This is a genomic window from Streptomyces sp. NPDC107498, assembly GCF_055582805.1.
The window spans coordinates 1-56,224 of the sequence record NZ_JBVJPE010000017.1; the positions used below are offsets into that span (position 1 = coordinate 1).

At 71.9% G+C, this 56,224-nt stretch carries 52 protein-coding genes, 5 tRNA genes and 1 pseudogene (1 of these 58 cut by a window edge); 41 read left to right on the forward strand and 17 right to left on the reverse strand.

Going from position 1 to position 56,224, the window contains the following annotated elements; all coding sequences use genetic code 11:
* The 4 genes from ACZ66Z_RS26340 to ACZ66Z_RS26355 all read right to left on the reverse strand — a co-directional run.
* Window positions 1-283, reverse strand: a 283-nt coding sequence (locus tag ACZ66Z_RS26340) for a GTP-binding protein (RefSeq protein ID WP_469937848.1), incomplete at its 3' end; no start/stop codon positions are given.
* Window positions 264-668 carry a DUF742 domain-containing protein gene (locus ACZ66Z_RS26345; RefSeq protein WP_469937849.1) on the reverse strand — a complete coding sequence of 135 codons (405 nt, stop codon included), beginning with the start codon at window positions 666-668 and terminating at the stop codon, window positions 264-266. The genes ACZ66Z_RS26340 and ACZ66Z_RS26345, both read right to left, overlap by 20 nt.
* 165 nt (window positions 669-833) lie before the next feature.
* Entirely contained in the window at window positions 834-1,247 is a 414-nt protein-coding gene (locus tag ACZ66Z_RS26350) for a roadblock/LC7 domain-containing protein (RefSeq protein ID WP_015036421.1), read from the reverse strand.
* A gap of 9 nt (window positions 1,248-1,256) precedes the next feature.
* The gene (locus ACZ66Z_RS26355; protein ID WP_469937850.1) at window positions 1,257-5,072 is read right to left on the reverse strand and encodes a sensor histidine kinase; all 3,816 of its coding nucleotides are present in this window, start codon (window positions 5,070-5,072) and stop codon (window positions 1,257-1,259) included.
* Between the two features lie 568 nt (window positions 5,073-5,640).
* Here ACZ66Z_RS26355 and ACZ66Z_RS26360 point away from each other — a divergent pair.
* The 9 genes from ACZ66Z_RS26360 (at window position 5,641) to ACZ66Z_RS26400 (ending at window position 9,670) form a co-directional block, all read left to right on the forward strand.
* Window positions 5,641-5,844 carry a hypothetical protein gene (locus ACZ66Z_RS26360; RefSeq protein WP_469937851.1) on the forward strand — a complete coding sequence of 68 codons (204 nt, stop codon included), beginning with the start codon at window positions 5,641-5,643 and terminating at the stop codon, window positions 5,842-5,844.
* Between the two features lie 162 nt (window positions 5,845-6,006).
* On the forward strand, window positions 6,007-6,792 hold the full coding sequence (locus ACZ66Z_RS26365; protein WP_469937852.1) for a fumarylacetoacetate hydrolase family protein: 786 nt from the start codon (window positions 6,007-6,009) through the stop codon (window positions 6,790-6,792).
* Window positions 6,785-8,260, forward strand: coding sequence for a glutamate--tRNA ligase (gltX, locus tag ACZ66Z_RS26370; RefSeq protein ID WP_469937853.1), 1,476 nt, complete (start codon window positions 6,785-6,787; stop codon window positions 8,258-8,260). Before ACZ66Z_RS26365 ends, gltX begins: the two co-directional genes overlap by 8 nt.
* Before the next feature lie 65 nt (window positions 8,261-8,325).
* Window positions 8,326-9,048, forward strand: coding sequence for an HAD family hydrolase (locus ACZ66Z_RS26375; RefSeq protein WP_469937854.1), 723 nt, complete (start codon window positions 8,326-8,328; stop codon window positions 9,046-9,048).
* 95 nt (window positions 9,049-9,143) lie between these two features.
* Window positions 9,144-9,215 (forward strand) — tRNA-Gln (locus tag ACZ66Z_RS26380).
* 40 nt (window positions 9,216-9,255) lie between these two features.
* A tRNA-Glu gene (locus tag ACZ66Z_RS26385) sits at window positions 9,256-9,328 on the forward strand.
* A gap of 61 nt (window positions 9,329-9,389) precedes the next feature.
* Window positions 9,390-9,465, forward strand: a tRNA-Glu gene (locus ACZ66Z_RS26390).
* 18 nt (window positions 9,466-9,483) lie between these two features.
* Window positions 9,484-9,555 (forward strand) — tRNA-Gln (locus ACZ66Z_RS26395).
* Between the two features lie 42 nt (window positions 9,556-9,597).
* Window positions 9,598-9,670 (forward strand) — tRNA-Glu (locus ACZ66Z_RS26400).
* 125 nt (window positions 9,671-9,795) lie between these two features.
* On the opposite strand, the gene ndgR is transcribed toward ACZ66Z_RS26400, so the two are convergent.
* The gene (gene ndgR, locus ACZ66Z_RS26405; protein ID WP_005311436.1) at window positions 9,796-10,512 is read right to left on the reverse strand and encodes an IclR family transcriptional regulator NdgR; all 717 of its coding nucleotides are present in this window, start codon (window positions 10,510-10,512) and stop codon (window positions 9,796-9,798) included.
* A gap of 140 nt (window positions 10,513-10,652) precedes the next feature.
* On the opposite strand from ndgR, the gene leuC reads away from it, so the two are divergent.
* The 4 genes from leuC to ACZ66Z_RS26425 all read left to right on the forward strand — a co-directional run bounded on the left by leuC (window position 10,653) and on the right by ACZ66Z_RS26425 (window position 13,857).
* Window positions 10,653-12,077 carry a 3-isopropylmalate dehydratase large subunit gene (gene leuC / locus ACZ66Z_RS26410; protein WP_469937855.1) on the forward strand — a complete coding sequence of 475 codons (1,425 nt, stop codon included), beginning with the start codon at window positions 10,653-10,655 and terminating at the stop codon, window positions 12,075-12,077.
* Between the two features lie 6 nt (window positions 12,078-12,083).
* Window positions 12,084-12,677 carry a 3-isopropylmalate dehydratase small subunit gene (leuD, locus tag ACZ66Z_RS26415; protein WP_469937856.1) on the forward strand — a complete coding sequence of 198 codons (594 nt, stop codon included), beginning with the start codon at window positions 12,084-12,086 and terminating at the stop codon, window positions 12,675-12,677.
* A 104-nt stretch (window positions 12,678-12,781) separates the two neighbouring features.
* Complete coding sequence (locus tag ACZ66Z_RS26420; protein WP_015036430.1) at window positions 12,782-13,009, forward strand: SCO5555 family protein; 228 nt, start codon at window positions 12,782-12,784, stop codon at window positions 13,007-13,009.
* 143 nt (window positions 13,010-13,152) lie between these two features.
* A complete protein-coding gene (locus ACZ66Z_RS26425) occupies window positions 13,153-13,857 on the forward strand; it encodes an HU family DNA-binding protein (protein WP_469937857.1) in 705 nt (234 codons plus the stop codon).
* 59 nt (window positions 13,858-13,916) lie between these two features.
* On the opposite strand, the gene ACZ66Z_RS26430 is transcribed toward ACZ66Z_RS26425, so the two are convergent.
* Both ACZ66Z_RS26430 and cofC read right to left on the reverse strand, forming a co-directional pair.
* On the reverse strand, window positions 13,917-14,126 hold the full coding sequence (locus tag ACZ66Z_RS26430) for a hypothetical protein (protein ID WP_469937858.1): 210 nt from the start codon (window positions 14,124-14,126) through the stop codon (window positions 13,917-13,919).
* 10 nt (window positions 14,127-14,136) lie between these two features.
* Window positions 14,137-14,802 carry a 2-phospho-L-lactate guanylyltransferase gene (gene cofC, locus ACZ66Z_RS26435; protein ID WP_469937859.1) on the reverse strand — a complete coding sequence of 222 codons (666 nt, stop codon included), beginning with the start codon at window positions 14,800-14,802 and terminating at the stop codon, window positions 14,137-14,139.
* 126 nt (window positions 14,803-14,928) lie between these two features.
* Here cofC and ACZ66Z_RS26440 point away from each other — a divergent pair, with 126 nt between their 5' ends.
* The 3 genes from ACZ66Z_RS26440 (at window position 14,929) to ACZ66Z_RS26450 (ending at window position 17,899) form a co-directional block, all read left to right on the forward strand.
* The gene (locus ACZ66Z_RS26440; RefSeq protein WP_469937860.1) at window positions 14,929-15,681 is read left to right on the forward strand and encodes a lysophospholipid acyltransferase family protein; all 753 of its coding nucleotides are present in this window, start codon (window positions 14,929-14,931) and stop codon (window positions 15,679-15,681) included.
* Window positions 15,678-16,679, forward strand: coding sequence for an NAD(P)H-dependent glycerol-3-phosphate dehydrogenase (locus tag ACZ66Z_RS26445; RefSeq protein WP_469937861.1), 1,002 nt, complete (start codon window positions 15,678-15,680; stop codon window positions 16,677-16,679). Before ACZ66Z_RS26440 ends, ACZ66Z_RS26445 begins: the two co-directional genes overlap by 4 nt.
* Before the next feature lie 80 nt (window positions 16,680-16,759).
* The gene (locus tag ACZ66Z_RS26450; protein ID WP_469937862.1) at window positions 16,760-17,899 is read left to right on the forward strand and encodes a D-alanine--D-alanine ligase family protein; all 1,140 of its coding nucleotides are present in this window, start codon (window positions 16,760-16,762) and stop codon (window positions 17,897-17,899) included.
* Between the two features lie 21 nt (window positions 17,900-17,920).
* On the opposite strand, the gene ACZ66Z_RS26455 is transcribed toward ACZ66Z_RS26450, so the two are convergent.
* Complete coding sequence (locus ACZ66Z_RS26455) at window positions 17,921-18,415, reverse strand: DUF3515 domain-containing protein (protein WP_469937978.1); 495 nt, start codon at window positions 18,413-18,415, stop codon at window positions 17,921-17,923.
* A 23-nt stretch (window positions 18,416-18,438) separates the two neighbouring features.
* Window positions 18,439-18,672, reverse strand: a complete 234-nt coding sequence (locus tag ACZ66Z_RS26460; protein WP_017947604.1) for an Lrp/AsnC family transcriptional regulator — start codon at window positions 18,670-18,672, stop codon at window positions 18,439-18,441.
* A gap of 233 nt (window positions 18,673-18,905) precedes the next feature.
* On the opposite strand from ACZ66Z_RS26460, the gene ACZ66Z_RS26465 reads away from it, so the two are divergent.
* Complete coding sequence (locus tag ACZ66Z_RS26465; protein ID WP_469937863.1) at window positions 18,906-19,868, forward strand: thiamine-phosphate kinase; 963 nt, start codon at window positions 18,906-18,908, stop codon at window positions 19,866-19,868.
* Window positions 19,865-20,659: a bifunctional hydroxymethylpyrimidine kinase/phosphomethylpyrimidine kinase gene (thiD, locus tag ACZ66Z_RS26470; protein WP_469937864.1), complete on the forward strand. Its 795-nt coding sequence runs from the start codon at window positions 19,865-19,867 to the stop codon at window positions 20,657-20,659. Before ACZ66Z_RS26465 ends, thiD begins: the two co-directional genes overlap by 4 nt.
* A 103-nt stretch (window positions 20,660-20,762) precedes the next feature.
* Here the strand turns inward: thiD and rpmB are convergent, their stop codons facing one another.
* Window positions 20,763-20,948 (reverse strand): 50S ribosomal protein L28, encoded by a 186-nt coding sequence (gene rpmB, locus ACZ66Z_RS26475; RefSeq protein WP_003957616.1) that lies wholly within the window; start codon window positions 20,946-20,948, stop codon window positions 20,763-20,765.
* A 236-nt stretch (window positions 20,949-21,184) separates the two neighbouring features.
* On the opposite strand from rpmB, the gene ACZ66Z_RS26480 reads away from it, so the two are divergent.
* The 9 genes from ACZ66Z_RS26480 (at window position 21,185) to mutM (ending at window position 30,345) form a co-directional block, all read left to right on the forward strand.
* Window positions 21,185-22,912 carry a DAK2 domain-containing protein gene (locus ACZ66Z_RS26480; protein WP_469937865.1) on the forward strand — a complete coding sequence of 576 codons (1,728 nt, stop codon included), beginning with the start codon at window positions 21,185-21,187 and terminating at the stop codon, window positions 22,910-22,912.
* Window positions 22,913-22,971: 59 nt separating this feature from the next.
* The gene (gene recG, locus ACZ66Z_RS26485; RefSeq protein ID WP_469937866.1) at window positions 22,972-25,164 is read left to right on the forward strand and encodes an ATP-dependent DNA helicase RecG; all 2,193 of its coding nucleotides are present in this window, start codon (window positions 22,972-22,974) and stop codon (window positions 25,162-25,164) included.
* 115 nt (window positions 25,165-25,279) lie between these two features.
* The gene (gene rsmD, locus ACZ66Z_RS26490) at window positions 25,280-25,861 is read left to right on the forward strand and encodes a 16S rRNA (guanine(966)-N(2))-methyltransferase RsmD (RefSeq protein ID WP_469937867.1); all 582 of its coding nucleotides are present in this window, start codon (window positions 25,280-25,282) and stop codon (window positions 25,859-25,861) included.
* Window positions 25,862-25,887: 26 nt separating this feature from the next.
* Window positions 25,888-26,367 carry a pantetheine-phosphate adenylyltransferase gene (gene coaD / locus ACZ66Z_RS26495; RefSeq protein ID WP_469937979.1) on the forward strand — a complete coding sequence of 160 codons (480 nt, stop codon included), beginning with the start codon at window positions 25,888-25,890 and terminating at the stop codon, window positions 26,365-26,367.
* A gap of 110 nt (window positions 26,368-26,477) precedes the next feature.
* Window positions 26,478-27,515, forward strand: coding sequence for an ATP synthase F0 subunit B (locus ACZ66Z_RS26500; RefSeq protein WP_469937868.1), 1,038 nt, complete (start codon window positions 26,478-26,480; stop codon window positions 27,513-27,515).
* Window positions 27,516-27,653: 138 nt separating this feature from the next.
* On the forward strand, window positions 27,654-28,316 hold the full coding sequence (locus ACZ66Z_RS26505) for a YceD family protein (RefSeq protein ID WP_469937980.1): 663 nt from the start codon (window positions 27,654-27,656) through the stop codon (window positions 28,314-28,316).
* Window positions 28,317-28,318: 2 nt separating this feature from the next.
* Window positions 28,319-28,492, forward strand: a complete 174-nt coding sequence (rpmF, locus tag ACZ66Z_RS26510; protein WP_015036448.1) for a 50S ribosomal protein L32 — start codon at window positions 28,319-28,321, stop codon at window positions 28,490-28,492.
* Window positions 28,493-28,511: 19 nt separating this feature from the next.
* On the forward strand, window positions 28,512-29,306 hold the full coding sequence (gene rnc / locus ACZ66Z_RS26515) for a ribonuclease III (RefSeq protein ID WP_469937869.1): 795 nt from the start codon (window positions 28,512-28,514) through the stop codon (window positions 29,304-29,306).
* 178 nt (window positions 29,307-29,484) lie between these two features.
* Window positions 29,485-30,345, forward strand: coding sequence for a bifunctional DNA-formamidopyrimidine glycosylase/DNA-(apurinic or apyrimidinic site) lyase (mutM, locus tag ACZ66Z_RS26520; protein ID WP_469937870.1), 861 nt, complete (start codon window positions 29,485-29,487; stop codon window positions 30,343-30,345).
* A gap of 4 nt (window positions 30,346-30,349) precedes the next feature.
* Here the strand turns inward: mutM and ACZ66Z_RS26525 are convergent, their stop codons facing one another.
* Window positions 30,350-30,736 (reverse strand): winged helix-turn-helix transcriptional regulator, encoded by a 387-nt coding sequence (locus ACZ66Z_RS26525; protein WP_469937871.1) that lies wholly within the window; start codon window positions 30,734-30,736, stop codon window positions 30,350-30,352.
* Between the two features lie 123 nt (window positions 30,737-30,859).
* Here ACZ66Z_RS26525 and ACZ66Z_RS26530 point away from each other — a divergent pair, with 123 nt between their 5' ends.
* The 3 genes from ACZ66Z_RS26530 to ACZ66Z_RS26540 all read left to right on the forward strand — a co-directional run bounded on the left by ACZ66Z_RS26530 (window position 30,860) and on the right by ACZ66Z_RS26540 (window position 34,199).
* Window positions 30,860-31,444, forward strand: a complete 585-nt coding sequence (locus ACZ66Z_RS26530; RefSeq protein WP_469937872.1) for a flavodoxin family protein — start codon at window positions 30,860-30,862, stop codon at window positions 31,442-31,444.
* A gap of 564 nt (window positions 31,445-32,008) precedes the next feature.
* A complete protein-coding gene (locus ACZ66Z_RS26535; RefSeq protein ID WP_469937873.1) occupies window positions 32,009-32,533 on the forward strand; it encodes a hypothetical protein in 525 nt (174 codons plus the stop codon).
* Window positions 32,534-33,653: 1,120 nt separating this feature from the next.
* Window positions 33,654-34,199: a hypothetical protein gene (locus ACZ66Z_RS26540; RefSeq protein ID WP_469937874.1), complete on the forward strand. Its 546-nt coding sequence runs from the start codon at window positions 33,654-33,656 to the stop codon at window positions 34,197-34,199.
* A 211-nt stretch (window positions 34,200-34,410) separates the two neighbouring features.
* On the opposite strand, the gene ACZ66Z_RS26545 is transcribed toward ACZ66Z_RS26540, so the two are convergent.
* Entirely contained in the window at window positions 34,411-34,923 is a 513-nt protein-coding gene (locus ACZ66Z_RS26545) for a GNAT family N-acetyltransferase (RefSeq protein WP_469937875.1), read from the reverse strand.
* Between the two features lie 10 nt (window positions 34,924-34,933).
* A complete protein-coding gene (locus ACZ66Z_RS26550; protein ID WP_469937876.1) occupies window positions 34,934-35,707 on the reverse strand; it encodes a GntR family transcriptional regulator in 774 nt (257 codons plus the stop codon).
* Between the two features lie 334 nt (window positions 35,708-36,041).
* On the opposite strand from ACZ66Z_RS26550, the pseudogene ACZ66Z_RS26555 reads away from it, so the two are divergent.
* Window positions 36,042-36,659: pseudogene (locus tag ACZ66Z_RS26555) on the forward strand (replication initiator); the annotation flags it as partial.
* A 24-nt stretch (window positions 36,660-36,683) separates the two neighbouring features.
* Here the strand turns inward: ACZ66Z_RS26555 and ACZ66Z_RS26560 are convergent.
* Window positions 36,684-37,664, reverse strand: coding sequence for a CAP domain-containing protein (locus ACZ66Z_RS26560; RefSeq protein ID WP_469937981.1), 981 nt, complete (start codon window positions 37,662-37,664; stop codon window positions 36,684-36,686).
* A 214-nt stretch (window positions 37,665-37,878) separates the two neighbouring features.
* Here ACZ66Z_RS26560 and ACZ66Z_RS26565 point away from each other — a divergent pair, with 214 nt between their 5' ends.
* From ACZ66Z_RS26565 to ACZ66Z_RS26580, 4 genes are all read left to right on the forward strand, one after another.
* On the forward strand, window positions 37,879-38,160 hold the full coding sequence (locus ACZ66Z_RS26565; RefSeq protein ID WP_053644541.1) for an acylphosphatase: 282 nt from the start codon (window positions 37,879-37,881) through the stop codon (window positions 38,158-38,160).
* A 389-nt stretch (window positions 38,161-38,549) separates the two neighbouring features.
* A complete protein-coding gene (locus ACZ66Z_RS26570; protein WP_030690660.1) occupies window positions 38,550-38,768 on the forward strand; it encodes a hypothetical protein in 219 nt (72 codons plus the stop codon).
* A gap of 268 nt (window positions 38,769-39,036) precedes the next feature.
* The gene (gene smc / locus ACZ66Z_RS26575; RefSeq protein ID WP_469937877.1) at window positions 39,037-42,573 is read left to right on the forward strand and encodes a chromosome segregation protein SMC; all 3,537 of its coding nucleotides are present in this window, start codon (window positions 39,037-39,039) and stop codon (window positions 42,571-42,573) included.
* A 191-nt stretch (window positions 42,574-42,764) separates the two neighbouring features.
* Window positions 42,765-44,198 (forward strand): sugar porter family MFS transporter, encoded by a 1,434-nt coding sequence (locus ACZ66Z_RS26580; protein ID WP_469937878.1) that lies wholly within the window; start codon window positions 42,765-42,767, stop codon window positions 44,196-44,198.
* Window positions 44,199-44,273: 75 nt separating this feature from the next.
* Here the strand turns inward: ACZ66Z_RS26580 and ACZ66Z_RS26585 are convergent, their stop codons facing one another.
* On the reverse strand, window positions 44,274-45,245 hold the full coding sequence (locus ACZ66Z_RS26585) for an LLM class flavin-dependent oxidoreductase (RefSeq protein WP_469937879.1): 972 nt from the start codon (window positions 45,243-45,245) through the stop codon (window positions 44,274-44,276).
* Between the two features lie 52 nt (window positions 45,246-45,297).
* The gene (locus ACZ66Z_RS26590; protein ID WP_469937880.1) at window positions 45,298-46,752 is read right to left on the reverse strand and encodes a cytosine permease; all 1,455 of its coding nucleotides are present in this window, start codon (window positions 46,750-46,752) and stop codon (window positions 45,298-45,300) included.
* Window positions 46,753-46,839: 87 nt separating this feature from the next.
* Here ACZ66Z_RS26590 and ftsY point away from each other — a divergent pair, with 87 nt between their 5' ends.
* Window positions 46,840-48,057 (forward strand): signal recognition particle-docking protein FtsY, encoded by a 1,218-nt coding sequence (ftsY, locus tag ACZ66Z_RS26595; RefSeq protein ID WP_469937881.1) that lies wholly within the window; start codon window positions 46,840-46,842, stop codon window positions 48,055-48,057.
* A gap of 84 nt (window positions 48,058-48,141) precedes the next feature.
* Here the strand turns inward: ftsY and ACZ66Z_RS26600 are convergent, their stop codons facing one another.
* Window positions 48,142-48,795: a bifunctional DNA primase/polymerase gene (locus ACZ66Z_RS26600; RefSeq protein WP_469937882.1), complete on the reverse strand. Its 654-nt coding sequence runs from the start codon at window positions 48,793-48,795 to the stop codon at window positions 48,142-48,144.
* A gap of 424 nt (window positions 48,796-49,219) precedes the next feature.
* Between ACZ66Z_RS26600 and nsdA the strand changes: the two genes are divergently transcribed.
* The 5 genes from nsdA to ffh all read left to right on the forward strand — a co-directional run.
* On the forward strand, window positions 49,220-50,695 hold the full coding sequence (nsdA, locus tag ACZ66Z_RS26605) for a transcriptional repressor NsdA (protein ID WP_469937883.1): 1,476 nt from the start codon (window positions 49,220-49,222) through the stop codon (window positions 50,693-50,695).
* 398 nt (window positions 50,696-51,093) lie between these two features.
* Window positions 51,094-52,440 carry an ammonium transporter gene (locus ACZ66Z_RS26610; protein ID WP_469937884.1) on the forward strand — a complete coding sequence of 449 codons (1,347 nt, stop codon included), beginning with the start codon at window positions 51,094-51,096 and terminating at the stop codon, window positions 52,438-52,440.
* Complete coding sequence (locus ACZ66Z_RS26615) at window positions 52,437-52,775, forward strand: P-II family nitrogen regulator (protein WP_015036464.1); 339 nt, start codon at window positions 52,437-52,439, stop codon at window positions 52,773-52,775. The genes ACZ66Z_RS26610 and ACZ66Z_RS26615 overlap by 4 nt, the downstream gene beginning before the upstream one ends.
* Window positions 52,776-52,808: 33 nt before the next feature.
* The gene (locus ACZ66Z_RS26620) at window positions 52,809-55,271 is read left to right on the forward strand and encodes a [protein-PII] uridylyltransferase (RefSeq protein ID WP_469937885.1); all 2,463 of its coding nucleotides are present in this window, start codon (window positions 52,809-52,811) and stop codon (window positions 55,269-55,271) included.
* 119 nt (window positions 55,272-55,390) lie between these two features.
* Window positions 55,391-56,224 carry the 5' portion of a signal recognition particle protein gene (gene ffh / locus ACZ66Z_RS26625; protein WP_469937886.1) on the forward strand. The gene runs 720 nt beyond the window's last position, so the window shows 834 of its 1,554 coding nt (coding positions 1-834); it begins with the start codon at window positions 55,391-55,393; its stop codon lies beyond the right edge, outside the window.

Sequence of the window (56,224 nt, forward strand, 5' to 3'; positions counted from 1 at the left end):
AGCGGTCCTGTCCGGGGGTGCCGAACAGGTAGAGGATCAGGTCCTGGTCCAGGGTGATGCGGCCGAAGTCCATGGCGACGGTCGTCGTCGTCTTGCCGCCGGTGTGCGTCAGATCGTCGATGCCGGCCGACGCGGAGGTCATGACGGCCTCGGTACGCAGCGGGTCGATCTCCGAGACGGCGCCGACGAACGTGGTCTTGCCCACGCCGAAGCCGCCCGCCACCACGATCTTCGCGCTGGTGGTCGATCTGGCCGCGCCGCCGCTAGAGCTTGCGAAGTCCACTGAGCACCCTTTCGAGCAGTGTCACGTCCGGCGTGCCGCCGGTCTCTCCGTTGCCCGGCTGGTGGATCGCCACCATGCCGGCCTCCGCCAGGTCGGCCACGAGGATCCGGGCGACGCCGAGCGGCATCGACAGGAGGGCCGACACCTCGGCCACCGACTTGACCTCGCGGCAGAGGTGGCAGATCCGCTGGTGCTCCGGGAGGAGCGTGGCGAGGTGTGCCGGGTCGGCCGTGGTGCTGACCAGCGCCTCGATGGCGAGCTGGTAGCGCGGCCGGGTCCGGCCACCGGTCATGGCGTACGGACGCACCAGCGGCTGGTCGCCCTCGTACCCGTACTCGTCGGCTGAGGCGCCGTACGGATCGTGAGAGGCGGGGGGCGGGGTCATGAATCCTCCGGGCGTGACAGCAAGACCTCTGCCGTCTGATGGGGCCGGTGGGGGGCCGGGTGGGGCGGCCGGACGATGAACAGTGCCCAGAACGGTACGGAGGGGCGTACCGCCCTGTCGGTCGGTGGACGCGGACGGATGTGGGGTCCGTCCGCGGTGCGTGACCTAGTGGAGCAGGCTGCCCTGGAGCTCCGCGCGGAGATCCGGGGTGAGCACGCTGCCGGCCCGGTCGACCAGCAGCGCCATCTCGTAGCCCACGAGGCCGATGTCGCACTCGGGGTGGGCGAGCACGGCCAGCGAGGAGCCGTCGGAGACCTGCATGAGGAAGAGGAAGCCGCGCTCCATCTCCACCACGGTCTGTGCCACGGGTCCGCCCTCGAAGATCCGGGACGCGCCCGCGGTCAGCGAGGTCAGTCCGGATGCGACCGCCGCCAGCTGGTCGGCGCGGTCGCGGGGGAACCCTTCGGACATGGCCAGCAGGAGTCCGTCGGCGGAGACCACCACCGTGTGCGACACCCCGGGGGTGTTGTCCACGAAGTTGGTGATCAACCAGTTCAGATTCTGCGCCGCCTGGCTCATCGCGTTCAACTAACGCTCCTGCTGATGGTTCGGACCGAGGTGGTGGCTACCCGTGGTCGAGTTGCCGGCCTGGCGGCCCTGCTGGATGCCGCGGCGCAGATTGGTGAGCCGGCCGCGGACGTCGTCGGGTGCACGCGAGACCTGGGGGCCGGCCGTGTGGGCCTGCTCCTGTGCGGTCCCGGGTACGAGGTTGGCCTTCGGCACACGGCGCGGAAGGCCGGAGGTGGTGACGCCGCCGGCCGCGGGCTTGCGCACCCGCTCCGCCTGGCGCACCAGCTCGTCGTTGGGCGAGGTCCGCCAGGCGGCCCCGCCGTTCTGGCGGCCGCCGTCACCGGCCGGGTCGCCGGCCGGACGGGGTGCCGGAGCGGACGGCTGCGACACGACCGGGGTCTGCGTCGTCTGAGCCGGATCCGCCTGCCGCGCCTGCTCCTGGTGCGACCAGCTGGTCTCCAGCGTGTCGTACAGCGGGGTACGACCGTCGCCCGCGCCACCGGCCGGCGGCAGGGCCTCCGGACGGCGCGGCTGCTGGAGCTGCTGCTGCTGGGGCTGCGGCTGCTGCGGGGCGCCGAAGTCGTCGCCGCCCCGCTGGCGCGGCGCCGGGGGCTGGGCCTGCTGCTGCGCCTGCGGCACGAAGGGCTGCCGGCCGAACTGCTGCTGCTGGCCGCCCTGGTACGCCTGGGGCTGCGGGGCCTGCGGCTGCTGCGGTGCCGGCTGCGGGGCGCCGAAGTCCGGACGCGGGAACTGGCCGGTGGAGCCGGGACCCTGCGGGGCGCCGAAGTCGGGGCGCGGGAACTGCGCCGTCGACGCCGGGTCCTGCGCACCGCCCTGGTAGGCCTGCGGGGCCTGCGGCTGCTGGGGAGCCTGCGGCTGCGGGGCGCCGAAGTCCGGACGCGGGAACTGGCCCGTGGAACCGGGGCCCTGCGGAGCCGCCGGGGACCCGAACAGGCCCGCCGGGTCCGGCTCCTCGTGACCGCGCGGGGCATCCAGCGGGGACATCTCCTGCTGCGGGCGCCGGACCGGCTGCTGCTGCGGGTCGTTGCCCCAGCTCGCGGCCTGCGGGCGCTGCTGCTGCGCCTGCGGGTTGCCGCCGGGCAGTTCGGCGCGCGGGAGGTCGTACCCGCCCTGCTGGTTGCCCTGGGACTGCGGCTGCTGCGGCTGCTGCTGCGGCGTCTGCGGACCGGACTGGTTGCCCCACACGTCCGTACGGGACGGGATGGCGCTCGCGGCGCCGCCGATGAGGCCGCTCCCGCCGGGACCCGGACGCAGTGCCTCGGGCGACCGGGGGGCCTGCGGGACCTGCGGCAGCCGGCCGGTCTGGTCCAGCTGCGCGTTCTGCGGCTGCGGGGTGCGGGACTGCGGCGCGCCCTGCGGGCCGCCGGCGGGCGGGGCACCGTCACGGGCGGGCAGCGCGGCCCGGGGGCCGCTCGCACCGACCTGGCCGCGCGCGGCACCGGCACCGGTGCCGAGGCGACCGGCCGCCGAGGACGGGGCACCGCCCTGGCCCGGACGTCCGCCGCCGGGGCCACCGGCCGCGCCGGGGCCACCGGCCGCGCCGGGGCCGCCGGGGAGACGACCGCCGGGGGCCTGGCCCTGCGGCATCCCGCCCTGACCGCCCGCGCCCGGCTTGGGCATGGGCTTCTTGCCGCCCTGGGCGACGTCGACGGGGAGCATGACGAGCGCGGTGGTGCCGCCCGAGTCGGACGGGCGCAGCTGGATCCGGATGCCGTGCCGCAGGGACAGGCGGCCGACCACGAACAGACCCATGCGGCGGGAGACGGAGACGTCCACGGTGGGCGGCGAGGCGAGCCGCTCGTTGATCGCGGCGAGGTCCTCGGGGGAGAGGCCGATGCCGGTGTCGTGGATCTCGACGAGCACGCGGCCGTCGGGCAGGGCGTGACCGGTGACCCGGACCTTGGTCTGCGGGGAGGAGAACGAGGTGGCGTTCTCGAGCAGCTCGGCGAGGAGGTGCACGAGGTCGTTGACGACGCGGCCGGCGACCTCGGTCGCCGGGACCGCGGCCAGTTCGATGCGCTCGTACTGCTCCACCTCGGAGGCGGCGGCACGGAGGACGTCGACCAGCGGGACCGGGCGGGTCCAGCGGCGGCCCGGCTCCTCACCGGCGAGGACGAGGAGGTTCTCGCCGTTCCGGCGCATGCGGGTCGCGAGGTGGTCGAGCTTGAACAGCGAGGAGAGCTGGTCCGGGTCGGCCTCGCGGGACTCCAGCTCGGAGATGAGCGAGAGCTGACGCTGGATGAGGCCCTGGGACCGGCGCGAGAGGTTGGTGAACATCGCGTTGACGTTGCCCCGGAGGAGGGCCTGCTCGGCGGCGAGGCGGACCGCCTCGCGGTGCACGTCGTCGAAGGCCGCGGCCACCTGGCCGATCTCGTCGCGGGAGTGCACGCCGACGGACTCGACGGAGGTGTCGACGTCCTGCGGGTCGGACTCGGAGAGCTGCTTGACGAGCTCGGGCAGGCGGTCCTGGGCGACCTTGGTCGCGGTGTCCTGGAGCCGGCGCAGCGAGCGGATCATGGACCGGGCCACGACGAAGGCGCCGATGAGCGAGACGCCGAGGACGAGGAGGATCAGCGCACCGTTGATGATGGCGTCGCGCTGCGACTCCTGCTTCAGCTCACGGGCCATCGTCTCCATGTCGCCGAGCAGACCCGCCTCGATGCGGTTCATGGCGGAGATCTTGGTGCTGTACTCGTCGGTGAAGTTCAGGTGACCGCGGGGCGTGCCGTTCGGCATCGCGTCGTCCGAGTTCAGCACGCGCTCGGCGTACTTGTTGGCGGCGTTGATCGACGGGTCGCCGGAGTTCAGCGACTCGGTCCGCTCCGCGGCGTCACCGCCGGTCGACTCGTAGATCGCCTGGAAGGACTTGAGCTCGACGCCCTCACTGTTGAGGGCGGCCTCGCCGTAGAGGCGGTCGCCCTGCTGGAGCCTGCCGGAGGTCCGGTCGCTCGGGGGGAGCGCGGCCGCGATGATCGCCTGCTGGATGGAGGCGTACTCCTTGGCGGACGAGAACGCGGCGAGCGCGCGGGTCCGCTTGATCATCTCGGGGTTGCTGGTCGCCTGCGCCATGTCCTGGGACAGGCTGAGGAGCGAGCGGATGAGGCGGCTGTACGCCTCGACCGTCACCGAGTGCGAGACGCCCTTCTCGTAGGCGCTGCTCCGGATGGAGTGGAGCTCGGTGACCTGCGAGGCGATCTGGCTGACGTTCTGGCGGATGCTGCGCAGCGCCTCGTCGCCCTCGGTGGCCGGGATGTCCTCGGTGGCCTCCAGGAAGGCCTTGTACTCGCGGTCCGTCTTCCGGCGGGGGTTGGCGACCTGGTAGTCGCTGACCGGGCGGCCGTTGGCCAGCGGGCCGGCGGACAGGTCGCGCTCGGCCTGCAGGGCCTGGGCGAGGCCCGTGGCCTCCCGGGTCAGCCTGGTGAGCAGCTGCATGTGGTCGAGCTGCTCCATGTCCTGGAGCGAGTCGCTGATGCGGATGCCGCCCAGGGTGGTCGCCGCGACCACGGGGAGGGTGAGGAGCGCGACGAGGCGCGTGGAGATGCGCCAGTTGCGCAGGGCTATTCGGGGGCCGACCTCGTTCTCGGCCCGGGCCTTGGGGGGTGTGGCGGACGGCTCGGCGGACGTGGCCGCGGCGCTCGCGCGCCTGCCGCCCTCACCGCCGTCGCCGGACGGTCCCTGACCCTGGTTCGGGGTGTGCGGGGCCGAGGGACCGCGGTCGGTCCCGGCACGCGGTTCCTGCTCCGCCGGAGCATCCGCTCGGCCCTGGCGGGCCTGGGGAGACCCCGAGCCATCCCTCTTGAAACGTCCCTGCACTAGCGTCGCAACCTCTGGACCAGGCGTCCTTCCGGATGAACGGAGAGGACGGTGTCGGCGTCGATCGGGGTGCGTGGCGCACCCAAGGTGGTCGTCGGTGACCGGCGCAGTTCCCCCTTTCCCGCCACTCGGCCGGCGCTGCGTTGCGCCCCCTGCGCGCCGGCTTGAAACCCGCGGCGGTGCGTGGAATTCCAGCACAGTGCCGGATCTCCAACAAGGGCCGCGTGTCGCGGGGGGAGGGGTATGACAACGCGTGCGCGGAGCGTCACCCCATGTAGAAGATGATCACGGAGGATTCGGACTTTTCCCTCCCAATGGTCGGGCATCCCCGTGTGTCCCAGTCGACATGATCAGGAGCGGAATGGATTGTTCAGTGGCGGAATGTCCCTTTCCGTGACGACCGGGGACGGTCCGTAATGCCCGAAATGTAAGGCGATTGGTGAGCAAACTCACACCCGAATCGATGTCTTAGCCATGCATTCGAAGGGAAACGCATGTTTAGCCTGACGCTTTACACCCCTTCGCGCCCGTACGGGTGCCCGTCCCGGAACAAGGTCTGATCACCGCGATGAAGACGACGACGCTCCGCACCACGGCCAACCCCCGCCGTTCCACCCTCGTCCACCTCTCGGACGCCGCAGAGCTCGGCCGGGGCGCCCGGCCGGAGTACCCGGTGGAGCTGCCCGGCAACACGGCCAACCCGCGCCGCACCGTCCTGATGCAGGCCCCCGCCCCCTACGAGCCCCAGCCGTACGCCTCCGCGACGCGCTAGCACCCCCGGGCCCCGAGCACTCCGGACCCCCGGGCGCCCCGGGCCCCGAACACCCCGGGGCCCCGCGTCGGCGCCGGTGACATCGCCGGTCGGCCGCCCCCTCGCCGCGTTAGCCTGGAGCGTCAGACTCCAGCCAGCACCAAGTGAGGGGCGACAGCACTCGTGCGCATCGCCAGATTCTCCATCGACGGCAATGTGGCCTTCGGCGCCGTCGAGGGCGAGGGAACCGTCGAGTCCGGCGGCCTCGTCCTCGACATCATCAAGGGCATCCCGTACACCGACTTCGAGCTCAGCGGCACCAAGGTCCCGCTGAGCAAGGTACGGCTCCTGCCGCCCGTGCTCCCCAACAAGGTCGTGGCCATCGGCCGCAACTACGCCGAGCACGCCGCCGAACTCGGCAACGAGGTCCCCGACGTCCCCGTCGCCTTCTTCAAGCCCACCACCTCGGTGATCGGCCCCGGCGACGCCATCGAGCACCCCTCCTTCTCCAGCGAGCTGCACCACGAGGCCGAACTGGCCGTGGTGATCGGCCGCATGTGCCGCGAGGTCCCCCGTGAGCGCGTCAAGGACGTGATCTTCGGCTACACCTGCGCCAACGACGTGACCGCCCGCGACGTCCAGCGGCGCGAGGCCCAGTGGGCCCGCGCCAAGGGCTTCGACACGAGCTGTCCGCTGGGCCCCTGGGTGGAGACCGACCTCGACCCGAACGACCTGACCATCCAGGCCACGGTCAACGGCGAACAGCGCCAGCTGGGTCGGACGAGCGACATGATCCGCTCCATCGAGGACCTGGTCGTCCACATCACCGAGGCCATGACGCTGCTCCCCGGCGACGTCATCCTCACCGGCACCCCCGCCGGGGTCGGCCCCCTCAACGTCGGCGACGAGGTCGCCGTCACCATCGAAGGCATCGGCACTCTCACCAATAAGGTGATCAAGCGTGGCTAACGCGAACATCCGCGTCCGTTTCTGTCCCTCGCCGACCGGCAACCCCCACGTGGGCCTGGTCCGCACCGCCCTCTTCAACTGGGCCTTCGCCCGGCACAACCAGGGCACCATGGTCTTCCGCATCGAGGACACCGACGCTGCGCGCGACTCCGAGGAGTCGTACGAACAGCTCCTCGACTCGCTGAAGTGGCTCGGCCTCGACTGGGACGAGGGCCCGGAGGTGGGCGGCCCCCACGCGCCGTACCGCCAGTCGCAGCGGATGGACATCTACAAGGACGTCGCCGACAAGCTGCTCGCCGGCGGTCACGCGTACCCCTGCTACTGCACCACCGAGGAGCTCGACGAGCGCCGCGAGGCCGCCCGCGCCGCCGGCCGCCCCTCCGGCTACGACGGCCACTGCCGCGACCTCACCGCCGAGCAGAAGGCCGCGTACGAGGCCGAGGGCCGCGCGTCGATCGTCCGCTTCCGGATGCCCGACGAGCCGATCACCTTCACCGACCTGGTCCGCGGCGAGCTCACCTTCACCCCGGAGAACGTGCCGGACTACGGCATCCTCCGGGCCAACGGCGCCCCGCTCTACACCCTGGTCAACCCGGTCGACGACGCCCTGATGGAGATCACCCACGTCCTGCGCGGCGAGGACCTGCTCTCCTCCACCCCGCGCCAGGTCGCGCTCTACAAGGCGCTGATCGAGCTGGGCGTCGCCAAGGAGATCCCCTCCTTCGGGCACCTGCCGTACGTGATGGGCGAGGGCAACAAGAAGCTCTCCAAGCGCGACCCGCAGGCCTCCCTCAACCTCTACCGGGAGCGCGGCTTCCTCCCCGAAGGCCTGCTGAACTACCTGTCGCTCCTCGGCTGGTCCTTCTCGGCCGACCAGGACATCTTCACCATCCCCGAGATGGTGGCGAAGTTCGACATCGCCGACGTCAACGCCAACCCGGCGCGCTTCGACCTCAAGAAGGCCGAGTCGATCAACGCCGACCACATCCGGATGCTGAACGTGAAGGCCTTCGCCGCGGCCTGCGAGCCCTGGCTCCGGGCCCCGCACGCCCCCTGGGCGCCGGAGGACTTCGACCGGGCCGCCTGGGAGGCCGTCGCGCCGCACGCCCAGACCCGCCTGACCGTCCTCTCGGACATCACGGCCAACGTGGACTTCCTCTTCCTGCCCGAGCCGGTCTTCGACCAGCCCTCGTGGGACAAGGCCATGAAGGGCGAGCCCGCGGCCCTGCTCACCACCGCCCGCGAGAAGCTCGACGCGGCCGACTGGAGCGACCCCGAGTCCCTCAAGAACGCCGTCCTGGCCGCCGGCGAGGCCCACGGCCTCAAGCTCGGCAAGGCGCAGGCCCCGGTCCGCGTCGCCGTCACCGGCCGCACGGTCGGCCTGCCGCTCTTCGAGTCCCTGGAGATCCTGGGCAAGGAGAAGACCCTGGCCCGCGTCGACGCCGCCCTGGCGAAGCTCGCCGGCTGATCCGCGCCGCGGCCGCGCACCGGTACCCCCGTCCCACGCCCGTGGACGGGGGTACCGTCGTCTCCATGACCATCCGCGCGGTGCTCTGGGACGTCGACGACACGATCTTCGACTACGCGAGCGCGGACCGGACCGGGATGCGGGCGCACCTCGCGGCCGAGGGGCTGCTCGACGCCTGGGACTCCGCGGAGGAGGCCCTGCGGCGCTGGAGGGAGCTCACGGAGCTGCACTGGCGCCGGTACGAGACGGAGGGCGGGGACTTCCGGGACCAGCGGCGCGACCGGGTCCGCGACTTCCTCGCCCGGCCGGCGCTCACCGCCGCCGAGGCCGACGGCTGGTTCGACCGGTACGTGATCCACTACGAGGCCGCCTGGGAGCTCTTCCCCGACACCGTGCCCGTCCTCGACCTGCTGGCCCGTGACTACCGCCACGGGGTGCTGTCCAACTCCAGCATCCACAACCAGGAGCACAAGCTCCGCGCGCTGGGCGTGCGGGACCGCTTCGAGGCCGTGGTGTGCGCCGCCGAGCTGGGGGTGGCCAAGCCGGCCCCGGAGGCCTTCCACGCCGCCTGCGCCGCCCTGGACCTGCGTCCCCACCAGGTGGCGTACGTCGGGGACCAGCCGGACATCGACGCCCGGGGCGCGGTGGAGGCGGGCCTACGGGGGATCTGGCTGGACCGGGCGGGGACGGGCGGCAGGCCCGAGCTGACCCGGATCACCGACCTCCGTCAGCTGCCCGCGCTGCTGCGTGCGGATACGCGTTTTGGAGCACCGTCCACCTTCGGGTAATGTTCTTTCTGCGCCGAGGGGAACGGGCCGAAAGGCCGGAAAGCCCCGGAAGCGCAAGCCGAGCAGGATCCCTTCCCGAAGTGATCACGTTCCGGTGGCCTATGGTGTAATTGGCAGCACGACTGATTCTGGTTCAGTTAGTCTTGGTTCGAGTCCAGGTAGGCCAGCTCGCAGAGCTCATCTGCACCTGTGGATGGCATCCACGAAGCCCCCGTTGTGTAGCGGCCTAGCACGCCGCCCTCTCAAGGCGGTAGCGCCGGTTCGAATCCGGTCGGGGGTACAGATCCTTCCCGCGGGATCACCAGGGTCGCTCCCGGTGAACCCGATGCAGGATCGCTAGGGCCCCCGTTGTGTAGCGGCCTAGCACGCCGCCCTCTCAAGGCGGTAGCGCCGGTTCGAATCCGGTCGGGGGTACCAACTGGTCTAAGCCACCAGTGGCCTATGGTGTAATTGGCAGCACGACTGATTCTGGTTCAGTTAGTCTTGGTTCGAGTCCAGGTAGGCCAGCGCAGTGAATCCAGGCGATCCGTCGCGTGGAAGCAAGATCTTGCCCCCGTTGTGTAGCGGCCTAGCACGCCGCCCTCTCAAGGCGGTAGCGCCGGTTCGAATCCGGTCGGGGGTACGAGACGAGGAAGCCCTTCCCTTCGGGGGAGGGCTTCTTCGCTGTTCGGCGCCGTGCGCACAACTCCGGCCCACCGCTGCGGCGTTGGAGCGGTGGGCCGGTGCGAACAGGAGGGACGGAGGAGCTCAGCCGTTGCGGCGGAGCGCCTCGGAGAGGCGGGCGGCGGCGTCGATGACCGCCTGGGCGTGCATGCGGCCCGGGTGGCGCGTCAGGCGCTCGATGGGGCCCGAGACCGAGACGGCGGCCACCACGCGGTTCGAGGGGCCGCGCACGGGCGCGGAGACGGACGCCACGCCCGGCTCCCGCTCGCCGATCGACTGGGCCCAGCCGCGGCGCCGCACGCCCGACAGGGCCGTCGCGGTGAAGCGGGCGCCCTGGAGGCCGCGGTGCAGCCGCTCGGGCTCCTCCCAGGCCATCAGGATCTGCGCGGACGAGCCGGCCTTCATGGTCAGCGTCGAGCCGACCGGGACCGTGTCCCGCAGGCCCGAGAGCCGCTCGGCCGCCGCCACGCAGATGCGCATGTCGCCCTGGCGCCGGTAGAGCTGGGCGCTCTCGCCGGTGACGTCGCGCAGGTGCGTCAGAACGGGGCCCGCGGTCGCGAGCAGGCGGTCCTCGCCGGCCGCGGCGGCGAGCTCCGCCAGGCGCGGTCCGAGGATGAACCGGCCCTGCATGTCGCGCGCCACCATCCGGTGGTGTTCCAGTGCCACGGCGAGGCGATGTGCCGTGGGTCGTGCGAGTCCCGTCGCCGCGACCAGTCCTGCGAGGGTGGCCGGACCGGACTCCAGGGCGCTCAGGACAAGGGCTGCCTTGTCGAGAACGCCTACGCCGCTAGAGTTGTCCATGCAACGATATTCGCGTCTCACTCTGTGAAACGCAAGTTCAATTTTCCGAGGAACCCGTCACTCTGGTGAGGCGGCCGCACAACGGCCCGCGAAACGGGTCTCTAGTTGTGCCGGCGTAGACGTCGGCCGGAGGGAAAGCGATGGGTAGGACACTCGCGGAGAAGGTCTGGGACGACCACGTCGTCCGGCGCGCCGAGGGCGAGCCCGACCTCCTCTTCATCGATCTGCACCTGCTGCACGAGGTGACCAGCCCCCAGGCCTTCGACGGTCTCCGGCAGAACGGCCGGCAGGTGCGGCGCCTCGACCTCACCATCGCCACCGAGGACCACAACACTCCGACCCTCGACATCGACAAGCCGATCGCCGACCCGGTCTCCCGCGCCCAGCTGGAGACCCTCCGCAAGAACTGTGCCGAATTCGGCGTCCGGCTGCACCCGCTCGGCGACGTCGAGCAGGGCGTCGTCCACGTCGTGGGCCCGCAGCTGGGCCTGACCCAGCCCGGCACCACCGTGGTCTGCGGCGACTCGCACACCTCCACGCACGGCGCCTTCGGCGCGCTGGCCTTCGGCATCGGCACCAGCCAGGTCGAGCACGTGCTCGCCACCCAGACGCTGCCGCTGGCCCGCCCCAAGACCATGGCGATCACGGTCGACGGCGAGCTGCCCGCGGACGTCACCGCCAAGGACCTGATCCTGGCGATCATCGCGAAGATCGGCACCGGCGGCGGCCAGGGCTACATCCTGGAGTACCGCGGCTCCGCCATCGAGAAGCTCTCGATGGAGGCCCGGATGACCATCTGCAACATGTCGATCGAGGCCGGCGCCCGTGCGGGCATGATCGCCCCCGACGAGACCACCTTCGCCTATCTGAAGGGCCGCGCCCACGCCCCCGAGGGCGAGGACTGGGACGCCGCCGTCGCGTACTGGAAGACCCTCAAGTCCGACGAGGACGCGGTCTTCGACGCCGAGGTCGTGATCGACGCGGCCGCGCTGGCGCCGTTCGTCACCTGGGGCACCAACCCGGGCCAGGGCGCGCCGCTTTCGGCGAACGTCCCCGACCCGGCTTCGTACGAAGACGCTTCGGAGCGCCTCGCCGCCGAAAAGGCCCTGGAGTACATGGGGTTGACCGCCGGACAGCCGCTGCGCGACATCAAGGTCGACACCGTCTTCGTAGGCTCCTGCACCAACGGCCGCATCGAGGACCTGCGCAACGCGGCCTCCCTCCTGGAGGGCCGCAAGGTCGCCGACGGCGTCCGCATGCTGGTCGTCCCCGGCTCGGTCCGGGTCGCCCTGCAGGCCGTCGAAGAGGGCCTGGACAAGGTCTTCAAGGAGGCCGGCGCCGAATGGCGGCACGCGGGCTGCTCGATGTGCCTGGGCATGAACCCCGACCAACTGGCCCCCGGCGAGCGCTCCGCGTCCACCTCCAACCGCAACTTCGAGGGCCGGCAGGGCAAGGGCGGCCGCACCCACCTGGTCTCCCCCCAGGTCGCCGCCGCCACCGCCGTGCTGGGCCACCTGGCCTCCCCGGCCGATCTGTCCGACGTCGCCACCACCGCGGGGGTCTGAGGAACCATGGAAGCTTTCACCACGCACACCGGCCGGGCCGTCCCGCTGCGCCGCAGCAACGTCGACACCGACCAGATCATCCCGGCGCACTGGCTGAAGAAGGTCACCCGCGACGGCTTCGAGGACGGTCTCTTCGAGGCCTGGCGCAAGGACTCCGCGTTCGTCCTCAACCGCCCCGAGCGGCAGGGCGCCACGGTCCTGGTCGCCGGCCCCGACTTCGGCACCGGCTCCTCCCGCGAGCACGCCGTCTGGGCGCTGCAGAACTACGGCTTCAAGACCGTGATCTCCAGCCGCTTCGCCGACATCTTCCGCGGCAACTCGCTGAAGAACGGCCTGCTCACCGTCGTCCTCCCGCAGGAGACGGTGGACGCCCTCTGGGAGCTCACCGAGGCCGACCCGACCGCCGAGGTCACCGTCGACCTGGAGGCCCGCAAGGTCCTCGCCCCCGGGATCGACGCCGACTTCGAGCTCGACGAGAACGCCCGCTGGCGCCTGCTCAACGGCCTCGACGACATCAGCCTCACCCTTCAGAACGAAGCGGACATCGCCGCGTACGAGACCTCTCGGCCGGCCTTCAAGCCCCGTACAATTACGGCCTGAGCAGCGCTTTTCCAAGACTGCGCCCCCCACCGACCGGTGGGGGGCGCAGTCGCTTGTTGAGACCCTGTCGGGCGACAACTCGCCCTAGATGGCACAATCGGTGCATGGAACGCGACAGCCAACTCGAGCTCTACGAGGCAGTCGCCGCCCGATTGAAAGAAGCACACACAAGGGTGCGCTCACTGCAAGTCCCGGAGGGCGTAAGGATGGCGCTGTCCCGGAAGCTGCTGGTCGTCACGGCAGCGGCGAAGCACGATCTCAAGGACGCGGCGACGCGCCTCGACCGGTTGATGAAGGACCTCGATGAGGGCCGATTCCCAGAGGACGACTGACACCAGGAACTCCGCAACGGAACTTCCGCGTTGCGGCACTAGGGTGATTAGACCGTTTCGTGTTTGATTTGCGGTATATACATGCCTAACGTGCGAAAAAGCTTGAACACTTTCGTTCTGGCAATGTCTCCGAAGGGGAAGACGTGAACAAGGCGCAGCTCGTAGAAGCGATTGCCGACAAGATGGGCGGTCGTCAGCAGGCCGCCGAAGCCGTCGACCACGTGCTCGACGCCATCGTGCGCGCCGTGGTGGCCGGTGACCGGGTCTCGGTCACGGGCTTCGGCTCGTTCGAGAAGGTCGACCGTCCGGCCCGCTACGCCCGCAACCCGCAGACGGGTGAGCGCGTCCGGGTCAAGAAGACCTCCGTCCCGCGCTTCCGTGCAGGTCAGGGCTTCAAGGACCTGGTCAGCGGCTCGAAGAAGCTCCCCAAGGGCGGCGAGGTCTCCGTCAAGAAGGCCCCCAAGGGCAGCCTCACCGGTGGCGCCTCCGCGACCGTGAAGAAGGCCGCCGCCAAGAAGGCCACCACCGCCAAGAAGGCCGCCGCGAAGAAGGCGACCCCGGCGAAGAGGGCCACGACGGCCGCGGCGAAGAAGACCACCGCCGCCGCCAAGAAGACCACCACCGCCGCCGCGAAGAAGGCGACCCCGGCGAAGAAGGCCACGACGGGCGCGGCGAAGAAGACCGGCGCCGCCGCCAAGAAGACCACCACGGCCGCCGCGAAGAAGGCGACCAAGGCCACCGCCAAGAAGACCGCGCCGGCCGCGAAGAAGGCCACGGCGACGAAGGCGCCCGCCAAGAAGACGACGGCGCGCAAGACGACCGCCAAGAAGACCGCCGCCAAGAAGTAGGACGCGGTACCGACCCGCCGGGCCGGGCTCCCCTCCGGGAGCCCGGCCCGCGGCGCGTCTCAGAAGGTCTGCAGCGTCACCAGGGTGATCCGGAGCCCCGGGCCCGACGTGCCGGGCTCGGCCTCGATCCGCACCCGCTGCCCCGGCCGCAGCAGCCGCAGCCCGCCCGCCTCGAAGGCCTCCGCCCCGAACTCCACGGGGGTGCCGTCGTCGAGCAGCACGCTGCCGCTGCGGGTCTCGGGGTCGTACGTGAACGCGGTCGCCTGCATGGACCGCAGCCTATCCGGCCACCGCCGCCCACCGGGCGGCCGTCCGCGGACCGAGCCCCAGCGCCAGCGCCGCCGCCAGGTCCTCGCCGGTGTCCACGTCCCGGCGCACGGAATCCACCCCGGCGAGCCGGATTTCGGCCGCCCCCGAAGACAAATGCCGCAGCCTCGACGCGCCCCCGAATGCCGGTTCCAATTCCGCCCCCGGTGCCGCCGAGAGGAATGTCGTACCTATTTCGGCGGCATCCGCGAGAAATGCCCTCGGAAAATTGCCGGCCGCGTCCAGGACCCGGGTCAGCTCCGCGGGCCGCAGCGCCGGGAGGTCCGCGTTGAGCGCCGCCACGCGCGCGTGCGGCCGCCCGGAGCGCACGGCACGGGCCCCGTGCGCGAGCGCCGCGTTGAGCCCCGCCGCCGGGGAGTCCGGCACGATCCGCGCGCCCAGCGCCGCGAGCGCGGGGCCGGCCACCGGATCGTCCGTGACGACCGCCACATCGCGCACCCGCGCGCAGTTCAGCACCGCCTCCACCGTGTCCTCGGCGAACGCCAGCGCGAGCCGGGGGCGCAGCCGCCCGCCCGTCGCCGCGGCCAGCCTGCTCTTCGCCAGGGCGAGGGGCTTCAGGGGGACGACCAGGGACCAGCCGTCGTCGGCGCCGGTGCGCATCGGGGGCAGCGTCTTCATCGGGACCATTCTGTCCCGCCCACGCGGTCCGCCGGAGTTCCCGGGGCGTACGGTGTCACTCGACAGACCAGGAGCACGGGGCGACACTTGGCCCCCTGCCAGCCAGTCCCGGAGAAAGGTGTCCGAGTGCCCCGCCGCAGAATCGGCTTCTGGTACCGCCTCGCGGCGGTCATCGCCAAACCCCCCCTGGTGGTTCTGTTCAAGCGGGACTGGCGCGGCATGGAGCACATTCCGGCCGACGGCGGTTTCATCACCGCGGTCAACCACAACTCCTACCTGGACCCGCTGTCCTACGCGCACTACCAGTACAACACCGGCCGGGTCCCGCGCTTCCTCGCCAAGGCCGGACTCTTCAAGGGCGGCTTCGTCGCCACGATGCTCCGCAACACCGGCCAGATCCCCGTCTACCGCGAGACGACCAACGCGCTCGACGCCTTCCGCGCCGCCGTCGACGCCATCGAGCGCGGCGAGTGCGTCGCCTTCTACCCGGAGGGCACCCTCACCCGCGACCCCGAGATGTGGCCCATGGCCGGCAAGACCGGCGCCGCCCGGGTCGCGCTGCTCACCCAGGTCCCCGTCATCCCGGTGGCCCAGTGGGGCGCCAACCTCGCGATGCCGCCGTACGCCAAGGAGAACAAGTTCCGCCTGTTCCCCCGCAAGACGCTGATCGTGCAGGCGGGACCGCCCGTCGACCTCTCCCGCTTCCACGGCCTGGAGCCCACGCCCGACGTCCTGCGCGAGGCCACCGAGGTCATCATGGCCGCCATCACCGCCCTCCTGGAGGAGGTCCGCGGCGAGAAGGCGCCCGACGAGCCGTACGACCACCGCAAGGCCCGCCTGGAGCAGCGCCGCAAGGCCGCCGAGGGGGGCGCCAAGTGACCAGGGCAGCCGTCTTCGGCAACGGATCCTGGGGCACCGCCTTCGCGATGGTGCTCGCCGACGCGGGCTGCGAGGTGAGCCTCTGGGGCCGCCGCGCCGAACTCGCCGAGGAGATCAACGCCGGCCGGGTCAACCCCGACTACCTGCCGGGCGTCGAACTCCCGCGGGGCGTCACGGCCACCGCGGACCCCGCCGAGGCCGCCGCGGACGCGGACTTCACCGTCCTCGTCGTCCCCTCCCAGACCCTGCGCGGCAACCTCGCCGCCTGGCGGCCGGTGCTCGCCCCCGACACCGTCCTCGTCTCCCTCATGAAGGGCGTCGAACTCGGCACCGCCAAGCGGATGAGCGAGGTGATCACCGAGGTCGCCGACGTGCCCGCCGACCGCGTGGCCGTCCTCACCGGCCCCAACCTGGCCAAGGAGATCGCCGCCCGGCAGCCCGCCGCCGCCGTCGTCGCCTGCTCCGACGAGACGGTCGCCCAGCGGCTCCAGACCGCCTGCATGACCCCGTACTTCCGCCCGTACACCAACACCGACGTGGTGGGCTGCGAACTCGGCGGCGCCGTCAAGAACGTCATCGGCCTCGCCGTCGGCATCGCCAACGGCATGGGCCTCGGCGACAACTCCAAGGCCACGCTCATCACCCGCGGCCTCGCCGAGACCACCCGCCTCGGCCTCGCCATGGGCGCCGACCCGCTCACCTTCTCCGGCCTCGCGGGCCTCGGCGACCTCGTCGCCACCTGCTCCTCGCCGCTCTCCCGGAACAACACCTTCGGCACCAACCTCGGCCGGGGCATGACCCTCCAGGAGACCATCGCGGCCACCAAGCAGACCGCCGAGGGCGTCAAGTCCTGCGAGTCCGTGCTCGATCTGGCCCGCCGCCACGGCGTCGACATGCCCATCACCGAGACCGTCGTCTCGATCGTCCACGACGGCAAGCCGCCCGTCGTCGCCCTCAAGGAGCTCATGTCGCGTTCGGCCAAGCCCGAACGCCGCTGAGCCCGGCCGTGTGAGCCGTACGCGCGCGTGCGAGCGGGGCGCTCAGCAGTTCGGGAGTCGCAAGGTACGCTCATCGCGATATGAGCGAGAACACCCAGAGCCCCCGCAAGCCGCGCGTGGCCGTCGTCTTCGGCGGACGCAGCTCCGAGCACGCCATCTCCGTCGTCACGGCGGGCGCCGTCCTGAGCGCCATCGACCGGGACAAGTACGACGTGCTGCCCATCGGCATCACGACGGACGGGCGCTGGGCGCTCACCGCCGACGCCCCCGAGCGGATGGCCATCGCCGACCGCGCCCTGCCGAACGTGGCCGACCTGGCCGAGTCCGAGGAGGGCGGCGTCGTCCTCTCCGTCGACCCCGCCAACCGCGAGGTCGTCCTCACCGAGCCCGGCGCCGTGCCCAAGGCCCTCGGCGAGGTCGACGTGGTCTTCCCGGTGCTCCACGGCCCCTACGGCGAGGACGGCACCCTCCAGGGCCTCCTGGAGCTCTCCGGCGTCCCCTACGTCGGCGCGGGTGTCCTCGCCTCCGCCGTCGGCCAGGACAAGGAGTACATGAAGCGCGTCTTCGTCTCCTTCGGCCTCCCCGTCGGCCCGTACGAGGTCATCCGGCCGCGCGAGTGGGAGCAGAGCCCCGCCGCCGCCCGCAAGAAGATCGTCGAGTTCGCCGCCGAGCACGGCTGGCCGCTCTTCGTGAAGCCGGCCCGCGGCGGCTCCTCCATGGGCATCACCAAGGTCGACGACCTCTCCGGCCTGGACGAGGCCGTCGAGGAGGCCCGCCGCCACGACCCCAAGATCCTCGTCGAGTCGCTGCTGCGCGGCCGCGAGATCGAGTGCGGCGTCCTGGAGTTCGAGGACGGGCCGCGCGCCAGCGTCCCGGCCGAGATCCCGCCGGTCACCGACCACGACTTCTACGACTTCGAGGCCAAGTACATCGACTCGGCCTCCGGCATCGTGCCCGCCCCCATCGGGGACGAGGCCACCGCCGAGGTCCAGCGCCTCGCCGTCGCCGCCTACGAGGCCGTGTCCTGCGAGGGCCTGGTCCGCGCCGACTTCTTCCTCACCGAGGACGGCGACTTCGTCATCAACGAGATCAACACCATGCCGGGCTTCACGCCCATCTCCATGTACCCGCGCATGTGGCAGGAGAGCGGCGTGAGCTACCCCGAGCTCGTCGACCGGCTCGTCCAGGCCGCGCTGTCCCGCTCCACGGGCCTGCGCTAGGGGAGTCGGGCCGGGGTGCGGTCACCCGCACTCCGGCTCCAGCGCGCACGGCACGGTCCGCTCCACGGGCCCCGCGAGGTCCGTGAGCGGGCCGGCGTCGTGCGCGTACCGCTCGTCCAGCGCCACCTCGACGTACGTCTTCCGGTACACCGAGGTGAAACGGGGCCCGTCGCCCTCCCGCTGCTCCAGCATCCAGCGCACGCCGTTCGCGGAGACGCCCTGCGCCTTCGGGTCGCTCATCTTTTCGGGCCGGGGGACCCCGCAGCGCAGTACGATCGCACCGTCACCCCACCCGGCGGTCAACTCGGAGCCGGGCTCCGGGTCACTCCGCGCAAGACCCGCCACGGTGTCGGGAAGCTCCTTCGCCAGCGCCTGGCAGAGGGCGGCCTCCTCCGTCGGCGGTCTCGGGACCACGACGGACGCCTCGGCGTCCGGCGGGGAACAACCGGCGGCGGCCGACAGCAGGACGGCGACCGCTGCGGCGGCGGGCAGGCCGAAGGGCCGGTGGGAAGACATCACCGGCCAAGCGTAGACGGGGGCTACAGATGAACGACCGGGCAGGTGAGGGTGCGCGTGATGCCGTCCACTTGCTGGACCTTGGCGACCACCATGCGGCCCAGCTCGTCGACGGTGTCCGCCTGCGCGCGCACGATCACGTCGTACGGTCCTGTCACGTCTTCGGCCTGGATGACCCCCGGGATCTTGGAGATGGTGTCGGCGACGGTCGACGCCTTGCCCACCTCGGTCTGGATGAGGATGTACGCCTGAACCACGGAACCTCCAGGGCGACCACGAGGATCTTGTGGGAGAAAGGGACGCCACGGTACCGCGTCGCCGCGGGCCACGGGGAGACCCGCGCGTCCGGAGGCGCTCGGGGTGTGGCGTACGCAGGACAGAAGTTGACGGTCTACTTGACGGTACCCAGCACGGTGACGGCCCGCGACCCGCGGCGCGAGACGACGCGCCCCCGCCCGCCGGCCGGCACGAAGACACGAGGTGAGACGCGGTGAAGGGCACAGTCGGAGAGCTGGGAGAGTTCGGGCTCATCAGGGAGCTCACGTCCCGGCTCACCTCCACCCCGGCGGTACGGATCGGGCCCGGTGACGACGCCGCGGTCGTCTCGGCCCCCGACCGGCGCGTGGTGGCCAGCACGGACATCCTCCTCGAAGGACGTCACTTCCGCCGCGACTGGTCGACGGCGTACGACGTCGGCCGCAAGGCCGCCGCACAGAACCTCGCCGACATCGCCGCCATGGGCGCGGTCCCCACCGCGCTCCTCCTCGGCCTCGTCGTCCCCGCCGAACTCCCCGTCACCTGGCCCACGGAACTCATGGACGGGCTGCGCGACGAATGTCAGGTCGCGGGCGCGGCGGTGGTCGGCGGCGACGTCGTGCGCGGCGACACGATCATGGTCTCCATCACCGCCCTCGGCGACCTCCGCAACCACGACCCGGTCACCCGCGGTGGCGCCGAGCCCGGCGACGTCGTCGCCTACACCGGCTGGCTCGGCTGGTCCGCCGCCGGATACGCGGTGCTCTCCCGCGGCTTCCGCTCCCCGCGCGCCTTCGTCGAGGCCCACCGCAGGCCCGAACCGCCGTACCACGCGGGCCCGGCCGCCGCCGGGCTCGGCGCCACCGCCATGTGCGACGTCAGCGACGGCCTCATCGCCGACCTCGGGCACATCGCCGAGGCCAGCAAGGTCCGCATCGACCTGCGCTCGGGACTCATCGACATCCCCACCCAGATGAACGACATCGGCCAGGCCGTCGGCGTCGACCCCATGCAGTGGGTGCTCACCGGGGGAGAGGACCACGCCATCGTGGCCACCTTCCCGCCGGACGTGAAGCTGCCCGCCCGCTGGAAGGTCATCGGCGAGGTCCTCCACCCCTCGGCCCTGCCGCAGGTCACCGTGGACGGCGCGCCCTGGCACAGCGCGGGCGGCTGGGACCACTTCGGGGAGACCGAGTGAATCCCCCCCTGGTGCTGACCGTCGCCGGATCCGACTCCGGCGGCGGCGCCGGCGTCCAGGCCGACCTGAAGACGATGCTCGCGCTCGGCGTCCACGGCATGAGCGTGCTCACCGCCGTCACCGCCCAGAACTCGCGGGGCGTCCAGGGCGTCTGGGAGCTTCCCGTGGAGGCCGTGCGCGCCCAGTACCGGGCCGTCGTCGACGACATCGGCGTCCGGGCCGTGAAGACCGGGATGCTGGCCACGGCCGCGCTCGTGGAGACGGTGGCGGAACTCCTCGCCCCCGTCGACGCCCCCGTCGTCGTCGACCCGGTCGGCGTCTCCAAGCACGGCGACCCGCTGCTCGCCGAGACCGCGCTCGACTCCGTCCGGACGAAGCTGCTGCCGGTCGCGACCGTCGCCACCCCCAACCTGGACGAGGTGACGCAGCTCACCGGTGTCCACGTCGTCCACGAGGGCGACATGCGGACGGCCGCCGAGGCGGTCCTGTCGTACGGGCCGCGCTGGGTCCTGATCAAGGGCGGGCACCTGCCCACCGGCCGGGAGGCCGTGGACCTGCTCACGGACGGCACCGAGGAGCACTGGCTGCGCGCCCCGCGCCACGACAACCGGCACACCCACGGGACGGGCTGCACGCTCGCCTCGGCGGTGGCCTCCGGGCTCGCCAAGGGCCTGGCGGTGCCGGAGGCGGTGCGGCAGGCCAAGGAGTACGTGACGGGCGCCATCGCCGCCGGGTTCGCCCTGGGCTCGGGCATCGGACCGGTCGACCACGGGTGGCGGTTCCGGGCCTAGAAGGTGCCCCGCCGGTCCCCGGGCATGGCAAAAGGCCGGTTCACCGAGGTGAACCGGCCTTTCAAGGCAACCGCAGGGGCTGCGCTACGACGGAACGTCGCAATTAGCGCGAGACCTTGCCGGCCTTGATGCACGAGGTGCAGACGTTGAGCCGCTTCGGCGTCCGACCGACCACGGCACGCACGCGCTGGATGTTCGGGTTCCAGCGACGGGACGTACGGCGGTGCGAGTGCGAAATGTTGTTGCCGAAGCCCGGCCCCTTGCCGCAGACGTCGCAGTTGGCAGCCACGGGTCACTCCAAAGACTTCAGATTTACAGTGAAATCCGGCGCACCGGAATCAGGAGTCTGAAGTGGCTTGCCGGGGAACGGCCCGGTTTGAACCGGGCAACCGAAGCAGCATACAACGCCTGCCTCGGTGGAACGAAACTACCACGGTCTTCGCGGACCTCGCCCCGGGCCGAGGTCACGAGCGGGCCACCCCGGGTCTACCCTGCGGTGAGCTCACCGCCGAAGGAGGACCCCCGTTGTCGCGAGCCCTTCAGCCTGACGAGGAGCTCGTCGAGCTCGACGCCGAAGCGGTCCGGACCTGGTGCGCACGGGCCCTCGACGCCCTCGGACGGGAGCGCGAGGAGATCGACGCGATCAACGTCTACCCGGTCGCGGACGGGGACACCGGCACCAATCTGTACCTGACGGTCGAGGCCGCCCGGCAGGCCGTCGAAGCCGTCTTCGCGGCCTCCGCCCCCGACACCGCCGAGACCGTACGGGCCATGGCCCACGGCGCCCTGCTCGGCGCACGGGGCAACTCCGGCACCATCCTCGCCCAGCTCCTGCGCGGCATGGCCGCCGTCCTCGCCGAGGGGCGTGACGGGGATCACCTCGCCCGCGCCCTGGCCGAGGCGGCCGCCGCCGCCCGGCAGGCCGTCGCCCACCCCGTGGAGGGCACCGTCCTCACCGTGGCCGCGGCCGCCGCGGCCGGCTGCGCGGGCGGCGGCACCCTCCTGGAGGTCGCCGCCCGGGCCCACGACGGGGCCAGGGCCGCGCTGGAGGCGACCCCCGGCCAGCTGGCCGTCCTCGGCCGGGCCGGGGTCGTGGACGCCGGCGGACGCGGTCTGGTCGCCGTCCTCGGAGCGCTCGTCGAGACCGTGGGCGGCCGGACGCCCTCCTCCGCGGAGAGCGCGGCGGGCGCGGCGGGCGGGGTGCGGGCCCCCGGGGACGTACGGGCCGTACCGGCCGGCTCCGTCCCGGCCTGCGACGGCGAGGCCGGACCCGCCTACGAGGTGATCTACCTCCTGGAGGCCGAGGACGCCGCCGTGGACCTGCTGCGGGCCCGGCTCGACGCCCTCGGCGACTCCCTCGTCGTCGTCGGCGGCGACGGGCTGTGGAACGTCCACGTCCACGTCGACGACGCGGGCGCCGCCGTCGAGGCCGGCGTCGAGGCCGGCCGGCCCCACCGCATCCGCATCACCCACTTCGCGGCCGACGCGGCGGCCGCGAAGCCGTCCGGTCCGTCCGGTCCGTCCGGTCCGTTCGGACCGGACGAAGCGCCCGAAGCGCCCGAAGCGGCCGTCGGCGGGCGCGGGGAACGCGCCCGGCGCGCCGTCGTCGCCGTCCTCCCCGGCGAGGGCCTCGCCGGACTCTGCGCCGAGGCCGGCGCGACCACCGTCCGCAGCAGGCCCGGCGAACCGCCCGCCGACGACGACCTCCTGGAGGCGATCCGGCGGGCGCACGCGCGCGAGGTGGTCCTCCTGCCCAACGACACCGAGCTGCGCTTGACCGCGGCCGCGGCCGCCGAACGCGCCAGGGCCGAGGGCATCCACGTCGCCCTCATCCCGACCCGGGCCGCCGTCCAGGGCATCGCCGCCCTCGCCGTCCACGAACCCGACCGGCGCTTCGACGAGGACGTCGTCGCCATGACGGCCGCCGCCGGAGCCACCCGCTACGCCGAACTCGCCGTCGCCGAACGCCGGTCCTTCACCTCGGCCGGCGTCTGCCAGGCCGGCGACGTCCTCGGCCTCATCGAGGGCGACGTCGCCGTCATCGGCAAGGACCTGACCGAGACCGCCCGCACCGTCCTGGACCGCATGCTCTCGGCCGGCGGCGAACTCGTCACCCTCGTCGTCGCCGACGACACCCCGCCCGGGCTCGCCCCCGACCTGGAGGGCCACGTCCGGCGCGGCTACCTGGCCGTGGACACCACCACGTACCACGCGGGCGCGGGGGCACCGCCCCTGCTCATCGGGGTGGAATAGGCCCCGATCCCGGCGGTCGTCCACGGGCTTCGGCGCGACTGTCGGTCCCGTGGTCTTCAATGGAGGACGTGCCCGCGCTCGACGAACCACTCAAGAAGGCCCTCGGCCCCGCCACCGCCAAGGTCATGGCCGAGGCGCTCGACCTGCACACGGTCGGGGACCTGCTCCACCACTACCCCCGCCGGTACGCCGAGCGCGGGGAGCTGACCACGCTCTCCGAGCTCCCGCTCGACGAGCACGTCACGGTGGTCGCGCAGGTCGCCGACGCCCGGGTGCTGACCTTCAACGGCTCCAAGGGGCGCGGCCAGCGCCTCGAAGTGACCATCACCGACGGCAGCGGCCGGGTGCAGCTGGTCTTCTTCGGCAAGGGCGTGCACAAGCCGCACAAGGACCTGGTGCCCGGCACCCGCGCGATGTTCGCCGGCAAGGCCTCGCTCTTCAACCGGCGCCTCCAGCTGGCACACCCCTCCTACGCGTTGCTCCGCGGCGACGCCGACGAGGCCGTGGACACCTGGGCGGGCGCCCTCATCCCGATCTACCCGGCCACCGCCAAGCTGGAGTCCTGGAAGATCGCCAAGGCCGTCGACGCCGTCCTGCCCGGCGCCGGCGACGCCGTCGACCCGCTGCCGCCCGCCCTGCGCGAGGGCCGCGGCCTCGCCGAGCTGCCCGACGCCCTGCGGATGATCCACCGCCCCCGCACCAAGGCGGACGTCGCCGCCGCCCGCGAGCGGCTCAAGTGGGACGAGGCCTTCGTCCTCCAGGTCGCCCTCGCCCGCCGCCGGCACGCCGACACCCAACTGCCCGCCGTCGCCCGGCGACCGGCCCCCGGCGGCATCCTCGACGCCTTCGACGCCAGGCTGCCCTTCACCCTCACCGAGGGCCAGACGAAGGTCTCCCAGGAGATCTTCGACGACCTCGCCACCGAACACCCCATGCACCGCCTCCTCCAGGGCGAGGTCGGAAGCGGAAAGACCATGGTCGCGCTGCGCGCCATGCTCGCCGTCGTCGACTCCGGCGGACAGGCCGCGATGCTCGCCCCCACCGAGGTCCTCGCCCAGCAGCACCACCGCTCCGTCACCGAGATGATGGGCGAGCTGGCCGAGGGGGGCATGCTCGGCGGCGCCGAGCGCGCCACCAAGGTCGTCCTGCTCACCGGTTCCATGGGCGCCGCCGCCCGCCGTCAGGCCCTGCTCGACCTGGTCACCGGCGAGGCCGGCGTCGTCATCGGCACGCACGCGCTGATCGAGGACAAGGTCCGGTTCCACGACCTCGGCCTGGTCGTCGTCGACGAGCAGCACCGCTTCGGCGTCGAGCAGCGCGACGCCCTGCGCGGCAAGGGGAAGCAGCCCCCGCACCTCCTCGTCATGACCGCCACCCCCATCCCGCGCACGGTCGCCATGACCGTCTTCGGCGACCTGGAGACCTCCGTCCTCGACCAGCTGCCCGCAGGCCGTTCGCCGATCGCCAGCCACGTCGTCCCCGCCGCCGACAAGCCGCACTTCCTCGCGCGCGCCTGGGAGCGGGTCCGCGAGGAGGTGGCGAACGGCCACCAGGCGTACGTCGTCTGCCCCCGCATCGGCGACGAGGAGGACCAGAAGAAGACGTCCAAGGCGTCCCCCGAGGACGAGGCCGAGAAGCGCCCGCCGCTCGCCGTCCTCGACGTCGCCGAGAAGCTCGGCGCCGGCCCCCTCGCGGGCCTGCGGATCGCCGTCCTGCACGGCCGCATGCACCCGGACGACAAGGACGACGTCATGCGCCGCTTCGCCGCCGGCGAGCTCGACGTCCTCGTCGCCACCACGGTCATCGAGGTCGGCGTCAACGTGCCCAACGCCACCGCCATGGTGATCATGGACGCCGACCGCTTCGGCGTCTCCCAGCTCCACCAGCTGCGCGGCCGCGTCGGCCGGGGCTCCGCCCCCGGCCTCTGCCTCCTCGTCAGCGAGATGCCCGAGGCGAGCCCCGCCCGGCAGCGGCTGAACGCCGTCGCCACCACCCTCGACGGCTTCGAGCTCTCCCGCATCGACCTCGAACAGCGGCGCGAGGGCGACGTCCTCGGCCAGGCCCAGTCCGGCGTCCGCTCCTCCCTCCGGGTGCTCGCCGTCATCGACGACGAGGAGGTCATCGCCGCCGCCCGCGAGGAGGCCACCGCCCTCGTCCTCGCCGACCCCGACCTCGGCGCCCACCCCGGCCTGCGCACCGCGCTCGACGCCCTCCTCAGCGAGGAGCGGGAGACGTACCTGGACAAGGGCTAGACAAGGGCTGGACAAGGGCTGGACAAGGGCTGGACAAGGGCTGAGAAGGGCTGAGCGCCGCTCCGCGGCCATATCCTGGGACGTACGCATTGGACGACGCAGGACGAGGACACCGATGACCCGCGTGATCGCCGGCAGCGCCGGCGGACGGCGCCTGGCCGTGCCCCCCGGCAACGGCACCCGCCCCACCTCCGACCGGGCGCGGGAAGGCCTCTTCTCCACCTGGGAGTCGTTCCAGGGCCTGGCCGGGGCCCGGGTCGCCGACCTGTACGCCGGCTCCGGCGCCGTCGGCCTGGAGGCGCTCTCCCGGGGCGCGGCCCACGCCCTCCTGGTCGAGGCCGACCCCCGCGCCGCGAAGACGATCCGGGACAACATCCGGGCGATCGGCCTGCCCGGCGCCGAACTCCGCACCGGCAAGGCCGAGCAGATCGTGACGGGACCGGCCCCGGCCGACCCGTACGACCTGCTCTTCCTCGACCCGCCCTACGCCGTCGGGGACGACGATCTCCGGGAGATTCTCCTCACACTGCGCTCGGGGGGCTGGCTGAGCGAGGATGCCCTCGTCACCGTGGAGCGCAGCACCCGAGGCGGGGAGTTCGGCTGGCCCGAGGGCTTCGACCCCCTGCGGTCCCGTCGTTACGGCGAGGGAACGTTTTGGTACGGTCGCGCCGCCTCTACGTGCGAAGACGCACGATGACCGGACCGGAGAGCGAGGGACCCAAGTTGCGCCGCGCCGTCTGTCCGGGGTCATTCGACCCCATCACCAACGGACACCTCGACATCATCGCCCGCGCCTCCAAGCTGTACGACGTCGTACACGTGGCCGTGATGATCAACCAGTCGAAGAAGGGCCTCTTCACGGTCGACGAGCGGATAGAGCTGATCCGCGAGGTCACCGCCGACTTCGGCAACGTCGAGGTGGAGTCCTTCCACGGCCTCCTCGTCGACTTCTGCAAGCAGCGCGACATCCCCGCGATCGTCAAGGGCCTGCGCGCGGTCAGCGACTTCGACTACGAGCTGCAGATGGCCCAGATGAACATCGGCCTCTCGGGCGTGGAGACCCTGTTCGTCCCCACCAACCCGACGTACAGCTTCCTGTCCTCCTCGCTGGTCAAGGAAGTGGCCGCCTGGGGCGGCGACGTCGCCCACCTGGTCCCGCCGACGGTCCTCCCGAAGCTGACCGAGCGGCTCGCGCGGAAGTGACGCGCGGCCACCGCCGCTGACGCTCCGTCACCTGGTGTCGGACGGGCGCCGACTGCCCTTACAGTCGTCCCGTCCGTCTCCATCCAGCTGTAGAGAGTGGCGAGCACCAGGTGGACGTGCAGAAGAAGCTCGACGAGATCGTCGCGACCGTGCAGGGCGCCCGCTCCATGCCCATGTCGGCATCCTGCGTGGTCAACCGCGCCGAGCTGCTCGCCTTGCTCGAAGAGGTGCGCCAGGCCCTGCCCGGCTCCCTGGCCCAGGCCCAGGAGCTGATCGGCGGCCGCGAGCAGATGGTCGAGCGGGCCCGTCAGGAGGCCGAGCGGATCATCGAGGCCGCCCACGCCGAGCGGGGCTCGATCGTCTCCGACACCCAGGTCGCCCGCGAGTCGCAGGAGGAGGCCGACCGGATCCTCGCCGAGGCCCGCCGCGAGGCCGAGGAGGTGCGGGCCGAGGCCGACGACTACGTGGACTCCAAGCTCGCCAACTTCGAGGTCGTCCTCAACAAGACCATCGGCTCCGTCGACCGCGGGCGCGAGAAGCTCCTCGGCCGCGGCCCGGGCCTCGACCCGGACGGCTACGCCGACGCGGACGCCCCCGAGTACAGCGCCGACCCGGGGACCCTCGTCCAGCGGGCCGACGCGTACGTGGACGCGAAGCTGGGCGCCTTCGAGGCCGTCCTCAGCAAGACCCTGGAGGCCGTCGGGCGGGGCCGGCAGAAGCTGCACGGCCGGATCGCCACGGACGCCCTCGGCGAGCACATGGCCGCGCAGGACGGGCTCGGCGGCGCGGTCCACACCAGCGACGCGGACTACCTGGCCGGGCTCGCGGAGCTCTCCGACCCCGAGCCGGCGCAGCCGCAGGCCCCGCAGGTCCCCGCGCAGCAGCCCGACCCGTACGGATACCAGCAGCAGCCCCAGCAGGACCCCGCCTACGGCTACCAGCAGCAGGACGCCTACGGTTACCAGCAGCAGGACCCCTATGCGTACCAGGGGCAGTACGGCTACGAGCAGCAGCAGTACGACCCCCAGGGCCAGGTCCACGCCCAGCCCCACCAGCCGCAACAGGCCGCCGCGCTCGACGAGACCAGCTTCTTCGACACGAGCATGATCGACCTGGAGCAGCTGCGCCGGTACGAACAGGGGCGGTGAGGGGCGGAGAGCCCGGATTGGGCCCTGAGCGAAGCGTCCAGTATCCTGGCTCTTCGGTCGCGCTATGTCCGCGATCCCCGCTGCCCACGTCCGGCAGCCTCCTCCACGACGCAGAACGATCCGAAAGCAGGAAGAGCCCTGAGCACGCGCCTCGACCACCGCAACCCCCTCGTGTTCGACACGCACGAGCTGGGGCGGCGTCCTGGCGCCCTGCAGCGGCTCTCGCGTTCGGTCGAGGCGCCCGGTGGCTCCGCCGCGCTCGGCGTCGAAGGAGTGATCGGAGTGCCCGAGGGCTCTCCGGTGGAAATCGATCTCCGTCTTGAGTCGGTCATGGAAGGGGTGCTTGTCACAGGCACCGCCCGTGCGTCGGCCGAGGGGGAGTGCGTAAGGTGTCTGGAGCCCGTCGAGCTGGAGCTCGACGTGGACTTCCAGGAGATGTTCTCGTACCCCGACTCCGACGACCGGGGCCGCTCCAAGGCGGCCGCGGACGACGAAGCCGAGGACGACGAGGACATGATCCCCCTCGAGGACGGCATGTTCGACCTCGAACCCGTGCTGCGTGATGCGGTGGTGCTCGCACTGCCGATGCAGCCGGTGTGCCGGGAGGACTGTGCGGGTCTGTGTTCCGAGTGCGGAACCAACCTGAACGAGAACCCGGACCACCACCATGAAGCCGTCGACATCCGTTGGGCGGCACTGCAGGGACTCGCCGGTTCGCTGGGAACCGATGAGAAGGACAACATGAGCGGCAAAGCCTCTGACGGGGACGTCCGAAGCGCCGCCGAGAAGCAGGAGAAGTAGCCGTGGCTGTTCCGAAGCGGAAGATGTCGCGCAGCAACACGCGCCACCGCCGGTCGCAGTGGAAGGCTGCGGTCCCCACCCTGGTTTCGTGTGAGCGTTGCCAGGAGCCGAAGCTGCAGCACATCGCGTGCCCGAGCTGCGGCACCTACAACAAGCGCCAGGTCCTCTCGGTCTGAGTGGCTGGTGAGAGGCACGATGTCTGAGAGCATCAGCGCAGCCTCGTCCCACACGCTTCTGGAAGGGCGGCTCGGGTATCAGCTCGAGTCCGCCCTTCTGGTGCGTGCGCTGACCCATCGCTCGTACGCGTACGAGAACGGCGGTCTGCCCACCAACGAGCGCCTCGAGTTCCTCGGGGACTCCGTGCTCGGCCTGGTGGTCACGGACACGCTGTACCGCACCCACCCCGACCTGCCGGAAGGCCAGCTGGCCAAACTGCGGGCCGCGGTGGTCAACTCGCGTGCGCTGGCGGAGGTCGGCCGCGGCCTCGAACTCGGCTCCTTCATCCGGCTCGGCCGGGGCGAAGAGGGCACGGGCGGCCGGGACAAGGCGTCCATCCTCGCCGACACCCTCGAAGCGGTGATCGGCGCGGTCTATCTCGACCAGGGCCTCGACGCGGCGTCCGAGCTGGTGCACCGGCTCTTCGACCCGCTGATCGAGAAGTCCTCGAACCTCGGTGCCGGCCTGGACTGGAAGACCAGTCTCCAGGAGCTCACCGCGGCCGAGGGTCTGGGCGTCCCGGAGTACCTCGTCTCCGAGGAGGGCCCGGACCACGAGAAGACCTTCACCGCTGCCGCCCGCGTCGGTGGTGTCTCGTACGGCACCGGCACCGGCCGCAGCAAGAAGGAAGCGGAACAGCAGGCGGCGGAGTCCGCGTGGCGCGCGATCCGCGCGGCCGCGGACGAGCGCGTGGCGGCGGCGAAGGCCGCGGCCGACGCCGGCACGGTCGGCGAGCAGGACCGGAAGGACGGGGCCACCCCGGCCACCGCCTGACCGCGATCCCGCGCACTCCTTCGACGGAGTCCTCCCGCCCGCCCCGGCCAGGGGCGGGCGGAGCCGTTTCCGGGGGAGCGGAACGGGCCCGCCCCGGGCGGTAGGCTGGCTGGGCCGTCCGGTGGACCAGGGGCGTCACGCCCCGGGACCGCCACCCGCATCCCTCCGGAGGAGTCCCGTGCCCGAGCTGCCCGAGGTCGAGGTCGTACGGCGCGGTCTGGAGCGCTGGATCGCCGGGCGGACCGTGACCGAGGTCGAGGTGCTGCACCCCAGGGCCGTACGGCGCCATCCGGCGGGCGGCGAGGACTTCGCGGCCCGGCTGAAGGGGCAGCGCTTCGAGGGGGCGCGGCGGCGCGGGAAGTACCTCTGGCTGCCGCTGGCGGAGACCGGGACCTCCGTCCTGGGCCACCTCGGCATGAGCGGTCAGCTCCTCGTGCAGCCGGAGGACGCCCCGGACGAGAAGCACCTGCGCATCCGGGTCCGCTTCGATGACTCCCTCGGCACCGAGCTGCGCTTCGTCGACCAGCGCACCTTCGGCGGCCTCTCGCTCCACGACCAGACCCCCGACGGACTCCCGGACGTCATCGCGCACATCGCCCGCGACCCGCTGGACCCGGCGTTCGACGACGCCGCCTTCCAGGGCGCGCTGCGGCTGCGGCGTACGACGATCAAGCGGGCCCTGCTCGACCAGTCGCTGATCAGCGGCGTCGGGAACATCTACGCCGACGAGGCGCTCTGGCGGTCGAAGCTGCACTACGACCGGCCGACCGCCGCCCTGACCCGGCCGCGCTCGGCCGAGCTCCTCGGGCACGTCCGCGACGTGATGAACGCGGCGCTCGCGGTCGGCGGCACCAGCTTCGACAGCCTGTACGTGAACGTCAACGGCGAGTCCGGCTACTTCGACCGCTCGCTGGACGCCTACGGGCGCGAGGACGAGCCCTGCCGCCGCTGCGGCACGCCGATGCGGCGCCGCGCCTGGATGAACCGGTCCAGCTACTTCTGCCCGCGCTGCCAGCGCCCGCCGCGCACCAGCGTCTGAGCCGTCAGGCGGTGACGGTTCCGGCGCGCTCCGCGTCGTACCTCTCGCGGGCGGTCACGACCTGGCCCATCCGACCCTCCACCAGCTCGATCAGGCCGATCAGCCGCTCCGCGACCTCGCGGCCGAGCGGGGTCAGCCGGTAGTCGACCCGCGGCGGGTTCGTGGGCTGCGCCTCGCGGTGGACGAGGCCGTCGCGCTCCAGGGCGTGCAGGGTCTGCGACAGCATCTTCTCGCTCACGCCGTCGACCCGGCGCCGCAGCTCGTTGAAGCGGAACGTCCCTTCGTGCAGGGCGCCCAGGGTCAGGCTGCCCCAGCGGCCCGTCACGTGCTCCAGCGTGCCGCGCGAGGGGCAGGCGCGCGCGAACACGTCGTAGGCGAGGTCGTCAGTCATGGCTCCACGGTACTCCGGCACAGCGCTTACCGCCATAAGGGCGCTAACCATCCGCTTGCGCTATCTAAAAGTTAGTGCTCTACTTCTGGTCATCACCCCTCACACCTCTCCGAGGAGTCCTCTGTGACCACCCCCGTCGTCTCCATCGCCTACCACTCCGGCTACGGCCACACCGCGGTCCTGGCCGAAGCCGTCCGCGACGGCGCCGCCGACGCGGGCGCCACCGTCCACCTGATCAAGGTCGACGGGATCACCGAGGCCGAGTGGGCGCTGCTCGACGCCTCCGACGCGATCGTCTTCGGCTCCCCGACCTACATGGGCACCGCCTCCGGCGCCTTCCACCAGTTCGCCGAGGCCACCTCCAAGCGCTGGTTCACCGACGCCTGGCAGGACAAGCTCGCCGCCGGCTTCACCAACTCCGGCTCCAAGAGCGGCGACAAGCTGCACACCCTGCAGTTCTTCCAGACCCTCGCCGGCCAGCACGGCATGACCTGGGTCAACCTCGGCCTGAAGCCCGGCTGGAACACCACCGAGGCCTCCGAGAACGACCTCAACCGCCTCGGCTTCTTCGCCGGCGCCGGCGCCCAGACCCACAACGACCTCGGCCCCGAGGGCGTCCACAAGGCGGACGTCGCCACCGCCGAGCACCTCGGCCGCCGCGTGGCGCGGACCGCCCGCACGTTCGCCCTGGGCAAGACCGCGGCCTGAAGCTCCCGCACCCGCCCGCACCCGCGGACCTCGCCCGTACGGCCCCGCGGGGAGCCCTCGGCGCGGGGCGCTTCCACGGCCTCGGGCAGGCCGCGGACGCGGTGTGGGCCGCCCCGGTGCCGATCACGGCCCGGAGGCGGGCCGGCGGGATCACTTCCGCCGCTTGGCCTTCGCCTTCTGCTCGGCTTCCTTGCGCTTCTGGAGCGTGTACGGGGACCAGTCACCCCGATGGCGGTCGTACCGGGACGCCCCGATCATGGCGAGCCGCCGGCATCTGGTCCCCTTCCGTGGCGGTGTACAGGGGGCATGCAGGCCGCCCGGAAGTCCCCGAGGGGGCCCGTACTGGGCGCTGCCGGTTGCTGGGGCTGCCGTACTTCGCTGCGGTACAGCAACTGCCCGAGGGCTCCGGAGACGTAGTGGCATCCGGCCGTTGACCCTGGCTCCGCCGAGAGGCCGTTCAGCTCTCATGCCAGCTTGAGGCCCTTACGCGTCAGAGCCTCCGGCCGTATGTTCTCTCCTGACAGATACATGATAGGCGGGGGCATGTCAGGACAATTGTTCACCTTGATCGGTGTGCTCGTCGGCGCGGTTGCGTCGTACGTCGGCGGAGCCCTGATGGAGAGATCTCGGTGGCGGCGCCAACTTTCCACACGGTGGGACGAGCGTCGCCTGGAGTGCTATCTCCGGTTTGCCGACGCGGTCAAGAGGTTCACCTCGCTGGCAGGTCGTCTGGCCGCAGGCAAGGGACTCTTCGACCTGCCCCATCCACTCGCCGGGGAGGCCGGCCTGGAGCTGCTGGCCGAAGCCGAGCTTGAGCGTGGCTATGCGTTCGAAGCCGTGCTCCTTATGGGAGACGCGGAATCCATCTCGGCAGCCAGATCGCTACAGCGGCACGCCTGGGTACTGGAACAGTTCGTTCGAGACATGCGCCCAGGTGCGTCAGACGACTGGATGAGGGCGTTCCGGGAGTTCCAGGAGAAGCGTGACGAGTTCTACCTTGCCGCACGCAACAGCCTCGGCGTCCATGCAAAGTTCCGGCTGCGATCCGAAGATCCCGCCATCCTCAGCCCGGACGCCCGCCACTCGTAGCCACGTCTGGCCGGTGAGCGGCACCCAGGGCTACGCACAGGGGCGTTCACCTGCGTTCATGGGCGGATGGCCGCCGGTGCCGGGAGCGCTGCACGTCCCGCCTGAACGGCCGTGAACGGGGCTGCATGAGACGGAAACCGAGACGGCCGCCCATGATCCTGGAGCTGACCTCGCCACCAGGGCGCGTCCAGGCTGTCAGCCGGGATGACCTTGGCCCTTGCCAGGATCTTCCCATCGAGGGCACGCACAAGGGCGCGCAACTCACGTGCGCTCTTCCTGGGCAGCGCGTGAAGCACGGCTTCGAGGTGCTCGCGGAAGCCGGCGCCGTGGCACCCGCACTCGGGAATGCCGCAATCAGGACCTAAGAGGGGATCTACAAGTTGTCTGACGGGGCATGAGCAAGGGCCCGCCAGTGCCAGAACGCTTCCTCTGTGGCCCCGGGCCAGAAGCGGGTCCGCTCCAAGCGGCGCAGGTCGGCTGTGCACCACCCCGAAAGGCGATCCATGAGCGGGTGTCGTCGCTGCCGCAGGAGGCGGACCGATCAGCTCGCCCCCGACTCCCCTCCCGTCTGCCGTCGACCCGCACACCGTGGAGCAGGCCCGATGCCGTGTCTGCTCGGCCCTGCCCGGGCCGACGGCAGACGGGAGGGGCGCCCCCACCGCCACACCCCACCGGCCGGCACCCGCGTACAGGCCCCCTCCGTCCCGGAGCCGGAGCGCCCCCGCCGGAGGCATCGCCTTTGAGCCGCATGCACGTACCGCCTCGGCCCGAACCGCGGTTCGTCACCTTCTCTGCACTGACGGCACGAGCCAAATGGCGTCCGATCCAGCGTGGGCGCCTGGCGTGGCCGTACATCGTCATAAGCTGAAAGCTCGCCTCCGGACCTTCGCCGGTCGCCGGGCCCGGCGCGGGAGCAGGCACCATGTGATCACCGACCGGCACGGAACCCCCCTCGTCGACTCTTGGAAACGCCTGCCCGAGGGGCTGGTACGCACAGACGTGCGAAACGCGAATGGTTGCCCCCGCTTGCAGGGGGTGATGGGCTGACGGACCATCACAGCGACGGGCACCTCTGCCAGGTGTTCCCACCCGCCACTGCTTGCTTCGGAGTGATGCCCCCATGGACGAGTCCTCGCTGGCCGGTGTCGATTCGGTCGTAAGCGGCGGCAGGGCCGTCATGACGGCCGAGGACAGCGTCGTCGTCGACGTCGTGAAGGCCACCGTGAAGAGCGGCAGAACCGCCACCTTCTACCTGACCCCCTCCCAGTTCTCGGCCGTCAACGCGTGGTACTGGACCCCTCAGCGGATGAAGCACATGGGACTCGAGCCGGTGTCGGACGAGGAAATGGCCCGGATCGGAACCGCACTCGGAACTGAGGCGAGCGGCTCGGCCTACTCCAACCGGATCAAGTGCCCCAACGGACACTCGTACGGCGCGTTCGAATTCGTGCAGCAGGGAATCGAAGAGCACGGACTGGACGCCACCCGAGCGGTCTTCAACCTGGCGGACACGGCCGTCATCCGCGCCAATCCCCACCAGCAAGTCGTGTGTGCCACTTGTCGGCGTCGACTCGCGAGCCCGCACTACTACGTCTACTGGCGCTACGGATGCTGCGTGGACCTGGACGACACCTCCACCGCGGCCTTCGCGACTCGACACGGCTGACGGCCGGCCTCGCCCGCGGGCCGTGTACGGACCGGCGTCCGCGATCAGCCAACTGGCCTGTCAACCCAAGCTGTCAGGCGTGCGGACGGCGGCCTGGCTGGAGCGGGGCACAGACAGGAGCGCAGGCCCGGGCGACGGGCCGCGCGCGCCGCGCCGTGCGCGGCGGATGCCTTGATGAGGTAGGGAAACCTGTAACAGGCTCCTTGTCGGCCTACGCCTCAGGAGCCACGAAGCAGATGGCGTCGGCGCGCTGGTTGTCGCCGAAGGGGTGAGAGGCTTCGCCGATCTTGGTCCATCCCAGTCGCTGGTAGAGGCGGATGGCCGCAGCGTCCTTGGTCAGGACGTCCAGTACCAACCGGATGTCGTGCTCTCGGGCCCATGCCGATGCCGCCTGCATCAGTTGTTGGCCCACTGCGTGCTCACGGGCTTCCGCGACGACGAACAAACGGGCCAGGACCGCTACGTGCTCCTCGTCGTCCCCGCTCTGCTCCGTCCACATGGCCGCTGATTCCTCGCCTTGCGGTCGCATCACCGAGACGTGGCCAACGATCCGGCCCTGGAGTTCTCCCACCCAAGCGGCCAGTACGTTCGCCGACTGGATCCACCCTTCGGGGTCGGTCACTCCCTCGACCGGGTAACCGTCCGAAGCGTGCACCGAGACCAAGGCCGCCGCGGCGCCCTCCAGGTCAGAGGTTGCGAAGGGACGGACGACAGTGCTCTCCACGGGAGCTCCTCTATTCGACGGGCAGTTCGTACAACAAGCCGGTCTGATCTCCTCGGTGCACGTACCTCGACACCTCGAAGGGCACGCCGTCCTGGTCCAGACTCGTGTGCAGCACTTCGAGGACGGGGACCCCTGGCAGGAGGTCCAGCACCACGGCTTCCTCGGGCGACGGCATCCGAGTGCTGATCTCGTCGCGTACGCGGGTCATGACGTGCCCCAACTCTTCGAGGCGTCCGTAGATCCCGTCCTTGCCGGACTTGGGCTGCACGAGCAGGGTCCCCCGGGCTTCGTCCCAGCGCAGAAACGTCGAAACGATCTGCACGGGCTCGTCGCCGGCGAAGTAGTGGTTCTCGCGGTGAACCACGCTTGCCTCGTCGGCCGGCACGTTGAGTCGCTCCGCGACATCGCGGGGAGGGACCTCCCGCTCGATGCTGACGACATCGATCCGAGCTTCCTTGCCCTGCTTCTTCGCTTCCAGGCGGAACGGGGTCAGTCCCGTCCGGCGGTTCCTGCGGGCGTAGCGATCGCTCCCGAACCGGAAGAGCCGTTGAGGCTCGCGTACGAACACCCCGCGCCCATGGCGTGCTGTCACGAGCCCCTGCTCGGCAAGGAGCCGGACGGCTTCGCGTGCTGTGTTGCGCGCCGCACCGTACTGCTCTGCCAAGGAGCGTTCAGAGGGGAGTCTGTCGCCGGGGGACAGCTGCCCGGACTCGATGGACGCGCGTAGGTCTTCCGCGATGCGCCTGCTCGCGGGCTGCTGCGAGGCAGCTCCGGACGCCGTCATGCAGTCATCATAGCGACTGGCTTAAGCCAGTTGGATACGTGTCGAGGGACCACCCGTGCTGTGCCCAGGGACGGCGCTCAACCGCCAAGAAGAACCGCCGCCCCTGGCTCCCACGAAGGGAAGTTCCATGACGCCTGGTTCTGTTGAGGTCCACCGCCGCTCGATGTGAGGTCGGGCCTGCCCGGCTTGCTTGGAGGGGCGGTGCCCTGACCCTGCTGAGTGCCTGTACTTCCTGACCTCGCGTCCGTGGGCCGACTGCTCCGTCCGTGAGGGGTCCGGCTGGGCGGGCGAGGACGCTGATCCGGCGACGGTCTTCCCCGTCGCCCCGGAGGCCGTGGCTCGTGTCGCGGCCTCCCTGGGCACCGACTCCCTCCCCCTGGCCGACCTCCTGCGAGTGGCCAACACCCCCGGCTTCGACCGCTGGCGGGAGCGGATCCGTCGTATGGGTGGCTGCTCGGATCCGATCCACCTGTCCGGCACCACGGTGACCCGTGACCGGCGGACCGGGGACGTCCTGTACGCGTACTCGACGGCCGAGGAGCCGGGGGGCCGGTTACGGGTCGCCTGCGGCAACCGCCGGGCCTCCCGCCGCCCGTCCTGCGCCTGGACCTACGCGGGGGACACCTGCCACCTGGTCCGGGCCGGGATCACCGGGGACGAGCGCAAGAACGTCCCCGCCACGGTGCGGGATCACCCCCGGGTCTTCGCCACCCCGACCGCCCCGTCCTTCGGCCCGGTCCACAGCCGCCCCGCCTCCGGCCGGTGCCGCACCGCCCACGCCGAGCACGATCCCGCCCTCGGTACGGCCCTGGACCCGGCCCGGTACGACTACGCGGGCGCGGTGCTGTGGAACAACCACGCCGGGCATCTGCGGCGGCGCTTCACCATCTACCTGCGCCGCCAGACCGCCGCCCGTGCCGGGTCACGGCCCCGGGACGGCCCGCATCCATGCGTAGGGCTCTGACCTGCGGGAATCTCAGTACCCGAAGTCCTGGGTCCACCAGGGGCCGCCGTCGCCGAAGACCACGCCCACGCCCATGGTCGTGAAGTCGCAGTTCAGGATGTTGGCGCGGTGGCCGTCGCTGTTCATCCAGGACGCCATCACCGCCGCCGCGTCCACCTGGCCACGGGCGATGTTCTCGCCGCCCATGCCCGAGATGCCCGCCTGCTCCGCCCGGACCCACGGGGTGTCGCCGTCCGGGTCCGTGTGGTCGAAGAAGCCGCGCGTCGCCATGTCCGCGCTGAACGCGCCGGCCAGCGCCGCGAGCCGCGCGTCCGCGCGCACCGGCGTGCAGCCCACCTTGGCGCGCTCGGTGTTGACCAGGCGGAAGACCTCGGCCTCGGCGGCCTCGCCCCGGTCGGCGGTGGAGGTGACCGGGGCCTTCTCCGTCGGCGCCGCCGTAGTCGGGACCCGCTTCGGCGCGGGTGCCTTCGTCGGAGGCGCCTTCGTCGTGGGCGCCTCCGGCCCGGGCGCCTTCGTCGTGGGCGCGGCCGAGGCCTTCGGCGCCACCGGCTTCGTGACGGGGGCCTTCGTCCTCGCCTTCGTCCTCGAAGGGGTCGGCGTCGGCTTCGGGGTGGCCTTCGGGCTCGGCTTCGTCGACGGGGAGGCGGAGGCGCCGCTCTTCCCGGTGCCGGTGCCCGTGCTCTCGCCCGTCACCGCACCCCCCGACTCACCGGCCGGGGTCTGCGTGGAGCCGCCCTGCGTCGTCAGCTCCGGGGCCTGCCGGGACTGGACCTGGTGCTCGCTCGTCCCGGCCTTGCCGGCGGTGAACACGTCCCCGCCGGGAAGCAGACCCGAGGCGACGGCGACGGCGCCGACCGCGACGGCCGCGGAGGCACCGAGCAGGCCGGTGCGCACGGGCCGCCGACGGCGGGCGGCACCCCGGTGCGGGCGGTCCGAACCGGCCGCGTAATCTTCTGCGGCGGGTGCGGCGCCGGAGCGACGATGGCGTCCCATCTGCTCTGCCTTCCTCTTGCTGGTCTTCGCTGGTTCTTTGCCGAGCTTTGCCGGGCTTTGCTGATCTTTGCTGTCGACACCGTTCCGGAGGGGCATCCGGAGGGCGGTCGAACGGAGCGCGCCCGAACGGGTGAGGTGTGTTCGGTCGGGACTGTACGCGATGGAAAGCAGGGGCGATGTGCTCATCCGGCAATCGGCCCGTTAGCGTGCAGCCATGAGCGACGACGCACGGATGACCGCCTGGGTGCGCGGCCGGGTACAGGGAGTGGGCTTCCGCTGGTTCACCAGGGCAAACGCCTTGGAGATCGGTGGTCTGGTGGGCTTCGCCCTGAACCTCGACGACGGGCGGGTGCAGGTGGTGGCCGAGGGGCCGCGTGAGAATTGCCACCGTCTGCTCGACTGGCTTCACTCCGACGACACACCCGGACGTGTGGACGGCGTCACTGAGATCTGGGACACCCCGCGCGGCGGCTACGACGGCTTCGCCATCCGCTGACGATCACGCTCCGACACCCCGCCCGGTGACCCAGAGCGGCGCCGGGCGGACGTGCGGTAACAGGGGTGTGACCAGCGAAGCACCTGATGGTTGCCATCTGGCGCCGGTCGTGCGAGGCTGCCCCGTAAGGATGATCGCGACGCCCCCGAGGCACCGAGTTCGAAGGCCCCGCCGCCCGCTGAGCGGCCGTGGACTCCTCGGCAGCCCTGCAAACGGGGCGTGATCGTGTTGACCGTCAAACTTTTTGGTGAGACTCTGGAAGCCCCGCGCACCTTAGCTGTTTGGCAGTGGAACCGGCACGACAAGCAGTACTGCCGAGCACCGCGGGTGCGAATCCCTCACGACCCACACCGCTTCGGTCGGTCACTCATTGTGGAGGACCATCCATCATGGCAAAGGCGCTTCTCGGATACGTCGGCGGCTCCGACCCGCGACTCCTCGCCGAGATGCGACGGCTTCAGCAGCGCGTCCAGGACCTCGAATCCGAGCTGGTACGGATCCAGTCCGAGAACGACACGCTCGCCGCTGCCGCCGCTCAGCACCAGGGAGAGTCGCTGCTGAACAGCATCGACCTCGACGTACCCCAGGCAGAGCCCGCGCTCACCTGACAACCCAGCCCTCAGGGGCCAGGTGGAAAGCATTCTCGTCGGCGCAGCCGGACACCACACCGCTGATCGTGCGGATCGCACACCTCTGAGCGTGCGGATGTGATCGTACGGATCGACGCACGCGCACGACAGCTGGATCTGCAAGGGACGCTTCGGCGTCCCTTCTTCCTTTCACCCGGCGTTTCCCCCGCGTCCCACCCCTCCTCATCCGAGGATCTGCCCCACGTCATCGCGGGTGAAACGCACGGGCCCCGGTAGAGTCCAAGGAGTGCACCTCAAGGCCCTGACCCTCCGCGGATTCAAGTCGTTCGCCTCGGCCACCACGCTCCGGTTCGAGCCGGGAATCACCTGTGTCGTGGGGCCCAACGGCTCGGGCAAGTCCAACGTGGTGGACGCCCTCTCCTGGGTCATGGGCGAGCAGGGTGCCAAGTCGCTGCGCGGCGGCAAGATGGAGGACGTCATCTTCGCCGGCACGACCGGGCGCCCGCCGCTCGGCCGCGCCGAGGTCTCCCTGACCATCGACAACTCCGACGGCGCGCTGCCCATCGACTACGCCGAGGTCACCCTCACCCGGATCATGTTCCGCGGCGGCAGCAGCGAGTACCAGATCAACGGCGACACCTGCCGGCTGCTCGACTTCCAGGACCTGCTCTCCGACTCCGGCATCGGACGCGAGATGCACGTCATCGTCGGACAGGGACAGCTCGACTCCGTGCTGCACGCCGACCCGATGGGCCGCCGCGCCTTCATCGAGGAGGCCGCCGGCGTCCTGAAGCACCGCAAGCGGAAAGAGAAGGCCCTGCGGAAGCTGGACGCGATGCAGGCCAACCTCGCGCGCGTGCAGGACCTCACCGACGAACTCCGCCGCCGGCTCAAGCCGCTCGGTCGACAGGCCGCCGTCGCCCGCCGCGCCGTCGTCATCCAGGCCGACCTGCGCGACGCCCGGCTCCGGCTCCTCGCCGACGACCTCGTCCGGCTCCGGACGGCGCTGACCGCCGAGGTCGCCGACGAGGCGGCCCTGCTCGCCCGCAAGGAGACCACCGAGGCCGAGCTGCGCGCCGCCCTCGCCGAGGAGGCGGGCCTCGAGGCGGAGGCCCGCACCCTCGTGCCCCGCCTGGAGCGCGCCCAGCAGAACTGGTACGACCTCTCCCAGCTCGCCGAACGCGTGCGGGGCACCGTCTCCCTGGCCGACGCGCGCGTGAAGAGCGCCACCACCGCGCCCGCCGAGGAACGGCGCGGCCGCGACCCGGAGGACCTGGAGCGCGAGGCCGCCCGCGTGCGCGAACAGGAGGCGGAGCTCGAAGCGGCCCTGGAGGTCGCCGAGCGCGTCCTTGAGGACGGCGTCGCCCACCGCGCGGACCTGGAGGGCGCGCTCGCGGCCGAGGAGCGCCGCCTCAAGGACGTCGCCCGCGCCATCGCCGACCGGCGCGAGGGCCTCGCCCGGCTCCACGGCCAGGTCAACGCGGCCCGCTCGCGCGCCGCCTCCGCCCGGGCCGAGATCGACCGGCTCGCCGCCGCCCGCGACGAGGCCGCGGAGCGGGCCGCCGCCGCCCAGGAGGAGTACGAGCGGCTCAGGGCCGAGGTCGACGGCCTCGACGCGGAGGACACCGAGCACGGCGAGCGGTACGAGGCCGCCCGCCGCGAACTCGCCGACGCGGAGGCCGCGCTCGGCGTCGCCCGCGAGGCCGCCGCCACCGTCGAGCGCCGCCGCGCCGCGACCCGGGCCCGGCACGACACCCTCGCCCTCGGGCTGCGCCGCAAGGACGGCACGGGCGCGCTGCTCTCCGCCGGCCTCAGCGGGGTCCTCGGCCCGGCGGCCGAACTCCTCACCGTCACCCCCGGGTACGAGATCCCCGTCGCCGCCGCCCTCGGCGCCGCCGCCGACGCGCTCGCCGCCGACGGGCCCTCCGCCGCCGCCGAGGCCCTGCGCCTGCTGCGCAAGCAGGACGCCGGCCGGGCCTCGCTGATCCTGGCCGGAGCCCCCGATCCCGAGCCCCCGACGACGGCCGGAAGGCACCCGTACGCCGCCGACCTGGTCAGCGGACCCGTCGAACTCCTGGGCGCGGTCCGCCGGTTGCTCGCCGGAATCGTGGTCGTCGAGGACCTCGACGAGGCCGTCGAACTGGTCAGGACCAGGCCCGCGCTCATCGCCGTCACCGCCGAAGGGGACCTGCTCGGGTCGCACGTCGCGCACGGCGGCTCCGCCGGGGCGCCCAGCCTCCTCGAAGTCCAGGCCTCGGTCGCCGAGGCCGCCGCCGAGCTCGACGAACTGGGCGCGCGGTGCCAGGAGTTCGCCCGTGCGCAGCAGGAGGCGGCCGAGCGGCACCGGGCCGCCGGCGTCCTCGTCGAGGAGCTCGACGCCCGCCGCCGCGCCGGCGAGCGCGAGAGGTCCGCCGTCGCCCAGCGGCTCGGGCGGCTCGCCGGGCAGGCCAGGGGAGCGGCGGGGGAGGCCGAGCGGACCGCGGCGGCCGCCGCCCGCGCCCAGGAAGCCCTGGAGAAGGCCACCGCCGAGGCCGAGGAGCTGGCCGAACGGCTCCTCGTCGCCGAGGAGATGCCGGCCGAGGACGAGCCCGACACCTCCACGCGCGACCGGCTCGCGATCGACGGAGCCCAGGCGCGCCAGGCCGAGATGGAGGCGCGGCTCCAGGTCCGTACCCACGAGGAGCGGGTCAGGGGGCTCGCCGGACGGGCCGACTCGCTCGACCGGGCCGCCCGCGCCGAACGGGAGGCACGCGCGCGTGCCGAGCAGCGGCGGACCAGGCTGCGCCACGAGGAGCGGGTCGCGGGCGCGGTCGCCGCGGGCGCCCGTGCCCTCCTGGCCCACGTCGAGGTCTCCCTGGTGCGCGCCGAGCGGGAGCGGGAGGCGGCCGAGGCGGCGCGGGCCGAGCGGGAGCGGGGCCTGACGGCCGCCCGGGCCAAGGGGCGGGACCTCAAGGCGGAGCTCGACAAGCTGACCGACTCCGTGCACCGGGGAGAGGTGCTCGGCGCCGAGAAGCGGTTGCGGATCGAGCAGCTGGAGGCGAAGGCGCTGGAGGAGTTCGGCGTGGAGGCGACCGCGCTGGTCGCCGAGTACGGCCCGGACCAGCCCGTGCCCCCGTCGCCGACGGCGGAGGGCGAGGAGGCGGAGGACCCGGAGTCCGAGGAGCCGCGCCCGTTCGTCCGTTCGGAGCAGGAGAAGCGGCTGAAGGCCGCCGAACGGGCGTACCACCAGCTCGGCAAGGTCAATCCGCTGGCCCTGGAGGAGTTCGCGGCCCTGGAGGAGCGCCACCAGTTCCTTTCGGAACAGCTGGAGGACCTGAGGAAGACCCGTACCGACCTGCTTCAGGTCGTGAAGGAGGTCGACCTGCGGGTCGAGCAGGTCTTCACCGAGGCCTACCGGGACACCGCCCGCGAGTTCGAGGGCGTCTTCTCACGGCTCTTCCCGGGCGGCGAGGGCCGGCTGGTCCTCACCGATCCGGACAACATGCTCACCACCGGCGTCGAGGTGGAGGCCCGCCCGCCGGGCAAGAAGGTCAAGCGGCTCTCGCTGCTCTCCGGCGGCGAGCGCTCGCTCACCGCCGTGGCGCTGCTCGTCTCGATCTTCAAGGCCAGGCCCAGCCCGTTCTACGTGATGGACGAGGTCGAGGCGGCGCTCGACGACACCAACCTCCAGCGGCTGATCCGGATCATGCGGGAGCTCCAGGAGTCCTCGCAGCTGATCGTGATCACGCACCAGAAGCGGACGATGGAGGTCGCGGACGCGCTGTACGGCGTTTCCATGCAGGGCGACGGGGTATCGAAGGTCATCAGCCAACGACTCCGCTAGAGGGTTCGCTCATGATCAATTCCAAGAGTTGAACGCAAGCGGGTTTGTTGCCCCGTGAAATTCACAGGAGGCTCCCTCTTGACTTCGAAACTTGAAGGCATAGTCTCTGCAACGTTGCTTTTACCTTCACGTGGTGGGCGGCGTGAAGTTGTGCGCCACTGGAAGGGCTCGCCCCCCACCGAGGAGTCCATGTGACCGACACCGCGCAGGCGCCCACGCCGCCGCCTTCCGAAGGCCGAGCCGCCCACCCGGACCACCTCGGCCACGTCATCTTCATCACGGCCTCCGCCGCGATGGGCGGCTTCCTCTTCGGGTACGACAGCTCCGTCATCAACGGCGCCGTCGAGGCGATCCGGGACCGCTACGACATCGGCTCCGGCACCCTCGCCCAGGTCATCGCCATCGCCCTGATCGGTTGTGCCGTCGGCGCCGCCACCGCAGGCCGGATCGCCGACCGCATCGGACGCATCCGCTGCATGCAGATCTCCGCGGTGCTCTTCGCCGTCAGCGCCGTCGGCTCCGCGCTGCCCTTCGCCCTCTGGGACCTCGCCCTCTGGCGGATCATCGGCGGCTTCGCCATCGGCATGGCCTCCGTCATCGGCCCCGCGTACATCGCCGAGGTCGCCCCCGCCGCCTACCGCGGCCGCCTCGGCTCCTTCCAGCAGGCCGCGATCGTCATCGGCATCGCCATCTCCCAGCTGGTCAACTACGGCATCCTCCAGCTCGCCGACGGCGAGCAGCGCGGCGAGATCGGCGGCCTGGAGGCCTGGCAGTGGATGCTCGGCGTGATGGTCGTCCCCGCCCTCCTCTACGGCCTGCTGTCCTTCGCGATCCCCGAGTCCCCCCGCTTCCTCATCTCCGTCGGGAGGATCGACCGGGCCAAGGAGGTCCTCGCCGAGGTCGAGGGCAAGGGGGTCGACCTGGACCACCGGGTGGGCGAGATCAAGCAGGCCATGCGCCGCGAGCACAAGTCCACCTTCTGGGACCTGTTCGTCTCCGGCAGCCGCTTCAAGCTGCTGCCCATCGTCTGGGTGGGCATCGGACTCTCGGTCTTCCAGCAGCTCGTCGGCATCAACGTCGCCTTCTACTACTCCGCGACGCTCTGGCAGTCCGTCGGCATCGACCCGTCCAGCTCGTTCCTCTACTCGTTCACCACCTCGATCATCAACATCATCGGCACGGTGATCGCGATGGTCCTGGTCGACCGGGTCGGCCGCAAGCCGCTCGCCCTCGTCGGCTCCGTCGGCATGGCGATCGCCCTCGCCTTCGAGGCCTGGGCCTTCTCCGCCGACCTCGTCGACGGCAAGCTGCCCGAGACCCAGGGCGTCGTGGCCCTCGTCGCCGCCCACGTCTTCGTGCTCTTCTTCGCCCTCTCGTGGGGCGTGGTGGTCTGGGTCTTCCTCGGCGAGATGTTCCCCAACCGGATCCGCGCCGCGGCCCTCGGCGTCGCCGCCTCCGCCCAGTGGATCGCCAACTGGGCCATCACCGCCAGCTTCCCGTCCCTCGCGGACTGGAACCTCTCCGGCACCTACGTCATCTACACGGTCTTCGCCGTGCTCTCGATCCCCTTCGTGCTGCGGTACGTCAAGGAGACGAAGGGCAAGGCGTTGGAGGAGATGGGCTAATCCCCGCTGCCCCTCTCCTCGCGACGACCGCCCCGGCCGCAGGCCCCATGCCTCCGGCCGGGGCGGTACGCCGTCTCACGCCGTGAGCCGCGGCAGCACGTCCTCGCAGAACAGCCGCAGGCTCCGCCACCCCTCCTCGACCGGCATCCCGCCGCACAGCGGATGCAGCACGGGACTCTCCAGGCCGAGCGCCAGGCACTCCTCCGGGGTGACCACCCGGTACACCCCCTCCGCCCGCAGCTCCGCCACCGTCGTCGCCGTCGAACGCACCGCCGAGCGGATGTCCTTGGACTGCCACGAGGCGTACGTCCGCGCCTCGTGCAGGAAGTGCCCGCCGTACTCGGCCCAGGTCCGGTCCGGATCCTCCGACAGGTGCAGCAGCGGGGTCCGTTCGGCCGGCATCATCGTCCAGCCCTCCGTGCCGTACTCCGCGCACCGCTCCCGGTAGTACGCCTCCAGCTCCGGCAGGTGCGCGCTCGGGAAGAAGGGCAGCCCGAGCCGGGCCGCCCGACGCGCCGCCGCCCGCGACGACCCCCCGACCAGCAGCACCGGGTGCGGCCGGGTGAAGGGCCGCGGGGTGACCCGTACCGTACGGCCCCGATGGGTGAACGGCTCCCCGGTCCAGGCCGTGAGCAGGGTCTCCAGGAGCAGGTCCTGGAGCTTGCCGCGCCGTCCCCAGTCGACCCCGCGCTCCTCGTACTCCTCCGGCCGGTAGCCGATCCCGGCCACCGTCACGAGCCGGCCCCCGCTCAGCAGGTCCAGGACCGCGATGTCCTCGGCCAGCCGCAGCGGATCGTGCAGCGGGCCGATGACCGCCGAGACGGTGACCGCGATCCGGCGCGTCGCGCCGAAGACCGCGCCTGCGAAGACGAAGGGGGAGGGCAGCCAGTTGTTCTCGACCCCGTGGTGCTCCTCGGTCTGCACGGTGTCGACGCCGTGCTCGTCGGCGTACGCGGCCATGGCGAGCGCCGCCCGGTAGCGCTCCGAGAGGGAGTCCGGGGTCGCGCGGGGATCGACGAGGTTGAACCGTACGACGCTGAACGGCATGGGAAGTCCCCCTTCGCTGGTGCGCGGAAGGGGGACGGTAGCTGACGTGGCGTCAGATGGAAACGGTCTCGCGCACTTCGGCGGGCGCCGCCGGCGCCTTCTCCGGGGTGCGCGGCAGCACCGCGTACAGCACGCCGGCGACCACGATCGTCGCCGCCCAGCCCAGACCGTTCCTCCCGATCCAGGACGGGGCGAGCGGACCGGAGAACCAGTCGACCTTCGTGAACAGCAGACCCACGAGCAGCGCCACGGCCCACGCCGTCATCGCCTGCCAGGCGAAACCGCCCCGGTACCAGTAGGCGCTGGTCCTCGTGGTGTCCATCAGCGCCGCCGCGTCGTACGACCTCCGGCGCAGCATGTCCACGCCGAAGACCCCGATCCACGCCGAGAACGCCACCGCGAGCAGCGTCAGGAAGGAGATGAACGAGCCGATGAAGCTGGTCGCCACGACCATCAGGAGGAAACCGAAGACCAGGCTGATCACGGCGTTCACGCTCACCGCCGCCGCGCGCGGCACCTTGATGCCCAGGGTCTGCGCCGTGAACCCGGCCGAGTACATCGACATCGAGTTGATCAGCACCATCCCGATCAGCGCGATCACCAGGTACGGCACGGAGATCCACATCGGCAGCAGCTCGCCGATGAAGGAGACCGGGTCCTGCGCCGAGGCCAGGTCCGGCGTGGACACCGCCATCACCGCGCCCATCAGCACCATCGGGAGCACCACGATCCCCGCGCCGCCGATCGTCGAGCCGACCACGGCCCGGGAGGAGGCCGCCCGGGGCAGGTAGCGCGTGAAGTCCGGGCCCGAGGGCACCCAGCTGATGCCGCCGGCCGCGATCGTGCCGATGCCCGCGACCGTCATCGCCGTCGAACCGGCCGGCTTGTCGAAGACCGCCGCCCAGTCGGTGTTGGCCACGAGGTGGACCAGGACGAGCACGGAGAAGGCGCCGAAGAGGTACGTCGACCACTTGCTGCACACCCGCAGCGCGTTGATCCCGAGGCCCGAGACCAGGAACGTGCTGGTCACGAAGAGCAGCAGCGTCACCACGACGAGGAGCGTGTTCGACCTCACGCCGAAGAGCAGGTCGAGGACGGTCAGCACCGCGTACGCCCCGGTGACCGCGTTGATGGTCTCCCAGCCCCAGCGGGCCACCCAGATCAACGCACCCGGAAAAAGGTTTCCGCGCTGACCGAACACGGCCCGCGACAGCGCCATGCCGGGCGCCCCGCCGCGCTTCCCCGCGATCGAGACCAGACCGACGAGCCCGTACGAGAGGACCGGCGCGACGACCGCCACCGTCAGGACCTGCCAGAAGTTCAGGCCGTTGAAGACGATCAGACCGGCGCCCATCGTGAGCAGCAGCACGCTGATGTTGGCCGCGACCCAGGTCGGGAAGAGCTCGCGGACCCGACCGGTCCGCTCGGCGTCGGGGACGGGTTCGAGACCGCGGGTCTCCATCGCGCCGTCGTGGGTCGCGCCTGCGGCTTCGGAGGCGTGGGGCATGGGGGTACTCCGTTGGACAGATGTGGGGGAACCACCCACTGTACGTGCTCCGCCTCCGGGCCCTTCGTGGCCGATACTGGACCCGTTATGGAACTCATCCTTGCTGTAGTCATCGCTCTGGTCGTCGCGGTCGCCGTGACGAGCGGGCTCGTGATCAGCGGTCGCAAGAAGAAGCAGCTGCCGCCGGCCGAGCCGCCGTCCACCACGCCGACCATCACCGCTCCGCCCGCCGAGCCGCACGTCGGCGAGGAGGCGGAGACACCGCGGGAGGAACCACGCCGCACGGTCGAGGAGGTCGAACTCCCCACCGAGACGGCCTCCGGGGCCACGGTCGTCGAGGAGCCGCTCGTCGTGGAGCCGGAGGCTCCCGCGATCGAGGTGCCCGAGCCGACCGCCGGCCGGCTCGTCCGGCTCCGGACCCGGCTCGCCCGCTCCCAGAACTCGCTCGGCAAGGGGCTGCTCACGCTCCTGTCCCGCGAGCACCTCGACGAGGACACCTGGGAGGAGATCGAGGAGACCCTCCTCACGGCCGACGTCGGCGTCGCGCCCACCCAGGAGCTCGTCGACCGGCTGCGCGAGCGCGTCAGGGTGCTCGGCACCCGCACCCCCGACGAGCTGCGCGGCCTGCTCCGCGAGGAGCTCGTCGCCCTCCTCGGCGACTTCGACCGCACGGTGAGGACCGAGAGCCCCGAGGACGTCCCGGGCGTGGTCATGGTCGTCGGCGTCAACGGCACCGGCAAGACCACCACCACCGGCAAGCTGGCCCGGGTCCTCGTCGCCGACGGCAAGTCCGTCGTCCTCGGCGCCGCCGACACCTTCCGCGCCGCCGCCGCCGACCAGCTCCAGACCTGGGGCGAGCGCGTCGGCGCCCGGACCGTGCGCGGACCGGAGGGCGGCGACCCGGCGTCGATCGCCTTCGACGCGGTCAAGGAGGGCATCGCCGAGAAGGCCGACGTCGTCCTCATCGACACCGCCGGCCGGCTCCACACCAAGACCGGCCTCATGGACGAGCTCGGCAAGGTCAAGCGCGTCGTCGAGAAGCACGGCCCGCTCGACGAGATCCTCCTCGTCCTCGACGCCACCACCGGCCAGAACGGACTGATCCAGGCCCGCGTCTTCGCCGAGGTCGTGGACATCACCGGCATCGTGCTCACCAAGCTCGACGGCACCGCCAAGGGCGGCATCGTCGTCGCCGTCCAGCGCGAGCTGGGCGTCCCGGTCAAGCTGGTCGGCCTGGGCGAGGGCCCGGACGACCTGGCGCCCTTCGAGCCGGGCGCCTTCGTCGACGCCCTGATCGGCGACTGACACCCCGTACGGCACGCGGAAGGGCCCTCGCCACCAGGTGGCGAGGGCCCTTCCGCGTACCGGGGACCGGACGCGTACCGGAGATCAGAAATGCGTCCGATGGCAGATGTACGCCAGCGTGCCGAGCAGCAGCCGGGCCTGCGGAGGCGCGCCCGCCGTGTCCAGCGTCGGGGGCCGCAGCCAGCGCACCGGCCCGAGCCCGCCCAGGTCCGACGGGGGAGCGGTGACGTGGGAGCCGGGGCCCAGACAGTGCAGGTCCAGATCGGCGTCGTCCCAGCCCATCCGGTACAGCAGCTGCGGCAGCTCGGCCGCCGCGCCCGGGGCCACGAAGAACCGCGCCCGGCCGGTCGGGGTCGCGCACACCGGGCCCAGCGGCAGCCCCATGCGCTCCAGGCGCACCAGCGCCCGTCGGCCCGCGGCCTCGGCGACCTCGATCACGTCGAAGGCCCGGCCGACCGGGAGGAGCAGCGTCGCGCCCGGGTACTCGGACCACGCCTTGGTGGCGACGTCGAGACCGGCGCCCGCCGGGACCGGCTCCGCGAAGGAGAGGGGGTGCGCGCCGGGGGCCGCGCAGGAGGGATCCCCGCAGGAGCACTGGCCGGAGACGGCTCGCGCGCCGGGGACGACGTCCCAGCCCCAAAGCCCCGTGTACTCGGCCACCGCTGTGCACTCCGTGGTGCGTACGCGGCGGCGTGCGCCGGACCGCATCTCACGAATGCCGCCGATCGTGAAACCCATGCCCCCTCCAACGGGTCGAGCGCGCCGGTGGTTACGACCCGGAGCACCGTCGTCACCCTTCGTCACGGTCCGTCGCCGGTGTGGCGCACGGTCGTGAGCGGGGTGGTGCGGACCCTGGCGCACGCCTCTCCGCGCTTCCGTCCGTCGACTCCGGTTCGTCGCATGTCAAGTGAATCGCGTTCCGCGCGTGGCGAGTTCATTCGAAGGGGTGGCGAATGGTGGCGTTTCTTGAATCGCCCTCGTGGAGGGGTGATCGTAGGATTACTTTCGGTACTCGAAACCCGGGGCCGCTCGCGTGCGTGAGTATGCCGGAGGCAACCCGGTTTCCAGTTCGAAGGAGGACGAACGTCGGACGGATGCCGCGGGAGGCGGCATCCTGATAGGGGTTCGGACGACAGGCAATCAGGTGGATGGGGGCGTTCCAGTGAGCGGCAACGGCGCAGACGGTACGACTGCCGGCAAGCGCCCGAACGAGCAGTTGGGCTCGTGGTTCGTGCGCAGCGGCTGGTCGAAGGGCGAACTGGCACGCCAAGTGAACCGCAGGGCACGCCAGATGGGCGCCCACCACATCTCCACGGACACCTCGCGCGTGCGCCGCTGGCTCGACGGCGAGCAGCCCCGCGAGCCGATCCCGCGGATCCTCTCCGAGCTCTTCTCCGAGCGCTTCGGCTCCGTCGTCGCCATCGAGGACCTCGGACTGCGCACCGCCCACCAGTCGCCCTCCGTCTCCGGCGTCGACCTGCCCTGGGCCGGCCCGCAGACCGTCGCCCTGCTCAGCGAGTTCTCCCGCAGCGACCTCATGCTCGCCCGCCGGGGCTTCCTCGGCTCCTCCCTCCAGCTCGCCGCGGGACCCGCCCTCATCGAGCCGATGCAGCGCTGGCTCGTCCCCACCCCCGTCGGCGACGTCGAGCGCCCCGAGCCCCTCGTGGACCCCCGCCGCCCCCACCGGCTCTCGGAGATCGAGCTCGACCTCCTGGAGTCCACCACCGCCATGTTCCGCAAGTGGGACGCCCAGTGCGGCGGCGGACTGCGCCGCAAGGCCGTCGTCGGCCAGCTCCACGAGGTCACCGACCTCCTCCAGGAGTCCCAGCCCGCCGCCACCGCCAAGCGCCTCTTCACCTGCGCCGCCGAGCTCGCCGAGCTCGCCGGCTGGATGAGCTACGACGTCGGCCTCCAGCCGACCGCCCAGAAGTACTTCGTGCTCGCCCTGCACGCCGCCAAGGAGGCCGGCGACAAGCCCCTCGGCTCGTACGTCCTCTCCTCCATGAGCCGCCAGATGATCCACCTCGGCAGGCCCGACGACGCCCTCGAACTCATCCACCTCGCCCAGTACGGCAGTCGGGACTGCGCCACCGCCCGCACCCAGGCCATGCTGTATGCGATGGAGGCCCGCGCCTACGCCAACATGGGGCAGCCCTCCAAGTGCAAGCGGGCCGTCCGGATGGCCGAGGACACCTTCGCCGACGTCGGCCTCGACGGCGAGCCCGAGCCCGACTGGATCCGCTTCTTCTCCGAGGCCGAGCTCAACGGCGAGAACTCCCACTCCTACCGCGACCTCGCCTACGTCGCCGGCCGCTCCCCGACCTACGCCTCGCTCGCCGAGCCCGTCATGGAGCGGGCCGTCGAGCTCTTCGAGAAGGACCCCGACCACCAGCGGTCGTACGCGCTCAACCTGATCGGCATGGCCACCGTCCACCTCCTCAAGCGCGAGCCCGAGCAGTCCGTGGTCCTCGCCGAGAAGGCCCTCGGGGTCGCCCGCAGCATCCGCTCCGAGCGGGTCAACACCCGGCTCCGCAAGACCGTCGACCACGCCGCCCGCAACTACAGCGACGTCGCCGAGGTCGTCCAGCTCACCGACCGGCTCACCCAGCTCCTCCCCGAGGCCGCCGAAGCGGTCTGACCCCCGGCGCCGTCCCCGCGAGCCCGCACAGGCCCCGGCCGCGCCGCCCGTCCCGTACTGCCCGACTCGGCTCCCCCGCCGCAAGGTCACACGGACGGCGGCGCGGCCGGTTTCTTTCCCCCGGCGATACCCCGGAGATCCCCCGGCGGTACCCCGGAGCTCCCCCAGCCATTCCCCGGAGATCCCCCGGGGGAGCGCCGGGGACGCCCCCCGTACCGACACGGCCGTTCACGGCCGCGTAACACGCCCCACTCCTTCGTCACCGCGGCGAAACATCGAGCGGCATCGGCGGAAACCGCGCTGCGCGAACCTCTGGCGCATAACCGGCCATCCCCTCAGGGCCGGACGCTCCCCGGCCCCGCCCCGCACAGGCCGCATTCGACGACGAGGAGACGCCGATGGCACCAGCCGTCACGACCCTGGCCGCAGACGCCCCCGAGCTGTCTGCCGCCAACACGGGGTTCATGCTCATCTGCTCCGCCCTGGTCATGCTGATGACCCCGGCACTCGCCTTCTTCTACGGAGGCATGGTCCGCGTCAAGTCCACCCTCAACATGCTGATGATGAGCTTCATCAGCCTCGGGATCGTCACGGTCCTCTGGGTGCTCTTCGGCTTCAGCCTCGCCTTCGGCACCGACTCGGGCTCGTTGATCGGCTGGTCCTCCGAGTACGTCGGCCTCAGCGGCATCGGCATCACCGAGCTCTGGGACGGCTACACCATCCCGGTCTACGTCTTCGCCGTCTTCCAGCTGATGTTCGCGGTCATCACGCCCGCCCTCATCAGCGGCGCCCTCGCCGACCGCGTCAAGTTCACCGCCTGGGCCCTCTTCGTCACCCTCTGGGTCACGATCGTCTACTTCCCCGTCGCCCACTGGGTCTGGGGCGCGGGCGGCTGGCTCTTCGAGATGGGCGTCATCGACTTCGCCGGCGGCACCGCCGTCCACATCAACGCCGGCGCCGCCGCCCTCGGCGTCATCCTCGTCATCGGCAAGCGCGTCGGCTTCAAGAAGGACCCGATGCGCCCGCACAGCCTCCCGCTGGTCATGCTCGGCGCCGGTCTCCTCTGGTTCGGCTGGTTCGGCTTCAACGCCGGCTCCTGGCTCGGCAACGACGACGGCGTCGGCGCCGTGATGTTCGTCAACACCCAGGTCGCCACCGCCGCCGCCATGCTCGCCTGGCTCGCGTACGAGAAGGTCCGCCACGGCTCCTTCACCACCCTCGGCGCCGCCTCCGGCGCGGTCGCCGGCCTCGTCGCCATCACCCCCTCCGGCGGCTCCTGCTCCCCGCTCGGCGCCATCGCCATCGGCGCGATCGCCGGCCTCCTGTGCGCCATGGCCGTCGGCCTCAAGTACCGGTTCGGCTACGACGACTCCCTCGACGTCGTCGGCGTCCACCTCGTCGGCGGCATCGCCGGCTCCCTCCTCGTCGGCTTCTTCGCCACCGGCGGCGTCCAGTCCGACGCCAAGGGCCTCTTCTACGGCGGCGGCCTCGAACAGCTCGGCAAGCAGGCCGTCGGAGTCTTCGCGGTCCTTGCCTACTCTCTGATCGCCTCCGCGCTCCTCGCCCTGATCATCGACAGGACGATGGGGATGCGGGTCGGCGAGGACGACGAGGTCTCCGGCATCGACCAGGTCGAGCACGCCGAGACCGCGTACGACTTCAGCGGAGCCGGCGGCGGCATCACCGGCCGCGGCACCGCCCCGGCGACGCCCGTACTGAGCGAGAACAAGAAGGTGGACGCATGAAGCTCATCACCGCGGTCGTGAAGCCGCACCGGCTCGACGAGATCAAGGAGGCCCTCCAGGCGTTCGGCGTCCACGGCCTCACCGTCACCGAGGCCAGCGGCTACGGCCGCCAGCGCGGCCACACCGAGGTCTACCGGGGCGCCGAGTACACCGTCGACCTGGTCCCCAAGATCCGCATCGAGGTCCTCGTCGAGGACGAGGACGCCGAACAGCTCATCGACGTCGTCGTGAAGGCCGCCCGGACCGGCAAGATCGGAGACGGCAAGGTGTGGAGCGTGCCGGTCGAGACCGCCGTACGGGTCCGCACCGGCGAGCGCGGTCCGGACGCACTGTAAACACGGCCTGTCAGCACGAAGGGGAGCCGCCGGGTGACGAACCTCGACACGAGCGACACGACCGAAGGACCGGGACCCGGCGGATACGCGGCGGCCCGGCTGCTCCTCCTCCAGGAGAAGGAGCGGCCCGGGCCGCCGCGCCGCGCCGCCCTGGCCCGGCTCACCGACGACTGGCTGGCCGGCCTCTTCGCCGCCGCCGCACCGCCCCGCGGGACCGCCCTCGTCGCCGTCGGCGGCTACGGGCGTGCCGAACTCTCCCCGCGCAGCGACCTCGACCTCCTCCTGCTCCACGACGGCACCGCCGACAAGGCCGCCGTCGCCGCCCTCGCCGACCGGATCTGGTATCCCGTCTGGGACCTCGGACTCGCCCTCGACCACTCCGTCCGCACTCCCGCCGAAGCCCGCGCCACCGCGGGCGAGGACCTCAAGGCCCACCTCGGTCTCCTCGACGCCCGGACCGTCGCCGGCGACGCCGGACTCGTCGCCGCCCTGCGCACCGCCGTCCTCGCCGACTGGCGCGACCGGGCCCCCCGACGCCTCCCCGAACTCGACGCCCTCTGCCGGGAGCGCGCCGAACGCGCGGGGGAGCTGCAGTACCTCCTCGAACCCGACCTCAAGGAGGCCAGGGGCGGACTCCGCGACGCCCAGGTCCTGCGCGCCGTCGCCGCCTCCTGGCTCGCCGACGCCCCCCGCGAAGGACTCGACGCCGCCCGCCGCCGCCTCCTCGACGCCCGCGACGCCCTCCACCTCGCCACCGGCCGCGCCACCGACCGGCTCGCCCTCCAGGAACAGGACGCCGTCGCCGCCGGCCTCGGCCTCCTCGACGCCGACACCCTGCTCCGCGAGGTGTACGAGGCCGCCCGGACCGTCTCGTACGCCACCGACGTCACCTGGCGCGAGGTCAACCGCGTCCTCAAGGCCCGCTCCGCCCGCCCGGCCCGGCTGAGGAGCCTGCTGAGCCGCAACGGCGGCGCGAAGCCCCCCGTCGAACGCACCCCGCTCGCCGAGGGCGTCGTCGAGATGGACGGCGAGGCCGTCCTCGCCCGCGGCGCCCGGCCGGAACGCGACCCCGTCCTGCCCCTGCGGGCCGCCGCCGCGGCCGCCCAGTCCGCCCTCCCGATCTCCCCGCACGCCGTACGCCGCCTCGCGGCCACCGCCAAGCCCCTCCCGGTGCCCTGGCCCGCCGAGGCCCGCGAGGAGCTCGTCACCCTCCTCGGCGCGGGCGAGGCCGCCGTCCCCGTCTGGGAGGCCCTGGAGGCCGAGGGGCTCGTCACCCGGCTCCTGCCCGACTGGGAGCGCGTCCGCTGCCGGCCCCAGCGCAACCCCGTCCACACCTGGACCGTCGACCGGCACCTCGTCGAGACCGCCGTACGCGCCTCCTCGCTCACCCGCCGCGTCGGCCGCCCCGACCTCCTCCTCGTCGCCGCCCTCCTCCACGACATCGGCAAGGGCTGGCCCGGCGACCACTCCGTCGTCGGCGAGACCATCGCCCGCGACCTCGCCGCCCGCATCGGCTTCGACCGCGCCGACACCGCCGTCATCGCCACCGCCGTCCGCCACCACCTGCTCCTCGTCGAGACCGCCACCCGGCGCGACCTCGACGACCCCGCCACCGTCCAGTCCGTCGCCACCGCCGTCGGCACCCTCGGCACCCTGGAGCTCCTGCACGCCCTCACCGAGGCCGACGCCCTCGCCACCGGCCCCGCCGCCTGGTCCTCCTGGCGCGCCTCGCTCGTGGCCGACCTGGTCAAACGGGTCGCCGGCGTCCTCGCGGGCGCACCCCTGCCCGACCCCGGGGCCGCCGCCCCCAGCGCCGAACAGGAACGCCTCGCGATCGAGGCCCTGCGCACCGGCGAACCCGTCCTCGCGCTGCGCACCCGGGCCGACACGGTCGTCGCCGAGCCCGTGGAACCCGAAGGGCCCGAGCCCGTCGGCGTCGAACTCCTCATCGCCCTGCCCGACCGGCCCGGCGTCCTCCCCGCCGTCGCCGGCGTCCTCGCCCTCCACCGGCTCACCGTCCGCGCCGCCGACCTCCGCGCCGTCGACCTCCCCGGCGCTCTCGGCTCCGGATCCGTCCTCGTCCTCGACTGGCGCGTCGCCGCCGAGTACGGCTCCCTGCCGGAGGCGGCCCGGCTGCGCGCCGACCTCGTCCGCGCCCTCGACGGCTCCCTCGACATCCCCGCCCGCCTGGCCGGACGCGAGGCCGCCTACCCCCGCCGCCGGGGCCTCGCCGCCCCGCCGCCCCGCGTCACCGTCGCCGCCGCCGACTCCCGCCTCGCCACCGTGATCGAGGTCCGCGCCCAGGACGCCCCGGGCCTCCTCCACCGCATCGGCCGCGCCCTGGAGGGCGCGGCGGTACGGGTGCGCAGCGCCCACGTCTCCACCCTGGGCGCCAACGCCGTCGACACCCTGTACGTGACCCGCCCGGACGGCTCCCTCCTCCCCGACGAGGAGGCGATCGACCTCGCCCGCGCGCTGGAGGAGGCGCTGCGCTGAGACCCCGGCCCGCGCCACTCCCGCCCGCCGGATCCGGCGGGCGGGGGCACACACTTCGAGCGGCCCGATACCCTGGAGGGCAATCCGACCGCCCCCGACACCGAGGATCCGCGACCGCCGTGTTCGATACCCTCTCCGACCGCCTTGCAGCGACCTTCAAGAACCTCCGCGGCAAGGGCCGTCTGTCCGAGGCGGACATCGACGCCACCGCGCGCGAGATCCGTATCGCGCTGCTCGAGGCGGACGTCGCCCTGCCGGTCGTCCGCGCCTTCATCAAGCAGGTCAAGGAGCGCTCGCTGGGCGCGGAGGTCTCCCAGGCCCTCAACCCCGCCCAGCAGGTCATCAAGATCGTCAACGACGAGCTGGTCTCGATCCTGGGCGGCGAGACCCGCCGTCTGCGGTTCGCCAAGACCGCGCCGACCGTGATCATGCTCGCCGGCCTCCAGGGTGCCGGTAAGACCACCCTCGCCGGAAAGCTCGGTCTCTGGCTGAAGAGCCAGGGCCACTCCCCGCTGCTCGTCGCCTGCGACCTCCAGCGCCCCAACGCCGTCACCCAGCTCTCCGTCGTCGCCGACCGCGCCGGCGTGGCCTTCTACGGCCCGCAGCCGGGCAACGGCGTCGGCGACCCGGTCCAGGTCGCGAAGGACTCGATCGAGTACGCGCGGACCAAGCTGTACGACGTCGTCATCGTCGACACCGCCGGCCGCCTCGGCATCGACCAGGAGCTGATGCAGCAGGCCGCGGACATCCGCGACGCCGTCAGCCCCGACGAGGTCCTCTTCGTCGTCGACGCCATGATCGGTCAGGACGCGGTCAACACCGCCGAGGCCTTCCGCGACGGCGTCGGCTTCGACGGCGTGGTGCTCTCCAAGCTCGACGGCGACGCCCGCGGCGGTGCCGCGCTCTCCATCGCGCACGTCACCGGCAAGCAGATCATGTTCGCCTCCAACGGC

Excerpts from the sequence above, each read along its gene's own strand:
- ACZ66Z_RS26345 (WP_469937849.1), bottom strand. The coding sequence starts at position 668 with ATGACCCCGCCCCCCGCCTCTCACGATCCGTACGGCGCCTCAGCCGAC.
- ACZ66Z_RS26350 (WP_015036421.1), bottom strand. The coding sequence starts at position 1,247 with ATGAGCCAGGCGGCGCAGAATCTGAACTGGTTGATCACCAACTTCGTG.
- ACZ66Z_RS26360 (WP_469937851.1), top strand. The coding sequence starts at position 5,641 with ATGAAGACGACGACGCTCCGCACCACGGCCAACCCCCGCCGTTCCACC.
- ACZ66Z_RS26375 (WP_469937854.1), top strand. The coding sequence starts at position 8,326 with ATGACCATCCGCGCGGTGCTCTGGGACGTCGACGACACGATCTTCGAC.
- ndgR (WP_005311436.1), bottom strand. The coding sequence starts at position 10,512 with ATGGACAACTCTAGCGGCGTAGGCGTTCTCGACAAGGCAGCCCTTGTC.
- leuC (WP_469937855.1), top strand. The coding sequence starts at position 10,653 with ATGGGTAGGACACTCGCGGAGAAGGTCTGGGACGACCACGTCGTCCGG.
- leuD (WP_469937856.1), top strand. The coding sequence starts at position 12,084 with ATGGAAGCTTTCACCACGCACACCGGCCGGGCCGTCCCGCTGCGCCGC.
- ACZ66Z_RS26420 (WP_015036430.1), top strand. The coding sequence starts at position 12,782 with ATGGAACGCGACAGCCAACTCGAGCTCTACGAGGCAGTCGCCGCCCGA.
- ACZ66Z_RS26430 (WP_469937858.1), bottom strand. The coding sequence starts at position 14,126 with ATGCAGGCGACCGCGTTCACGTACGACCCCGAGACCCGCAGCGGCAGC.
- cofC (WP_469937859.1), bottom strand. The coding sequence starts at position 14,802 with ATGAAGACGCTGCCCCCGATGCGCACCGGCGCCGACGACGGCTGGTCC.
- ACZ66Z_RS26450 (WP_469937862.1), top strand. The coding sequence starts at position 16,760 with ATGAGCGAGAACACCCAGAGCCCCCGCAAGCCGCGCGTGGCCGTCGTC.
- ACZ66Z_RS26455 (WP_469937978.1), bottom strand. The coding sequence starts at position 18,415 with ATGTCTTCCCACCGGCCCTTCGGCCTGCCCGCCGCCGCAGCGGTCGCC.
- recG (WP_469937866.1), top strand. The coding sequence starts at position 22,972 with ATGGAGGACGTGCCCGCGCTCGACGAACCACTCAAGAAGGCCCTCGGC.
- rsmD (WP_469937867.1), top strand. The coding sequence starts at position 25,280 with ATGACCCGCGTGATCGCCGGCAGCGCCGGCGGACGGCGCCTGGCCGTG.
- rnc (WP_469937869.1), top strand. The coding sequence starts at position 28,512 with ATGTCTGAGAGCATCAGCGCAGCCTCGTCCCACACGCTTCTGGAAGGG.
- ACZ66Z_RS26525 (WP_469937871.1), bottom strand. The coding sequence starts at position 30,736 with ATGACTGACGACCTCGCCTACGACGTGTTCGCGCGCGCCTGCCCCTCG.
- ACZ66Z_RS26540 (WP_469937874.1), top strand. The coding sequence starts at position 33,654 with ATGGACGAGTCCTCGCTGGCCGGTGTCGATTCGGTCGTAAGCGGCGGC.
- ACZ66Z_RS26550 (WP_469937876.1), bottom strand. The coding sequence starts at position 35,707 with ATGACGGCGTCCGGAGCTGCCTCGCAGCAGCCCGCGAGCAGGCGCATC.
- ACZ66Z_RS26560 (WP_469937981.1), bottom strand. The coding sequence starts at position 37,664 with ATGGGACGCCATCGTCGCTCCGGCGCCGCACCCGCCGCAGAAGATTAC.
- ACZ66Z_RS26565 (WP_053644541.1), top strand. The coding sequence starts at position 37,879 with ATGAGCGACGACGCACGGATGACCGCCTGGGTGCGCGGCCGGGTACAG.
- ACZ66Z_RS26570 (WP_030690660.1), top strand. The coding sequence starts at position 38,550 with ATGGCAAAGGCGCTTCTCGGATACGTCGGCGGCTCCGACCCGCGACTC.
- ACZ66Z_RS26585 (WP_469937879.1), bottom strand. The coding sequence starts at position 45,245 with ATGCCGTTCAGCGTCGTACGGTTCAACCTCGTCGATCCCCGCGCGACC.
- ACZ66Z_RS26590 (WP_469937880.1), bottom strand. The coding sequence starts at position 46,752 with ATGCCCCACGCCTCCGAAGCCGCAGGCGCGACCCACGACGGCGCGATG.
- ftsY (WP_469937881.1), top strand. The coding sequence starts at position 46,840 with ATGGAACTCATCCTTGCTGTAGTCATCGCTCTGGTCGTCGCGGTCGCC.
- ACZ66Z_RS26600 (WP_469937882.1), bottom strand. The coding sequence starts at position 48,795 with ATGGGTTTCACGATCGGCGGCATTCGTGAGATGCGGTCCGGCGCACGC.
- ACZ66Z_RS26610 (WP_469937884.1), top strand. The coding sequence starts at position 51,094 with ATGGCACCAGCCGTCACGACCCTGGCCGCAGACGCCCCCGAGCTGTCT.
- ACZ66Z_RS26615 (WP_015036464.1), top strand. The coding sequence starts at position 52,437 with ATGAAGCTCATCACCGCGGTCGTGAAGCCGCACCGGCTCGACGAGATC.